The 55652-nt window shown below is 64.6% G+C and carries 54 protein-coding genes (1 of these 54 running past the window's edge); 27 read left to right on the top strand and 27 right to left on the bottom strand.

Annotated features, from left to right (window positions below; genetic code table 11):
* Together VF769_RS07245 and VF769_RS07240 are read right to left on the bottom strand one after the other, a co-directional pair.
* Window positions 1-978, bottom strand: partial view of a serine hydrolase gene (locus VF769_RS07245; protein WP_331007717.1) — the 5' portion only. The gene continues 264 nt to the left of window position 1, outside the view; the window shows 978 of its 1242 coding nt (coding positions 1-978); the start codon lies at window positions 976-978; its stop codon lies beyond the left edge, outside the window.
* Window positions 979-980: 2 nt separating this feature from the next.
* Window positions 981-2378: a M20/M25/M40 family metallo-hydrolase gene (locus VF769_RS07240; RefSeq protein ID WP_331007716.1), complete on the bottom strand. Its 1398-nt coding sequence runs from the start codon at window positions 2376-2378 to the stop codon at window positions 981-983.
* Between the two features lie 76 nt (window positions 2379-2454).
* On the opposite strand from VF769_RS07240, the gene ruvC reads away from it, so the two are divergent.
* Window positions 2455-2955, top strand: a complete 501-nt coding sequence (ruvC, locus tag VF769_RS07235) for a crossover junction endodeoxyribonuclease RuvC (RefSeq protein ID WP_331007715.1) — start codon at window positions 2455-2457, stop codon at window positions 2953-2955.
* Here the strand turns inward: ruvC and VF769_RS07230 are convergent.
* Window positions 2952-3320, bottom strand: a complete 369-nt coding sequence (locus VF769_RS07230) for a limonene-1,2-epoxide hydrolase family protein (RefSeq protein WP_331007714.1) — start codon at window positions 3318-3320, stop codon at window positions 2952-2954. The genes ruvC and VF769_RS07230 overlap by 4 nt on opposite strands.
* A 3-nt stretch (window positions 3321-3323) precedes the next feature.
* Window positions 3324-4733: an amino acid permease gene (locus tag VF769_RS07225; RefSeq protein ID WP_331007713.1), complete on the bottom strand. Its 1410-nt coding sequence runs from the start codon at window positions 4731-4733 to the stop codon at window positions 3324-3326.
* Window positions 4734-4854: 121 nt separating this feature from the next.
* On the opposite strand from VF769_RS07225, the gene VF769_RS07220 reads away from it, so the two are divergent.
* Complete coding sequence (locus tag VF769_RS07220) at window positions 4855-6147, top strand: SDR family oxidoreductase (protein WP_331007712.1); 1293 nt, start codon at window positions 4855-4857, stop codon at window positions 6145-6147.
* On the top strand, window positions 6147-6620 hold the full coding sequence (locus VF769_RS07215) for a DUF2269 domain-containing protein (RefSeq protein ID WP_331007711.1): 474 nt from the start codon (window positions 6147-6149) through the stop codon (window positions 6618-6620). Before VF769_RS07220 ends, VF769_RS07215 begins: the two co-directional genes overlap by 1 nt.
* Here VF769_RS07215 and VF769_RS07210 read toward each other — a convergent pair whose 3' ends face one another.
* Both VF769_RS07210 and VF769_RS07205 read right to left on the bottom strand, forming a co-directional pair.
* Window positions 6621-7799, bottom strand: a complete 1179-nt coding sequence (locus VF769_RS07210) for a cupin domain-containing protein (protein WP_331007710.1) — start codon at window positions 7797-7799, stop codon at window positions 6621-6623. It abuts the gene before it with no gap.
* A 7-nt stretch (window positions 7800-7806) separates the two neighbouring features.
* Window positions 7807-8223, bottom strand: coding sequence for a hypothetical protein (locus tag VF769_RS07205; RefSeq protein WP_331007709.1), 417 nt, complete (start codon window positions 8221-8223; stop codon window positions 7807-7809).
* Between the two features lie 215 nt (window positions 8224-8438).
* Between VF769_RS07205 and ruvA the strand changes: the two genes are divergently transcribed.
* On the top strand, window positions 8439-9053 hold the full coding sequence (gene ruvA, locus VF769_RS07200) for a Holliday junction branch migration protein RuvA (RefSeq protein WP_331007708.1): 615 nt from the start codon (window positions 8439-8441) through the stop codon (window positions 9051-9053).
* On the opposite strand, the gene VF769_RS07195 is transcribed toward ruvA, so the two are convergent.
* The gene (locus tag VF769_RS07195) at window positions 9050-9442 is read right to left on the bottom strand and encodes a YciI family protein (RefSeq protein ID WP_331007707.1); all 393 of its coding nucleotides are present in this window, start codon (window positions 9440-9442) and stop codon (window positions 9050-9052) included. The genes ruvA and VF769_RS07195 overlap by 4 nt on opposite strands.
* Window positions 9443-9590: 148 nt before the next feature.
* On the opposite strand from VF769_RS07195, the gene ruvB reads away from it, so the two are divergent.
* Window positions 9591-10634 (top strand): Holliday junction branch migration DNA helicase RuvB, encoded by a 1044-nt coding sequence (gene ruvB / locus VF769_RS07190; RefSeq protein ID WP_331007706.1) that lies wholly within the window; start codon window positions 9591-9593, stop codon window positions 10632-10634.
* Window positions 10635-10851: 217 nt separating this feature from the next.
* Window positions 10852-12231: a hypothetical protein gene (locus VF769_RS07185; protein ID WP_331007705.1), complete on the top strand. Its 1380-nt coding sequence runs from the start codon at window positions 10852-10854 to the stop codon at window positions 12229-12231.
* 62 nt (window positions 12232-12293) lie between these two features.
* Here the strand turns inward: VF769_RS07185 and VF769_RS07180 are convergent, their stop codons facing one another.
* Together VF769_RS07180 and VF769_RS07175 are read right to left on the bottom strand one after the other, a co-directional pair.
* Window positions 12294-13688, bottom strand: coding sequence for an MATE family efflux transporter (locus tag VF769_RS07180; RefSeq protein ID WP_331007704.1), 1395 nt, complete (start codon window positions 13686-13688; stop codon window positions 12294-12296).
* A gap of 109 nt (window positions 13689-13797) precedes the next feature.
* Window positions 13798-14175 (bottom strand): MmcQ/YjbR family DNA-binding protein, encoded by a 378-nt coding sequence (locus VF769_RS07175; protein ID WP_331007703.1) that lies wholly within the window; start codon window positions 14173-14175, stop codon window positions 13798-13800.
* A gap of 71 nt (window positions 14176-14246) precedes the next feature.
* On the opposite strand from VF769_RS07175, the gene VF769_RS07170 reads away from it, so the two are divergent.
* From VF769_RS07170 to VF769_RS07160, 3 genes are all read left to right on the top strand, one after another.
* Window positions 14247-15371, top strand: a complete 1125-nt coding sequence (locus VF769_RS07170; RefSeq protein WP_331007702.1) for a zinc-binding dehydrogenase — start codon at window positions 14247-14249, stop codon at window positions 15369-15371.
* Window positions 15372-15436: 65 nt separating this feature from the next.
* A complete protein-coding gene (locus VF769_RS07165; RefSeq protein WP_331007701.1) occupies window positions 15437-15688 on the top strand; it encodes a hypothetical protein in 252 nt (83 codons plus the stop codon).
* Complete coding sequence (locus VF769_RS07160; RefSeq protein ID WP_331007700.1) at window positions 15685-15996, top strand: type II toxin-antitoxin system RelE/ParE family toxin; 312 nt, start codon at window positions 15685-15687, stop codon at window positions 15994-15996. Before VF769_RS07165 ends, VF769_RS07160 begins: the two co-directional genes overlap by 4 nt.
* A 1-nt stretch (window position 15997) precedes the next feature.
* Here VF769_RS07160 and VF769_RS07155 read toward each other — a convergent pair whose 3' ends face one another.
* The 4 genes from VF769_RS07155 to VF769_RS07140 all read right to left on the bottom strand — a co-directional run bounded on the left by VF769_RS07155 (window position 15998) and on the right by VF769_RS07140 (window position 18964).
* Entirely contained in the window at window positions 15998-16660 is a 663-nt protein-coding gene (locus VF769_RS07155; RefSeq protein WP_331007699.1) for an SDR family oxidoreductase, read from the bottom strand.
* A 75-nt stretch (window positions 16661-16735) separates the two neighbouring features.
* Window positions 16736-17560, bottom strand: coding sequence for a DUF4198 domain-containing protein (locus VF769_RS07150; protein WP_331007698.1), 825 nt, complete (start codon window positions 17558-17560; stop codon window positions 16736-16738).
* Window positions 17561-17659: 99 nt separating this feature from the next.
* Window positions 17660-18034, bottom strand: coding sequence for a hypothetical protein (locus tag VF769_RS07145; RefSeq protein ID WP_331007697.1), 375 nt, complete (start codon window positions 18032-18034; stop codon window positions 17660-17662).
* 9 nt (window positions 18035-18043) lie between these two features.
* Complete coding sequence (locus VF769_RS07140; RefSeq protein ID WP_331007696.1) at window positions 18044-18964, bottom strand: site-specific tyrosine recombinase XerD; 921 nt, start codon at window positions 18962-18964, stop codon at window positions 18044-18046.
* A 209-nt stretch (window positions 18965-19173) separates the two neighbouring features.
* On the opposite strand from VF769_RS07140, the gene VF769_RS07135 reads away from it, so the two are divergent.
* Window positions 19174-19677, top strand: coding sequence for a pyridoxamine 5'-phosphate oxidase family protein (locus tag VF769_RS07135; RefSeq protein WP_331007695.1), 504 nt, complete (start codon window positions 19174-19176; stop codon window positions 19675-19677).
* On the opposite strand, the gene VF769_RS07130 is transcribed toward VF769_RS07135, so the two are convergent.
* From VF769_RS07130 to VF769_RS07120, 3 genes are read right to left on the bottom strand one after another with little or no spacing between them, the layout of a single operon-like run.
* Window positions 19674-20057, bottom strand: coding sequence for a group II truncated hemoglobin (locus VF769_RS07130; RefSeq protein WP_331007694.1), 384 nt, complete (start codon window positions 20055-20057; stop codon window positions 19674-19676). The genes VF769_RS07135 and VF769_RS07130 overlap by 4 nt on opposite strands.
* Window positions 20058-20100: 43 nt before the next feature.
* On the bottom strand, window positions 20101-21732 hold the full coding sequence (locus VF769_RS07125; protein ID WP_331007693.1) for a hypothetical protein: 1632 nt from the start codon (window positions 21730-21732) through the stop codon (window positions 20101-20103).
* A gap of 14 nt (window positions 21733-21746) precedes the next feature.
* Window positions 21747-21935, bottom strand: a complete 189-nt coding sequence (locus VF769_RS07120) for a hypothetical protein (protein WP_331007692.1) — start codon at window positions 21933-21935, stop codon at window positions 21747-21749.
* A 109-nt stretch (window positions 21936-22044) separates the two neighbouring features.
* Between VF769_RS07120 and VF769_RS07115 the strand changes: the two genes are divergently transcribed.
* The 5 genes from VF769_RS07115 to VF769_RS07095 all read left to right on the top strand — a co-directional run bounded on the left by VF769_RS07115 (window position 22045) and on the right by VF769_RS07095 (window position 27446).
* The gene (locus tag VF769_RS07115; protein WP_331007691.1) at window positions 22045-22650 is read left to right on the top strand and encodes a shikimate kinase; all 606 of its coding nucleotides are present in this window, start codon (window positions 22045-22047) and stop codon (window positions 22648-22650) included.
* Window positions 22647-23753 carry a 3-dehydroquinate synthase gene (gene aroB / locus VF769_RS07110; RefSeq protein WP_331007690.1) on the top strand — a complete coding sequence of 369 codons (1107 nt, stop codon included), beginning with the start codon at window positions 22647-22649 and terminating at the stop codon, window positions 23751-23753. Before VF769_RS07115 ends, aroB begins: the two co-directional genes overlap by 4 nt.
* Window positions 23750-25036: an HlyC/CorC family transporter gene (locus VF769_RS07105; RefSeq protein ID WP_331007689.1), complete on the top strand. Its 1287-nt coding sequence runs from the start codon at window positions 23750-23752 to the stop codon at window positions 25034-25036. Before aroB ends, VF769_RS07105 begins: the two co-directional genes overlap by 4 nt.
* 63 nt (window positions 25037-25099) lie before the next feature.
* On the top strand, window positions 25100-26536 hold the full coding sequence (locus VF769_RS07100) for a hypothetical protein (RefSeq protein ID WP_331007688.1): 1437 nt from the start codon (window positions 25100-25102) through the stop codon (window positions 26534-26536).
* Between the two features lie 538 nt (window positions 26537-27074).
* Entirely contained in the window at window positions 27075-27446 is a 372-nt protein-coding gene (locus VF769_RS07095) for a hypothetical protein (protein WP_331007687.1), read from the top strand.
* On the opposite strand, the gene VF769_RS07090 is transcribed toward VF769_RS07095, so the two are convergent.
* The 3 genes from VF769_RS07090 to VF769_RS07080 form a co-directional block, all read right to left on the bottom strand.
* A complete protein-coding gene (locus VF769_RS07090) occupies window positions 27443-28270 on the bottom strand; it encodes a protein-glutamate O-methyltransferase CheR (protein WP_331007686.1) in 828 nt (275 codons plus the stop codon). The genes VF769_RS07095 and VF769_RS07090 overlap by 4 nt on opposite strands.
* Window positions 28270-28635: a response regulator gene (locus tag VF769_RS07085; protein WP_331007685.1), complete on the bottom strand. Its 366-nt coding sequence runs from the start codon at window positions 28633-28635 to the stop codon at window positions 28270-28272. Before VF769_RS07085 ends, VF769_RS07090 begins: the two co-directional genes overlap by 1 nt.
* Before the next feature lie 63 nt (window positions 28636-28698).
* Window positions 28699-29328, bottom strand: coding sequence for a histidine phosphotransferase family protein (locus VF769_RS07080; RefSeq protein WP_331007684.1), 630 nt, complete (start codon window positions 29326-29328; stop codon window positions 28699-28701).
* 127 nt (window positions 29329-29455) lie between these two features.
* On the opposite strand from VF769_RS07080, the gene VF769_RS07075 reads away from it, so the two are divergent.
* The 3 genes from VF769_RS07075 to dps all read left to right on the top strand — a co-directional run bounded on the left by VF769_RS07075 (window position 29456) and on the right by dps (window position 32920).
* Window positions 29456-31303 (top strand): monovalent cation:proton antiporter-2 (CPA2) family protein, encoded by a 1848-nt coding sequence (locus VF769_RS07075; RefSeq protein ID WP_331007683.1) that lies wholly within the window; start codon window positions 29456-29458, stop codon window positions 31301-31303.
* A 63-nt stretch (window positions 31304-31366) separates the two neighbouring features.
* A complete protein-coding gene (locus VF769_RS07070; RefSeq protein ID WP_331007682.1) occupies window positions 31367-32341 on the top strand; it encodes an alpha/beta hydrolase in 975 nt (324 codons plus the stop codon).
* Between the two features lie 108 nt (window positions 32342-32449).
* Window positions 32450-32920, top strand: coding sequence for a DNA starvation/stationary phase protection protein Dps (gene dps / locus VF769_RS07065; protein ID WP_331007681.1), 471 nt, complete (start codon window positions 32450-32452; stop codon window positions 32918-32920).
* A 10-nt stretch (window positions 32921-32930) separates the two neighbouring features.
* On the opposite strand, the gene VF769_RS07060 is transcribed toward dps, so the two are convergent.
* From VF769_RS07060 to VF769_RS07050, 3 genes are read right to left on the bottom strand one after another with little or no spacing between them, the layout of a single operon-like run.
* The gene (locus VF769_RS07060; RefSeq protein WP_331007680.1) at window positions 32931-33170 is read right to left on the bottom strand and encodes a DUF2188 domain-containing protein; all 240 of its coding nucleotides are present in this window, start codon (window positions 33168-33170) and stop codon (window positions 32931-32933) included.
* Between the two features lie 56 nt (window positions 33171-33226).
* Complete coding sequence (locus VF769_RS07055; RefSeq protein ID WP_331007679.1) at window positions 33227-34003, bottom strand: enoyl-CoA hydratase; 777 nt, start codon at window positions 34001-34003, stop codon at window positions 33227-33229.
* 2 nt (window positions 34004-34005) lie between these two features.
* Window positions 34006-35751 carry a class I adenylate-forming enzyme family protein gene (locus VF769_RS07050; protein ID WP_349258112.1) on the bottom strand — a complete coding sequence of 582 codons (1746 nt, stop codon included), beginning with the start codon at window positions 35749-35751 and terminating at the stop codon, window positions 34006-34008.
* 195 nt (window positions 35752-35946) lie between these two features.
* Here VF769_RS07050 and VF769_RS07045 point away from each other — a divergent pair, with 195 nt between their 5' ends.
* Window positions 35947-40977 (top strand): alpha-2-macroglobulin, encoded by a 5031-nt coding sequence (locus tag VF769_RS07045; protein ID WP_331007677.1) that lies wholly within the window; start codon window positions 35947-35949, stop codon window positions 40975-40977.
* Window positions 40978-41009: 32 nt separating this feature from the next.
* Window positions 41010-43076, top strand: a complete 2067-nt coding sequence (pbpC, locus tag VF769_RS07040; protein WP_331007676.1) for a penicillin-binding protein 1C — start codon at window positions 41010-41012, stop codon at window positions 43074-43076.
* Between the two features lie 1536 nt (window positions 43077-44612).
* Here the strand turns inward: pbpC and VF769_RS07035 are convergent.
* Window positions 44613-45479 (bottom strand): hypothetical protein, encoded by an 867-nt coding sequence (locus VF769_RS07035; protein WP_331007675.1) that lies wholly within the window; start codon window positions 45477-45479, stop codon window positions 44613-44615.
* Between the two features lie 173 nt (window positions 45480-45652).
* On the opposite strand from VF769_RS07035, the gene VF769_RS07030 reads away from it, so the two are divergent.
* The 3 genes from VF769_RS07030 to VF769_RS07020 are packed head-to-tail and all read left to right on the top strand — an operon-like array spanning window position 45653 to window position 49418.
* Window positions 45653-46372, top strand: coding sequence for a response regulator (locus VF769_RS07030; RefSeq protein WP_331007674.1), 720 nt, complete (start codon window positions 45653-45655; stop codon window positions 46370-46372).
* Window positions 46372-48240 (top strand): ATP-binding protein, encoded by a 1869-nt coding sequence (locus tag VF769_RS07025; protein WP_331007673.1) that lies wholly within the window; start codon window positions 46372-46374, stop codon window positions 48238-48240. Before VF769_RS07030 ends, VF769_RS07025 begins: the two co-directional genes overlap by 1 nt.
* 38 nt (window positions 48241-48278) lie before the next feature.
* On the top strand, window positions 48279-49418 hold the full coding sequence (locus VF769_RS07020) for a nitronate monooxygenase (protein ID WP_349258111.1): 1140 nt from the start codon (window positions 48279-48281) through the stop codon (window positions 49416-49418).
* A 21-nt stretch (window positions 49419-49439) separates the two neighbouring features.
* Here the strand turns inward: VF769_RS07020 and VF769_RS07015 are convergent, their stop codons facing one another.
* A complete protein-coding gene (locus VF769_RS07015; RefSeq protein ID WP_331007671.1) occupies window positions 49440-50429 on the bottom strand; it encodes a hypothetical protein in 990 nt (329 codons plus the stop codon).
* A 126-nt stretch (window positions 50430-50555) separates the two neighbouring features.
* Between VF769_RS07015 and VF769_RS07010 the strand changes: the two genes are divergently transcribed.
* Complete coding sequence (locus VF769_RS07010; protein WP_331007670.1) at window positions 50556-50801, top strand: hypothetical protein; 246 nt, start codon at window positions 50556-50558, stop codon at window positions 50799-50801.
* A 15-nt stretch (window positions 50802-50816) separates the two neighbouring features.
* Here VF769_RS07010 and VF769_RS07005 read toward each other — a convergent pair whose 3' ends face one another.
* Window positions 50817-51011, bottom strand: coding sequence for a hypothetical protein (locus VF769_RS07005; protein WP_331007669.1), 195 nt, complete (start codon window positions 51009-51011; stop codon window positions 50817-50819).
* Between the two features lie 15 nt (window positions 51012-51026).
* Entirely contained in the window at window positions 51027-51734 is a 708-nt protein-coding gene (locus tag VF769_RS07000; RefSeq protein WP_331007668.1) for a hypothetical protein, read from the bottom strand.
* Between the two features lie 83 nt (window positions 51735-51817).
* On the opposite strand from VF769_RS07000, the gene VF769_RS06995 reads away from it, so the two are divergent.
* From VF769_RS06995 to VF769_RS06985, 3 genes are read left to right on the top strand one after another with little or no spacing between them, the layout of a single operon-like run.
* Window positions 51818-53878, top strand: coding sequence for a S8 family serine peptidase (locus VF769_RS06995; protein WP_331007667.1), 2061 nt, complete (start codon window positions 51818-51820; stop codon window positions 53876-53878).
* Window positions 53875-54336 (top strand): hypothetical protein, encoded by a 462-nt coding sequence (locus VF769_RS06990; RefSeq protein ID WP_331007666.1) that lies wholly within the window; start codon window positions 53875-53877, stop codon window positions 54334-54336. The genes VF769_RS06995 and VF769_RS06990 overlap by 4 nt, the downstream gene beginning before the upstream one ends.
* Window positions 54337-54345: 9 nt before the next feature.
* Window positions 54346-55245 (top strand): alpha/beta hydrolase, encoded by a 900-nt coding sequence (locus VF769_RS06985; protein ID WP_331007665.1) that lies wholly within the window; start codon window positions 54346-54348, stop codon window positions 55243-55245.
* 4 nt (window positions 55246-55249) lie between these two features.
* Here VF769_RS06985 and VF769_RS06980 read toward each other — a convergent pair whose 3' ends face one another.
* The gene (locus VF769_RS06980; RefSeq protein WP_331007664.1) at window positions 55250-55540 is read right to left on the bottom strand and encodes a hypothetical protein; all 291 of its coding nucleotides are present in this window, start codon (window positions 55538-55540) and stop codon (window positions 55250-55252) included.
* Window positions 55541-55652 lie beyond the last annotated feature (112 nt).

Genomic DNA, 55652 nt, shown 5'->3' with positions numbered 1-55652 from the left:
GCCGTTGCGGATATCCGCGACGACTTTGGCCGGCGCGATCTGTTGGCCGTTGGCGGCGCCGTCACAGCGCATCATCTCGCCGAACCGCGCCATGTCGCGCAGCGTGAGATTGAGCCCGCCGCCGCACATCGCCGCGCCCGTGCGGTCAACAAGAAAGTGCGCGTCTTCCTCGACGCCAAGCTTGCGCCAAATGCGCTCGGAGATCAGCTGCGCCATCGGCGCGCCAGTGACGCGCTGCACGATCCAGCCCAACACTTCCGTGTTGCATGTTTTGTAGGCGAAGGCCTGGCCGTGCTCGCCTTGCTTCTTCAAGCCCTGCAAAAATTCGAAAATGCTCTTCGGGCCCGCATAATCCGCAGGCCGCGTAGCGATGCCACAGGCGAGCGTGTAGGCGAAAATCTCGGCGCTGCGATCAGTGTAATCTTCCGAATATTGCACGCCGATCGTCATATCGAGCACTTGGCGCACGCTGGCGTCGCCATAAGCGCTGGCTTTCAGATCAGGTACGTATTGGACGACTGGCGCCTCGGGGTCGAGCGCGCCTTCCTCGATCAGCATCGCCGCGATCAGGCCGACGAAGGATTTGGTCACCGACATCGCCAAGTGCGGCAGCTCCGGCGCGAGCGCGCCCAGATACTTCTCATAGATCACCGCGCCGCGATGCAGCGCGATAATGCCGTCCGTGTAATTGAGGTCGAGCGATTGCGCCCATGTGAGCGTGCGCCCATCCATGGCCGTGAAGCTGATCTCGTCGATGTCGTCGCGCAGCTTATACGGCAGCGCCCACGCCGCGCCTGGCCCGCGCCGGACGTTCGCTGTCGGGCTCAGTTCGCGCTGATGGCTGAAGGCCCAACGTATGTAAGGAAAGCGCCAGCTTGAATTGTCATCGAGCCGGATCAACTTGTCCGCGGGCGGCGGAAAGCCTTGCATCCATCCATTGGCGCGCGGATCGCTGGCGGCGGCGTCGAGGTGCGACATGATCAGCGTTGTCCAGCCAGTTCGCGAATCAGCACCCGCCAGTGCGTGAGCCCCGCGTAGAAGGTGTCGACCGAGACGCGCTCGTTAAGTCCGTGCGCGAAATCATCGCTGTCCTTGATGAACACAGCGCCGACGCCATAGGTCGGAATGCCGGCGGCGCGGAAGAACAGGCCATCCGTCGCGCCCGCTGACATATAGGGCGTGACGACAACGCCGGGATAGGTCGTGTGCACGGCGCGCGTGACGGCGTTCATCACATCCTCGCGCAAGGGCGAGGCGTCGCTTGAGTTCGACGGCCCGAGCGGCGCGACTTCGATGCCGGGGCCGGCGATGGCTTGCAATTCGCTCTGCACGTCCGCCACCGGGACGCCGGGGAAGATTCGGCAATTCACGGTCGCGGTGGCGCTTTGCGGCAATGCGTTTTCCGCGTGGCCGCCGGCGAGCATGGTGGCGACGCAGGTCGTGTGCATCATGTGCGCGAAGGAGGTGGCGAGCAGCGTGCGCGCAGCGCGACGGTCGCCGGGATTATCAGCGAAGCGGCGCAGCGCGGCGCCTTCGGGTCCGCCGATCGATTGCGCGGCGTTGCGGAAGGAAAGTAATGTCGTTTCATTCCATTGCGTCGGGAATTGGAAGGCGCGCAGTCGCGCCAGCGCTTCGCCCAATTCGTAGATCGCATTGTCGGCGCGTGGCTGCGAGGAATGGCCGCCGGGATTGCGCGCCGTGAAGGTGAAGCTCGCGTAGGTCTTTTCCGCCGTCTGCATCGCATAATTCAGCGGCGCCCCGGCTTCGCTCAAAGCGCCGCCGCCGCCGTCGGAATTCAGCGCGAATTCGGCGTCGCCCAGCAGATCGCGGTGTTGCGCGAGCAACGCTTGGGTTGAGGCGCCGGTCGTCTCTTCGTCGCCCGAGAACCAGATGATCAGATCCCGAGTTGGCGTGAAGCTTTCGGCGCGCAGCGTGAGGAAGGTGCTGGTGAGCTGGACAAGGCCCGCCTTGTTGTCGAGCGAACCGCGGCCGAAGAAATAGCCGTTCTCTTCGATGAGCGTGAACGGGTCGCGCTCCCAATCGCTGCGCAGCGCCGGCACCACGTCCATGTGCGCCAGAAACAGAATTGGCCGACCGCCCGAACCGTCGCCGCGATAGCGCACGACGAGGCCGGCGGTGCCGTTGGTTTCGATGATGCGCACATCGTCGGCGGCAAACCCGCCGGCACGGAAGCGCTCAGCCAGATAATTCGCCATCGCCAAATTCTGCGGCCCGGTGGAGGTGTCGAAGCCGACCACGCGTTCGTAGATGTCGCGCGCTTGCGTCCGTTGCGCATCGCTTGGCGTCTGCGCTTGGCTCACGCCCGAACAGAACAGCAGGGCGGCCGCGGCAACCGGCGCACACCAACGAAACAGCATGAAATCCCCCAATCGTTTCGCCCATGCTGCGGGGCGGTTAGCGCTTTGGCAAGAGATTGGGCGCAGGGCTAGGGCCATGAGCGCTATTCTGATCCTGGGCGTCGATCCCGGCCTCAATCGTTGCGGTTGGGGTTTGGTGCGGAGCGAAGGCGCGCGCTTGAGCCACGTCGCGCATGGCGTGATCACGCCGAAGGCGGCCCAACAGCTCGCCTCGCGTTTGCATGACGTATTCGAGGGCCTCTGCGCCGTGATCGAACAATACCAGCCGCACGAAGCCGCCGTTGAAGAGACGTTCGTAAACTCGAACGCACGCGCCGCACTAGCGCTTGGTCAAGCGCGCGGCGTGGCGCTGGCGGCGGCGGCGCGGCATGGCTTGGTGGTGGGCGAATATGCGCCGACGACGATCAAGAAAGCCGTTGTCGGTTCCGGCAGCGCCGACAAGACGCAGATCGCCTTCATGGTGCGGCGTCTATTGCCGACGGCGGGCGAAGTGAAGGCTGACGCCGCTGATGCGCTGGGCGTCGCGCTCTGTCACGCCGCGCATGGCGGCTTTAAGCGCAAGGCCGGCGGCGCTTAGGCCAACGCCTTCGTGTAGGTCGCAAGGTCGAAATAATCGCGCCAGACTTTGATCTTGCCGTTCTCAAGTTCGAACACGCCGCAGCACGGCAGGTCCACGGTCTTATCGCCGACATGGATGTGATCGACGCGCTCGGCGATCACCACGTCGCCGGCGGATGCGATGTTCAGCACGTCCCAATTGGTCTTCGTCCAATCCTTCAGGAACGCGGCGATGAACGGCCGGAGCGCCGCGCGCCCGGCGATCGGCGCGATCGGCATGTTGTAATACACCCCGTCCTCCGCGAAGAAGCTGACGATCTTTTCAACGTCGAGCGATGGCCATGTATCGATGAAGTCGCGCACGATGCGTTCGTTGTCGGACATGATCTATCCTTTCACTGCCAATGTGCTCTTGCGTGCGCCCCAGAGCAAATAGATCGGGATGCCGATCGCCATCCAGATGAAGAAGCGCTCGATCGTACCGAGGTTCAGGCTTGAGAAGAGGTACAGACAGCCGACGATCGCCAGCGGCGCCACGACCCACACCAGCGGCGTGCGGAAGGGGCGCTCAGCGTTCGGCGCGCTGTGGCGCAGCACCATCACCGAGACGGCGACCGCGATGAACGCCGCCAGCGTGCCGGCGTTCGCGAGCGAGGCGATCTCGCCGAGCGTCAGCAGTCCCGCGAGCGCCGAGCACACGACCGCTGTGAAGATGGTCATGATCACCGGCGTGCCGAGCTTCGAATGCACACGCCCCCAAGAACGCGGCAGCAAGCCGTCGCGCGACATCACATAGAAGATGCGCGTCTGGCCGTAGAGGAAGGCGAGGATCACGGTGGGAATGGCAATGGAAGCGACCCCGCCGATGATCGCGGCGGCTTCCGGCTGATTGAGGCTGCGCACGATTTCCGCGATCGGTTCGCCGCTTGAGGCGAACATGTTGAAATCCATCGCGCCAATCGCAGCCGCGCCGACCAGCATATAAAGCAGCGTGCAAATCACCATCGAACCAATAATGCCGATCGCCAGATCGCGGCCGGGGTTCTTGGCTTCTTCCGCGGCGGTGGACACCGCGTCGAAGCCGTAGAAAGCGAAGAACATCACCGCGGCCGCGGCCATGACGCCAATGTTCGTCCCGTCCGCTTGCGGCGTCGAACCCCAGCCGAACGGCGCGAATGGCGTGAAACGCGAAATGTCGAACGCGGGCAGCGCAATCACCAGGAAGAGGATCAGCGCGGCGATCTTCAGCACCACGAGGGCTGAGTTCACCCAGGCGCTTTCGCGCGTGCCGAGGATCAGCAGGCCAGCGACCAGGAAGATGATGAACACGGCAAGCGGATTGAAATGCAGCGCGTGCCCCGCCATTTCGCCGAACGGCAGCATCTGCGGAATGTTGACGCCGAAGCCGGTGAGCACGCCTGAGGCGTAGCCCGACCAACCGACCGCGACCGCGCTCACCACCACCGAATATTCCAAGATCAGCGCCCAGCCGACGATCCAGCCCGCGAGCTCGCCGAGCGAGGAATAGGTGTAGGTGTACGCGCTGCCCGAGGCCGGCATCATGCTCGCCAGTTCCGCATAGCAAAGCGCAGCGCACGCGCACACCGCGCCGGCGATCGCGAACGACACGATCACGCCAGGGCCCGCCATGCCGGCGCCTTGGCCGATCAGCGCGTAAATCCCGGCGCCCACGATCGCGCCCACGCCCAATGCCACGAGATGCGGCCACGACAAGGTGCGCTTCAATTCCTGATGCTGCGGCGCCTCAATAGGCTTGCGACGATTCCAGAACGCCATCCGATCCCCCCGTTTGCCGCTATCTTGGCCGGGGGAGGCGCGCTTCGCCAGAGCCCGTCGATGAATATCGCGACTTGCTCCTGCATGGCCGGCTCGCTATCGCGGCGAAGGGGGTGTGGGCATGCGGATACTCGTGCTTGGCGGATACGGCCTGATCGGGCTTGAGATTGTGCGCTGTCTGCGGGCCGCAGGGCATGAGGTCGTTGGGCTTGGCCGCTCGACGGCAAAAGGGCGCGCGGCCGCCCCGGACATTGCCTGGATCGGCGCCGATATCGCCGCGCTCACAACGCCGCAAGCATGGGCGCCGCACATCGCCGGCGTCGACGCCATCGTCAACGCCGCCGGCGCGCTGCAGGACGGCGCGCGCGACAATCTTCGCGCCACGCAGCAAGACGCGATCGTCGCGTTGATCCAAGCCTGCGCGGGCAAGCCCATACGCTTCGTGCAAATATCCGCGCCCGGCGCGGCGGTCGATGCGCCGACGGCGTTCATGCGCACCAAGGGCGTCGCCGACGCGGCGCTGCGCGCGAGCGGATTGGACTGGTTCATACTCAAGCCCGCGCTCGTGATCAGCGCCAATGCGTATGGCGGGACATCCTTGCTGCGCATGTTGGCGGCCCTGCCATGCGCGCAAGTGCAGGTGCTGGGGAAGAGCAGGGTGCAGAGTGTCGCCGCCACCGATGTGGCCGACGCTGCGCGCCTGGCGCTTGAGGGGAAAGTCGAGGCGCGCCGAGACTATGATCTGGCCGAGGCGCAGAGCCATGCCTTAGCCGATGTCATCGCCAAATTCCGCGCGTGGCTTGGGTTCTCGCCCGCGCGATTGCGTATCGAACTGCCCACGGCGCTTGGTTATTGCATCGCTCTCTTCGCCGACCTTGCAGGCTGGTTAGGATGGCGCTCGCCGCTGCGCTCCACGGCGCTGCGTGTGTTGGCGCAAGATGTGAAAGGCGATGGTCGCGCGTGGGCGGCGGCGACTGGCGCCAGACTCAAATCGCTCGACGAGACCCTGGCGTCGTTGCCGGCGACGGCGCAGGAGCGCGCTTACGCCCGCGTGCAAATACTGCTGCCGCTCTTGGCGCTGACTCTCTCGGGTTTCTGGCTTGCGTCCGGCGCGATAGGCATCGCGCAGCGTGACGCGGCGGCGCGCGTGTTGGAGGGGGCGGTGTCGCCACAGCTGGCGATGGCGCTCGTGCTTGGCGGCGCGGTGGCGGACATCGCGATTGGTCTCGGCGTGTTGCTGCGTCCTTTCACGCGCGCGGCCGCGCTGGCCGCGGTCGCGCTTTCGCTGCTCTATCTCATCGCCGGGACGTGGCTGACGCCACATCTCTGGGCCGACCCGCTCGGCCCGTTCGTGAAAATATTCCCGAGCATAGCGCTTGCGCTCGCTGTCGCCGCGTTCGTGGGTGAACGCTGATGGACCCGCTCATCCTATTGCGCTGGCTCCACGTCCTCGGCGCCTGTGTATTGCTCGGCACGGGCGCGGGCATCGCCTTCTTCATGGTGATGGCCCACCGCACCAAGGACGCGCGCTTGATCGCGCATACCGCGTCGATCGTGGTCATCGCCGATTGGCTCTTCACCGCCAGCGCCGTCATCGCCCAGCCCATTACTGGCGCGCTGCTGGCTTACCAATTGGGCTGGAGCTTCAGCGAAAGCTGGATCGTGCTCTCGCTCGCGCTCTATGGGCTTACCGGTGCGTTCTGGCTGCCGGTTGTATGGATTCAGCACCGCCTGCGCGATCTCGCGCGCGCTGCAGCCGCCAGCAACGCGCCCTTGCCGGACGCTTATCACACACTCTACCGCATCTGGTTCGCCTGCGGCTTTCCCGCATTCTTGGCGGTGCTGGCGATCCTTTATCTGATGCTGGAGCGGCCCGCTCTCTGGTGATCAGACGCGAACGATCAACCCGTACGCCAAGAGCGTCGAGACCAGCGCATCAATCTTGTCGCCCTTGAGATCGCTCAAGCCAAACACTTCGCCGTTCAGCGCACGCTCCAGGGCGGGGCGGTTCGCAGCCGTGAAGTCGAGATCGCCGCCGGGACCGATCACGACGATATCGTCGCCATCCTCGGCGATGCGGAAGGGCGCGTGGCGCTTCAGCACAAACCGATCGCTGGCTTCGATGCTCTTGCTGGCGTTGAGAATAGAGAAGCGGTTTTCGGCGGGGCGCGAGCGGATGAAGGTGTCCACCATCAGATCGAGCGCCGGATCGAGTTTGATTTCCTGCGCCAACAGGCCCGCAAGCGTCGAAAGCTGCTTGCGCGCGGCGTCGCGGTTGAAATCCGGATGCGCAAAGCCCGCCGGCAGCGAGCGGCGCAATTCCGGCGAGCGCAGCGCCACTTCCGACACCGCCTCCAGAATCAAGTCCGCCCAGGTGCGGGTGATCAGGCCGACGGTGATGTGGAGCGACGGCTGCTCGCCGGACGTCAACGCATCGTGCATCAAGCCACGCGGCACGTAAGCGCAATCGCCCGCCTTCAGCACGAATTCCTGGCGCAGCGCGCCGGTCTCGTGTTTGCCCGGCTCGAAGCCTTCGCCGCGGAACGGCGCCTCGATCGGCATGTCATAAATGCGCCAGGCCTTCTCGCCCTCGACCTGGATCACCAGCACATCATGATTGTCGTAATGCGTGCGAAAACCCTGCGCATTGGCGGGGGTCAGGTACAGGTTCGCCTGCACGTGCGACGAGAACACGTGCTCCAGGCCTTTGCACAAGCGCGCGAGCTTCGGTTCGACTTGATGGGCTTGGTTCAGGATGATGGTCGCGCCGCCGCGATATTGATCGGCCACCGCGCCGCGATCGATGAATCCCGACGCATCGACATATTGGCTGGCGCTCATCTCACGCGAGGCGTCGGCCAGCGCGAGTTGTCCCTCGCGCAGATCGACGCTGGTGACGATGCGATCGACATCGTCGATGCTCAATAAGCCGTCGAAGCGCCGCGCCGCATTATGATGCACGACCAGCGCTTCACGTTCGTACGTTTTGGCGAAAAACGTCTCGATCCGCTCGGGCCCAATCAGGTACCCAAGCGGATCGTCGAGCCAAGGCTCGCGCGATGTCACGGACGACTTACCAGTTGCGGCGTGGGCCGCGACCGTAATTGGCGCGGTCAGCGTAGGAGCCGCTGTCGCCGTCGGTCAGGCCCGAAGGCGAGTTGCGGGTGGCGCCGCGGCCGTTGCCGCCATTGTCGGCGTTGCCGCCGCTGTCGCTGTCGGTCAGCCCCGTACGACCGCCGCCACCGCCGCCGCCACCGCCGCGACCGTAGCCGGCGCGGTCCGCGCCGTTGCCAGTGTCGCTGTCGGTGGCGCCCGTGCGGCCGTAGCCGGCGCGGTCCGCGTAAGAGCCGGTGTCGCTATCGGTGCGGCCGGTATAATTCTGGGCCGCCGCTTCGCCGGTCACCGCCGCCGTCGCGCCGCCCACAATGGCGGCCGCGCCCGCGACGCGCGCCATGAACGAACGACGGTTTAAACGCTTCTTTTCAGACATTCATTTCCCCCGAAAGTCCACGCCGGCCCGTTACTGCGAGCCGATCGCAAAAACTTTATCCCTCACATCAGAATCGGTATCACAGAGCCGGAATCCCGACACGCGCGAACGTATCGCAACAGGATATTTCGACATCGCCTGCAAACGGGGGTTGGGGCGGCGGTGGTTCGCGCCGTCCGTTTCGCCGCCGCCCGAATCCGCGCACTCCTAATCTCATGATCGGATCATTGAACGGCGTGGTTGCGGCGGTGGGTGAGGACACCGCTTTGATTGACGTGAATGGCGTCGGCTATGTGGTGCAAGCGGCGGGGCGCACGCTGGCACGGCTGACGGTCGGCGCGCCGGCAAAGCTCTTCATCGAAACGCATGTGCGCGAAGACGCGATCCGCCTGTTCGGATTTTCCAGCGAAGAAGAGCGCGCCTGGTTTGCGCATCTGCAGACCATTCCGGGCGTCGGCGCCAAGGTCGCGCTCGGCATTCTCGACGCCATGCCGCCCGAAGTGCTGGCCGACGCCATCGCCTTGCAGGACAAGGCCGCATTCGCCCGCGCTAATGGCGTCGGTCCAAAGCTCGCCGCGCGCTTGGCCACCGAACTCACCGGTAAGGCCGGGCCGAAAGGCTTCTTCTCCATCGCCGGCGGCGCCGCGCGCACAGCAAGCGCCGCGCCCGCCGCCAATGGCGCGCGCGCGGAAGCGGTGTCGGCGCTGGTCAATCTCGGCATTGACCAATCGAGCGCCGCGCGCGCCGTCGCCAACGCCGCCAAGCAATTCGCCGCCGACGCGCCGGCGCCCGAACTCATCCGCGCGGCGCTGAAGGAAGTCAGCCGCTAGGCCGCATGGCTGTCGCCCATGCCGCAATTGGGATCTTCCGCGCCGACCATCGGCCGCATCTCGCATACGCCTTCCCAACCTGGGGCGTGGTCGCGGTGCACTTCCATGAATTCAACCGCGCTTGCCAGCGCTTCCGCGCGCGTCGCGAATTCAAAGATGGCGTAACCGCCGACGACTTCCTTGCTCTCGGCGAACGGCCCATCGATCACATTGATCTCGCCGCGCTTCAGGCTGATGCGGGCGCCCATCTGGATCGGGAACAAGCCGCCCGTATCGATCAGCGACCCATCGGCGGTGCGCTTCTCGATCAATTGGGTCATTGCATCCATCAGAGCCTGCGGCGGCGGGCCGTCTGACGGCGGGGCGATGACGAAAAACATGTAACGCATGAATCTGCTCCGTGGCTGGCATAACGCGCCAGCCCCAAGGACGAACGCCAGCCTGCGGCGCCGACGTTGCGCTTTCCGATTTATCCACAGCTTGGCGACTAGAGCAGGCCAGAACAATCCGGAAACCCGAATCGCGCTAGGAAGGTCCATGGCCGAGCCAGCAGAACGCCCCGACCAACGGATTCTTACGTCGGAGAAAATGCCCGGGGAGGGCGCCGACAGGGCGTTGCGCCCCACCGGCTTTGACGAGTTCGTCGGCCAGCCCACGGCCAAGGCCAATCTTCAGGTTTTCGTCGAGGCCGCGCGCGCGCGCGGCGAGGCGATGGACCATACTTTGCTGTTCGGCCCGCCGGGCTTGGGCAAAACCACGCTCTCGCAAATCGTCGCGCGCGAGCTTGGCGTCGGCTTTCGCGCCACCAGCGGGCCGGTGATCGCGCGCGCGGGCGATCTCGCGGCGTTGCTCACCAATCTCGAACCGCGCGACGTGCTGTTCATCGACGAAATTCACCGCCTCGCGCCGGCGGTCGAAGAAATTCTCTATCCGGCGATGGAGGATTATCACCTCGACATCATTATCGGTGAAGGCCCGTCGGCGCGCAGCGTGCGCATTGATCTGGCGCCCTTTACGCTTGTCGGCGCCACGACGCGCGCCGGTTTGCTCAGCACGCCGCTGCGCGATCGCTTCGGCATCCCGCTGCGGCTTGAGTTCTATAGCGCGCAAGATTTGCTTGGCATCGTCACGCGCGGCGCCGGCAAGCTCAACATGCCGATCACGCCGGAAGGCGCGATGGAGATCGCCAAGCGCGCCCGCGGCACGCCGCGCGTCGCCATTCGCTTGCTGCGTCGCGTGCGCGATTTCGCCGGCGAAAACGCGATCGATGCGGCGGTGGCGGACGCTGCGTTGAAGCGGCTCGATGTCGATAGCGACGGCCTCGATATGCTCGACCGCCGCTATCTGCACGCCCTCGTCGAAACCTATGGCGGCGGCCCTGTCGGTGTTGAAACGCTGGCTGCCGCGTTGGCCGAAGCGCGCGACGCCATCGAAGACGTGATCGAGCCCTATCTGATGCAGCAAGGCTTCGTCATGCGCACCCCACGCGGCCGCGTCGCTGCGCCGAAAGCGTACGAGCGCCTAGGCAAAAAGCCGCCGCCGATCCAACCGAGCACGGGAGCGTTGTTCGGGGAGGAGTAGGGGGCTCGAGCCATGCGGAGACGGCGTGGTTGACGAACGGGCGAATCTACGGCAACTTGGGGTTGCCTCCGGATGGGGGCTGGAAAAGAAGCTGTGGAACGGCTTTGGAAGTTTCTGCTGGACAGCAGTCAGGATCGCTATTGCGCCGGAGGCGTAATGTGCTTGATCGTCGGTCCAACGGATCCCCGAAGCGGTTCTCTGTATGGAGAACTGAAATATGGACCCGAACAAAATCATCGTTCGATACGAACAGGTTGCGGAGCAGGTTGAAGGACCTGTGCGTCGCATCATAGGTTTTGTGCGTGCTGCGAACATGCTCACGCTCTTTGATGCTGCGGATCTCGAAGCTAATCCAAGGTCGGCCAAGGCCGGACCTGTAACGGTAGCGATCAGCGAGAGTATCGAGAAAACGCCCGAAACGTTTCCCTTTAAGACAAAAGGCGTCTTGGTAGGCGCGTCCGACTACGATGCGCTTGATAGAAAGCGGTACGAGCTTCGGTTCGTGAACCCCCGCATCGAGGGTATCCTTGACGGCGGACACAATATGCTCGCGATCGGAACGCATATTCTTGTTGCGGCCACTGGCGATGAGCGTCTTCGACAGAAGATCAAACGGTGGAGTGATTTCAAAGACGCGTGGCACGAGAACCGCGCTGCTGTGCATGCGTTGAAGCGCGCCTCAACGGGCGAGGATGCAAATTCGGAAGAGTTGAATTTTCTTGTCCCGTTGGAAATTCTCGTTCCCTCCGACGTTGAGGACAATGGCGTTGTTGATCAATTCAATAACTCATTGCTCGATATATGCGCGGCGCGAAACAACAACCACGAGCTAACGCTTGAAACTCGCGCTAACAAAAAAGGCTTCTACGAAGAGCTGCGGAAGGCTCTGCCGCCCAGCATCGCAGCGAGAATTGAATGGAAGAGCAACGAAAGCGGCGACATTCGCGTCCGCGATCTGATCGCTTTATCTTGGATTCCTCTTTCCCTGTTGGCCTTGCCGCACGACGAGGATGGTAGGAAGGTTGAGCCGCCGGTTCCGCAAAACATCTATCGTAACAAAGGGGAGTGCGTGAAGCTCTTCGATCGGCTGATGGGGAGTCCTGCGGTGTCCAAGCCGACGGGCGGAGAGTATACGCGTGAACTGCATAACGAGGCTGTCCGGAGTGCGCTTAGAATCGCAGCGTCATTGCCCGTGCTCTACGACAAAATCTACATCGACTTTCCCGCGGCCTACAACAAGGCCGACGGCAAGTTTGGTAAGCTCGACATCGTCAAGATGGCCAAGGACATGCACTCGCAACCGTTGTCCCACTTTACCGAAGAGCCCGTTGAGTATCGGTATCCAGATGGACTCATCATGCCTCTCGTCTATGGTCTGAAGGCGCTGATGCGAGTTTCAAAAGCCGGTGCCGTCGAGTGGGCAGAAGATCCCGTCGACTTCCTCGATGAGCACCTTGATACCATCGTGAAGAAATATCGGGTGATCCTCGACGCCTTTTCTCTTGATCCTCAAAAAATCGGCAAGAACGAAGGCTCCTATGCGTACGTGATCGATGCCTTCGAGACCGAGATCTTGCGGCGGGCGCACCGCGTGTAGTTGAAGTTGGGGGATGGGCCTTTCTGTCCCCCAACTATTTCTCGAAAAACATTCGCTGCCCATCAACTCATCCGCGCCTTCCGCCATCCGCCCCAGCGATAATACGCCAGCGCTAAGCAGACCGACACGGCCATGCTGATCGGGAAGCTCCACCAGATCGCGTCTGCGCCCCAAGCAGGCTGCATCAAAGTTGCAAAGCCGATGCGCACGCCGAACAGCGAGATCGCCAAAATCAAAAGCGGCGCGAGCACGGCGCCGGTCGAACGCACCACGCCGAATAGCACGAAGGTCACGCCAAACAGAATGAAGCTCCAGCTGGCGATCGCATTGACATGCTCGGCGATGGCGATGGCGTTGGCTTGGCCGGGCAGGAAGAGGCCGAGAATGTAAGGGTCGACCAGATAGAGCAGCACGACGAGACTGCCCGTCAGCACCACATTGATCCAAATGCCCGTCCACGCGCTCTGTTCGACGCGCGCCCATTTCTGCGCGCCGACGCTCTGCGCCGCCATCGAGGAAACAGCCGCGCCGATCGCCATCGCCGGCATCTGCACATAGGCCCAAAGCTGAAACGCCACGCCATAGGCGGCGGCCGTCTCGGCGCCATAGCCATTGATCATGCTCATCATGATGAGGCCGGAGAGCGAGATCACCATCATCTGCGCGCCCATCGGCAGGCCCTTGACGACGATGATGCGCACCAGATCGGCGTCGGGCTTGAGCAGCCGCCATTCGCCGCGCGTCAGCCGCAGATCGGCCTTGCGCGCATACATGTAGGCGACCATCGCGCCGAGCCCGATCGCTTGCGACAGCAAGAGCGCCGTCGCCGAGCCGGCAATGCCCATTTGCGGGAAGGGGCCAAGGCCGCTGATCAGAATCGGGTTGAACGCGATGTCCAACAAGGTCGCCAGCGTCGTGAACACGAACGGGGTGCGCGCATCGCCCGCGCCGCGCTGCACCATCACCAACAGCGCGAACACGCACATGAACGGCATCGAGAGAAAGATCACGCGGAGATACGTCTCCGCCAAAGCGCGCGCTTCGTCCGGCGTGCCCATCAGATCGAGAATCTGCGCGGCGCCCGCATAACCGCCGATCGCCAGCAGCAGCGAAAACGCCAGGAAGAAACTGGTCGTCGTGCCGACGACTTTCTTCGCGCGCGTCAAATCCTGCGCGCCCACCGCCTGACCCACCAGGATCGTCGCCGCCATGCCCAACCCGAACAACGTGCCGAGCAGAAAGAGCAAAATCAGCGTTGCGTTCGTCGTCGCCGTCAGCGCCTCGGGCCCCAGCAGGCGGCCCACCCAGATCGTGTTGATCGAGCCGTTCAGCGATTGCAGCACGCTGGTGCCCAGCACCGGCAGCGAGAACAAAAGCAACGTCCGCGCGATCGGCCCTTGCGTGAGGTCGACGCGGGCATGCGGCTTCGGCGCGGCGGCGGCGGTCTGTTGCGACATCAAGGCTCCGAAAATGGCGAAGGGCGCGCTTCTACCGAAAACACCGCGCCGCGCCAGTCTTGTTGTTGGCGCCGCCGTCGCCCATATCGGTCATGGCGGGAGATGCCTGTTAGCCTAGAACACGCCCCAGCGCCTTCGGCGCCACCGCCACATAGCTCTGCTTCAACCAGCCCTTGAGCGTCGCCATCTCGGCGAGGATGTCGTCGTCCGGCTCGAAATGCGCCGTCACCCAATTGTGCTGCTTGTACCAGCCCTTCGCCGGCCGCACGAAGGCGAGCTCCTCGGCCATCTCCGCCGAGATCGGCAGCTTCATGATCAAGGTCAGCGCATCGCGCGGCTCGCCCTTCTCACCAAACACCGCGAACATCTTCTTGCGCACATAAAGCGCGCGCGTGACCGTCCAGCCAGGGCCGGCGCTGGTTTCCGGGAAGGTGAGGCCGTACGCGGTGAGCTCGGCCTCGGCGCGCTGATGCGGCGTTTGCGGCATGGGCCATCATAGCCTGCTTGCACCGCTCCGCCCACACGCCTAATTCACCTGCAGATAAGAGGGAGACGATCATGGCGCACGAAACCGGTCTTGAAATGCGGACCTTGGTGAAGCCGAACGGCCAGTTGGAGCTCTCGCTTGTGCGCGTGCCGGTGCCGGAGCCTGGCCCGGACGAAATCGTCGTCCAAGTGCAAGCTGCGCCCATCAATCCTTCCGATCTCGGTCTGCTCACCGGCCCCGCCGATCTCTCCACCTTGCAAGCCAGCGGCGCGGGCGAAAACATCGTCGTCACCGCGCAGATTCCTGAAGTGGCGATCAAGATGCTCGCCTCGCGCTTCGATCAATCGCTGCCGATTGGCAACGAGGGCGCGGGCGTGGTGGTGAAGGCCGGCGCCAATGCGCAAGCTTTGCTCGGCAAAACCGTCGCCATGGTCGGCGGCGCCATGTACGCGCAATATCGTAAGATTAAAGCCGTCGAAGTGCTGCCCTTGCCGGAAGGGACGACCGCCGTCGAAGGCGCCTCCTGCTTCGTCAATCCTCTGACCGCGCTTTCCATGGTGGAGACGCTGCGCCTCGAAGGCCACAAAGCGCTCGTCCACACCGCCGCTGCGTCGAACCTCGGCCAGATGCTCAACAAGATCTGCATCAAGGATGGCGTGCCGTTGGTGAATATCGTGCGCAGCGAAGAGCAAGAGCGCATCCTGCGCGACATCGGCGCCAAATATGTCGTGAACTCGACCTCGCCGAATTTCATGAACGACCTTGTCGCCGCGCTGAAGGAGACGGACGCCACGCTCGCCTTCGACGCCATCGGCGGCGGCAAGCTCGCCGGCCAGATTCTCACCGCGATGGAAATCGCGCAAAACTCAAAGCCGGGCGCCTATAGTCGCTACGGTTCAGCCGTGCACAAGCAAGTCTATATCTATGGCCGGCTCGACATTCGCCCGACCGAAATCGGCTCCGGCGTCGGCATGGCCTGGGGCGCGAGCGGCTTTTTGCTGACGTACTTCCTGCAAAAAATCGGTATGGCCGAAGCCAATCGCCTGCGCCAACGTGTGCTGGCCGAACTGAAAACCACGTTCGCCAGCCATTACACGAAAACGATCTCGCTCGCTGAAGCGCTCGATCCGGCGATCTTGCTGGCGTACTCGAAGAAGGCGACCGGCGAGAAATATCTGATCGATCCGACCCGCTAGAATCCGCGTCCGCACGGGTCGGCGGCCGATCTAGCGCCGAAGGCGGAATATGGTAGATTGGCGCCATGTCCGATCTTACCGTGCCGATCGACGCCGCGACCGAGGCGACTCTAGACGAGCTAGCGACCGCACGCAGGCAGTCGAAGGACGCCATCGCCGCCGAGGCGCTGGCCGCGTTCGCGCGACGCGAGGCGGATATCCTCAGCAAGATCAAGCGCGGCCAGGATGACGTGAGTGCTGGCCGTACGATTGCACATGATGAAGTCATGCGCCGCGCCGCGCAAATCATTGAGACCGCGCAACAGCTTCGGAAGTGAGGCGTGTCGAGTGGTCTGAGGCGGCAAGCGCCGAGTATTTGGACGCACTTGCTTACATCGCTGTGGAAAGTCCTCAGGCGGCGGCGTTGGTGGGGCGCCGCATTCGCCATGCAATCGGAAGGCTGAAATACTTCAACTCAGGTCGGCAGGGGCGGGTGGCCGGTACGTTCGAGAAGGTGGTCGCACGGACTTCTTATATCATCGCCTACGAGGTGCGGCGCGACGCAAAGGGCCGGGACGTGCTTTACATCCTGCACCTCATCCACACGTCGATGGATTGGCCGCCGGGCGCGTGGCCAACCCGCTAACTCACCACGGCAGCGTTTCGCCCGTTGTCGCGTGCCAGAAGCGGCCGGTGTTTTCGAGTGTGGTTTCGTCGATACGCGCGAGGTAGCCGCGCACGGATTCCTCCACCGGGATGCCGTGTCCGCCGGTCATTTCCGTCGCCACCATGCCGGGATGGATCAGCGCCAAGGCGATGCCGCGCGGCGCCAGATCGCGCGCGAGCGAAACGCCGGCGGCGTTCACCGCCGCCTTCGACATGCGATAGCCATAATAGCCGCCCGACCCATTGTCGGCGATCGAGCCCATGCGGCTGGTCGTGATCACGACCTTGCCGCCTTTGCGCAGCTGCGGCAGCAGTGCGGCCGTCACCCGCAACGGCGCGATCGCGTTGACTTCGAGCTGTTGCATGACGCCAGCGAAATCGAGCGTGTCCAAATTCTCCCCGCGCAGAATGCCGGCATTGTTGATCAGCGTATCGATCTCGACGCCCGCGAGTCGCTTGGCCAATTCACCAATCGAGCCGGCGTCCGCCACATCGACGCCCGCCTCCACGCGCACGCCGAGCGCATCCAGCGCCGGCGAGCTCTTGCGGCACACCGCGATCACATCGGCGCCGCGCGCCTTCAGTTGCTTGCACAGCTCCAAACCAATGCCGCGGTTCGCGCCGGTAACGACGATGCTGCCCATGATGAGCCTCTCCCTCACGATGGCGCGCCCAGCACAGCGTGCGGGCGCGCCTAAACTTCCGTGATGCGGATCGTATCAATTGCGCCGCCGGCGCCGGCGATCTTCCGGTGGCGGCGCGGTTTCAACGTGCGGCGCGGCCATCGCGTCGAACGTTAGCGTGGTCGTGTAGCTCTGCACCGCGGCGGCGGCGCCTGCCGGCGCATCGGCGCGATGGCGTGCGGCGATGACGTATGTGCCGGGGCCAGGCAGCGGGATGGTGGCGCGGCCGGCGGCGTCGGTGGGAACGAACGTATCGAGATCGTTGTCCATGTCGCCCGCCGCGTAGATCACGATGGCGCTGTTGGCGAGCGGGGCGCCGTCGAACAGGACTTCCACCTGGAAGCCGTTGGCCGCAACCACTTGGTTGGGATGCGTGATCGGCTTGATCGCGAGGCGGCCAATCGTTTGATCCACAACGCCGCGCGTCGTGTGGCCATTGCTCAGATAGAGGTCCGACACGGTAACCGTCTGCAGCGTCGCCGTGGGCGTGCCCTCCGGCAGCACTTCGCCGGCCACCTGGGGCCGCCACGCGCCATCGACGCCCACCACCGTTGACACCGGCCCCAGGATTTCGCCTGTCGAAAGACGATAGGTGCCGACGCGGCCGAGGCTCGTTGTCAAATTCGTGGCGGCTCCTTCGACCGCGACGCGATCGGGAAGCACGTCATTCCCGGCTGGATCGATCAGACGCACATTCGCCGGCAGCGCCACTGCGGGCGTGAAGAATTGGTTGGCGTAGGACGCCTGCACCTGCACTTCGCCGTTGGACCAAAATTGGTTGGGCTTCAGATATGCTGTGTACGCCGTCGCTGGCGTAGCTGCCGCCATCAACAGCGCCGCCGCCATCAGAAATCGCTTCATCTCTCTCTCGCCTGCTGCCCGCGGGAACTCCCGCCCCCCTCGTGCGCCTAAGACACACTACAGAGCCGTAAGGATCAACCCGCTTTCACACGCGTGTGATCAGCGCATGCGATTATCGAGCAGCGCAAGCAGGCCCAGAAAGCTCTTGATCGTGAACCAGATCATCACGCCGAGCCACAAAATCCCCACGATCCAGAGGATCGGGAACCCAATCAGCACGATCGTCAAGATCCAGCCTACGAGGCCAAGCAAAAACAGCGCTACATTCCACCAGAAGGCGATGAACCAGATGCGAATTTGATCATCCAGATGCGAGCGCGCGAAAGGGCTCGCGCCGTCGCGGCTCACGAGCGCAAGAATGACGCCAACCAGGGCAAACAGCGCCGCGCTCGGAATTGAAAGCAGGTAGAATACATACACTGCAAAGGCCGAGGTACGGCCTGGTTGCGGCGGCGGCGGTGGTGTCATGGTCATGCGCGATCCTCATTCCTCATCATCGCGCTCCAGCTTGCGCGACAGCGGATGCTTGGTCTCCACTAAGGTCTTCAATCGTCCTTCGGCGACATGCGTGTAGATCTGCGTCGTCGCGATGTCAGCGTGCCCAAGCAATGTCTGTACCGTACGCAGATCGGCGCCGCCTTCAACCAAATGCGTCGCAAAGGCGTGGCGGAGCACGTGCGGGGAGACGCGTGAGGGGCTGATGCCGGCCTTCACCGCCGCCGATTCCAGAATCTGCGCCACGCGCCGGCGCGTCATCTTGCCATCCGCGGCGCTCATGGACGGAAACAGCCAGCGTTTGGCCTTCTCGCGCTGTGCTTCCAGTTTCGGCAGCGCCGCCTCTCGCGTTTCCATGTGCAGCGCCAATGCCGCGAGGGCGGGGCGGCCCAACGCGACCAAGCGTTCTTTGCCGCCTTTGCCCTCGATCACCATGTGCGCTTGTCCGGGCTTCGGGGCCGCGCGCAGTGGTAGCGAGACCAATTCGCTGACGCGCAGGCCGGCGCCGTACAGCAATTCGATCAGCGCCTTGTCGCGGGGATTTGCGGCCGCATCGATCAAGCGCTCGATCTCCTCCACCGAGAGTGTCTTCGGCAGCGCTTTCGAACGCTTCGGCGCATCAAGCCGCGAGGTCGGATCGTCGGCTCGCGTGTTTTCCTGCAACAGGAACCGATAGAACTGCCGCAATGCCGAAATCCGCCGCCGCGTCGTCGCCGCAGACAGACCGCGTTGCGAGAGGCCCGCGACATACGCCTCGATCGCTGCGGCGTCGGCGCTCAGTAGCGTGCCGCGCACATGCGCCCGCGCATCCTCCAAATCGCGCGCATACGCGTCGAGCGTATTCGCCCGCGCCCCGCGCTCGGCGGAGAGCATTTCAAGAAACGCCTCGATCAGGGCTGAATCGGACACGCACTATGCCTAGCGCATGAAACACTATCCGTCATTCCAGGGCGGCTGCTTCCTCCACCGAAGTTCGAAGGACGAAGGCGGAAGGCCGAATCGGAACCGCATTGCGAGTAGCCCGAAGCGCCGGGCCCACACTTCGCGTGTCGGGATGACAGAGCACTGGAACGATTGCCGCCCGCGCCCGTTCGCAAAGACGAAGGGAGCAACGCCACATGACAACCGAAGCCGAAATCCGCGAAAAATTCTGGAAGGCCCTTAAATCCGACCGCACGCTCATGTTGGGCATTGCCGGGTCGCGTGAGCATGCGCAGCCGATGACCGCGCAGCTTGACGAAGACCATCCCGCCAGTCCGATCTGGATTTTCAGCTCGAAGGACACGCATCTCGTCCAAGCCATCGGCGCCGGCCAGCGGGGCATGGCGCATTTCGTCTCCAAGGGGCACGATCTGTTTGCCTGCTTCGATGGCGATCTGACGCTCAACAACGACCGCGCCGTGATTGACCGACTTTGGAACCCCTATGTGGCCGCGTGGTACGAAGGCGGCAAGGATGACCCCAAGCTGCAGCTGATCCGCTTCGATCCGGAGCAGGGCCAAGTGTGGCTCAACGAAAACAGTCTGTTTGCCGGCGTGAAGCTCTTGCTCGGCGCGGACCCCAAGCAAGACTATGCTGACAAAAAGGCTGATATCGATCTACGGGACGGGCCGCGCACTTAGCGCGTGCGCATCGCTTCAGCGACGCGGGCAAACGCCGGCTCCAAGACAGCGCGCGCTTCGGCGGAGACCTCGGTCTCCGCGAGCGCGCGTTGCATGCACCAAAGCCATTCATCGCGTTCGCGCGCACCAATCGGCAGCGCCCGATGCAAGCTCATGATGCACGGCCGACCTTCGCGCGTGAAATAGTCGCGAGGTCCGCCCATCCAGCCGCTCAAAAAGCCCGCCAGCTTGCCGACGATCGGCCCCAGATCATCGCCATGCATCGCGCGCACCGCCGCCGCTTCCGGCGCCTCGGCCATGATCGCGTAGAAGCGCTCCGCCAAACGTCGCACGGCGGGCGCGCCGCCAATCAAATCATAGGGCGTGGTTTGAGCATCCATGGCTCCTTATCGAGCCAGGCGGATGCGTTGGATTTGATTTCGATCAGCTCGCCGGCGCCCCGGCCAGGATCGCTTCGGCGGCGATGCGGCGCGCATCGTCTTCCAAGCGCAGCGCCCGTAGCGCGTGGATGATCTGCGCCACGGACTCCGCGTCGAGGCGCGCCGGGCCGGCTTCGCCGGCAGCCAAAACCGCGAGCAGAGCGCCTTCGCCGATGGCGCCGCGCTCCGCCGCCGCGCTGAGCGCCACGAGCGCGCCAGCATCCGCGCGCGCGCCGCCTTGGGGCGCGTTGGCGAGGATGAAGCGCTGCACGCTGCCATTCACCGGCGCGCCAAGCGCGGCCAGGATCGCCACATCGCGCGCCGCCGCGCGCGCGCCCGAAGCGCCGCCTGCGTCGATGCGCCGTTGCATGGCCACCGTGCCTTGCTCGCCGCGCGCGCCCGCCAACGCCGCCATCGCAGCATCGAGCGGAGCGAGGGCGGCTTCACTGGCGCCGGCTTGTCGGGCGCTCTGGATCAAACGCTGCGCCACCTGCCGGTCGCCGGTCGCGACCGCCGCGCGCGCGAACAGCACCGCGCCAGCCTGATCGGGCGCCGCCTGTAGGCCGGCGATATCCGCCGCGAAGAAGCGCGCGGCGGCATTGAAATCAGCCGGCGCCGAGGACTGGCGCAGCACCTCGGCGATCGCCGTGGCGGCTTCGAGCGAACCGGCCGCGCCCGGCGTGGCGGACGCCGCCGCCGCTTGCACGCGGCGCAGCGCCGTGACGATCGGCGGCACAGCGGATGTAATCTCCGCCGGCGTCGCCGCCAGGATCGTGCGCGCTTCCTGCACGCTGATCACGCCGCGCCGGAACGCCAACGCCGCCGCTTGCGCGCGCTGCGGCTGCGGCGATGCATCGTTGCGCGCGAGCGCCACCATCGCGAGCGTCGAAGAATTGGCGAGCGGGTTCGGCCCGGGGCGCAGATTCGCCGCGATCGAAAGCTGCGCGGAAAGTGAATTGTCGTAGCGCGCGGCTGGCGGCCGTGCGCCCGGCGCGCCGCCGGCCGCGGCGACAGCGCCGGTGTACCAGGGATCTTCCGCGTTCGCCGCGCGCGCGAACTCCAGCGCCAAATCCGCCGCCGCGCGATCGCCCGTCACCGCCGCGCAATAGGCGCGCAGACGCAGCAGAAACGCCGGCGGCGCTTCACCAGCATTCGCATTGCGCCCGCGCGCGCACGCTTCCGCACGCCGCCCACGCGCCAGTTCCGCCTGCGCCGCATATTGCGCGATCTGCACATCCGCCAGCGCGGGCCCAGCGCCTGCAGCCATCACCGCGAGTTCATCCGCGGCGCCCATTTTGCCCAGCGCTTCGAAGCGTTCGCGCGCCGCCGCACTCGCATCGCCGCGCGGCGCCTCGCCGCCGGAGAACAGCACGCGCCGCGCCAAATTCAGCGTCGCCGGCGATTCATAGACAGCCGGCAGCCGATCCAGCACCAGCGCCAGCACCTCCGGATCGCTCTGGCTCCACAAGCTCGTCGGCAGCGCGCCTTGGCTGGGGGCGAGCGCGCTCACGCTCCAGGCGTCGAGTTCGCGCAGCGCCTGCGTCTCGATCGGCGCCGGCAGCGCCTGTTGCGCGTGCGCCATCATGGGCGCGAGGGCGCCGAGCGCCGCGGCCAAGGCGAGCTTGCGAGTAACCATGAAGCGTCCTCTGGTTATTGCTTGAAGGCGTCGGTCAATTCGACGCGGATTTCTTGCGGTTCCGGAGCGAGCCGGTCCGATTGGCCGACAAAGAAGACAAAAAGCCCCACAAACGCCACGACGCCCACGCCCATCAGGATGAGGTTCAACTGCGGCGGCGCCCGCCGGGAGAAGGAAGAACGACGTCGTCTGCGTCTAAACATGTGCCTCTTTGAGCCCCTGCCGTTGCGAGCGCGCGAGATTGCCCCCAAAATGTGGCGAGTTTCTAGCCCGGCCCGCGCTTAACCATAGCAGGCCATGTTGAGGTGATTCGTGACCCGCCCGGAAAGCAGCGAGATCGGTGAGCGCCATGATGCCGCCGCCGACATGCGCCGCTTGGCGGAGGGGATCGCCCCGCCGCGCACCGTGGCGCTGGTCGGCCTCATGGGCGCGGGCAAAAGCACGATCGGCCGGCGCCTGGCGCACGCGCTCGATCTGCCGTTCGTCGACGCCGACACCGAGATCGAAGCCGCCGCCGGCCAGAGCATTCCCGAAATCTTCGCCCAGCACGGCGAGTGCGAGTTCCGCCGCGGCGAGCGCGCCGTGATCGAGCGTCTGCTCGATCGCCCCGCCCACATCCTCGCCACCGGCGGCGGCGCCTTCATCGACCCGCGCACGCGCGCGCTGATGAAAGAGCGCGCCATCACCATCTGGCTCAAAGCCCCGCTCGACGTGCTGATGAAGCGCGTCGCCAAGCGCGATGATCGCCCGCTTCTGAAGGAAGACGATCCGCGCGCGGTGATGCAGCGTCTGATGGACGCGCGCTATCCCATTTACGCCGAAGCCGACATCGTCGTCGAAACCATCAACAGCCCGCACAGCGCGGCTGTCGCGTCCGCGCTCGAGGCGCTGCGCACTTATCTCAACGAGCGGAAATGACCGACACCATCCACGTCAATCTCGCCGAGCGCTCTTATGACGTGCTCGCCGGCCCCGGCCTGATCGCGCGCGCGGGCGAACTGATCGCGCCGTTCGCGCCGTCCGGCCGCGTCTTCGTCGTCACCGACAAAAACGTCGCCAGCCTGCATTGGCCCGCGCTCATGGCGTCGCTCGACGCCGAAGGCCTAAAGAGCTGGACCGTGACGCTGCCCGCCGGCGAAAGCACCAAGAGCTTCGCTGGCCTCGAGCAGCTCACGCGCGGGCTCTTGCAGCAGGGCATCGGCCGCAAGGATCTGATCCTCGCGCTCGGCGGCGGCGTCATTGGCGACATTGCGGGCCTTGCCGCGGGCCTCGTCATGCGCGGCGTCGATTTCGTGCAAATGCCAACGACCTTGCTCTCCCAAGTGGATTCCAGCGTTGGCGGCAAAACCGCGATTGATGTGGAGGAGGGCAAGAACCTCGTCGGCCTCATCCATCAGCCGCGCCTGGTGCTCGCCGATCAGGACGTGCTGAAAACGCTGCCGCCGCGCGAGCTGCTCTGCGGCTACGCCGAGATCGTGAAGATCGGCCTGATCAATGATCGCGCCTTCTTCGAATGGTGCGAAGCCAATGTGCACAAGCTGCTGGCGCTCGATCCCGAAGCCACAAGCCACGCCATCCGCACCGCCATCGCCGCCAAGGCCCGCATCGTCGAGGCGGACGAGCGCGAAGCCGGCCCGCGCGCGCTGCTCAATCTCGGCCACACTTTCGCGCACGCGCTCGAAACCGCCGCCGGCTATGACGGCGCGCTCTTGCACGGCGAAGCCGTCGGCACAGGCATGGCGCTCGCCTTCGCGCATTCGGCGCGGCTGGGCCTCATCCCAAGCCAAGACGCCCAGCGTGTCCGCAATCACCTGGCCCAAGCCGGCTTCAACACCGATCTCCGACGCAGCCCCGGCGCCCCGCACGACATCGCCCAACTCGTCGCGCTGATGAGCGCCGACAAGAAAGCCGAAGCCGGCAAGCTCACCCTCATCCTGGCGCGCGCCATCGGCGACGCCTTCGTCCAGAAGAACGCGGACGTAGATATGCTCACAGCGTTCCTCAAAGAAGAGAGCCAATGACCACCTCCCTTATCGTCGCCGCGATCGTCATCGTGGCGCTGATCCTGTTGAACGCGTTTTTCTCCGCCGCCGAAACCGCGCTCACCGGCGCCTCCCGCGCGCGCATGGCCACGCTTGAAAGGGAAGGCGACAAGCGCGCCGCCCGCGTCAACAAGCTCAACGAAAACCGCGAGCGCATGATCGGCGCGGTGCTCTTGGGCGCCAATCTCGTACAAGTGCTCGCGTCCGCCATCTCGGCCAGCATCTTCAGCACCATCTATGGCGATCTCGCTCCCGTCATCACCGCTGTGGTGCTGACGCCGCTTCTGCTCATCTTCGGCGAAGTCGGCCCCAAAACGCTCGCCATCACCGCCGCCGACAATATCGCCCGCGCCGTGGCGCTGCCGGTGCAATGGATGGTGCGCTTCCTCGCGCCCATCGTCTCCGCCGTGCAATGGATCGTGAACCACGGCTTGAGGCTCTTCGGCGTGCGCGTCGATGAAACCGTGGACGTGCTGCGCGCCGCGCGCGCGGAAATCGCCGGCGCCGTGGAGCTGCACGCCGAGGAGGGCGGCGTCGAAGCCGAAACCCGCCACCGCTTGCTGGGCGCGCTCGATCTCTCCGAACTCACGCTGGCCGACGTCATGATCCACCGCAAGGCGATCAAGATGCTCGACGCCGATCTGCCGCCGCGCGAAATCATCGCCCAGGCCATGGCCTCCAGCCACACCCGCCTGCCGCTCTACAAGGACGATCCGGAAAACATTATCGGCGTGCTGCACGCGCGCGATCTGTTGCGCGCCGTCTCCGAGCACGGCCGCGACGGCTTCGAGATCACCAGCGTCATGCGCCAGCCCTGGTTCACGCCGGTGACGACAAGCGCGGAAGACCAGCTCGCCGAATTCCTGCGCCGCCGCGAGCATTTCGCCATCGTCGTCGACGAATACGGCGCGCTGATGGGCCTCGTCACGCTCGAAGATATTCTCGAAGAGATCGTCGGCGACATCAAAGACGAGCACGACATCGCCGTCGTCGGCGTGCGCCCGCAGCCCGACGGCAGCGTCAATGTCGACGGCACAGTGCCGATCCGCGATCTCAATCGCGCGATGAATTGGGATTTGCCCGACGAAGAAGCCGTCACCATCGCCGGCCTCGTCATCCACGAAGCCCAAGCCATCCCCGAACCCGGCCAACGCTTCGCCTTCCACGGCTATCGCTTCCAAGTGCTGCGGAGACAGCGCAATCAGCTGACGGCGCTCAGGGTGGAGCGGGAAGCGGAGGATGAGAGCTTGGAGGGGGGGTAACGATTCGCAGTCGCTACGGGAATCGTGTAATCTCGGCAGCCATAGGTTGCTGAGAATTTTGATTTGAAATTTTCTAAGGCATTCAAGCTAGGTAAGCCTCAAGGCGCGCTAGATTTCGTTGACGTCTCAACGAGCTACGATACGCGGGTTTTTCTCGATCCGTACGCTATCGAGATAAAACAGAACGTCCTCGCGCTTGAGTGTGCAGCATACGTCCATTCGTATTTTAACGCTGTCCTTGACGCATTGAGGGCCGGGCGCACTCATCGTGCACGTGAGCTCACTGAGCATCTCTCTGAGCCGAAAGACACATTTATCGGGGTGTCCAAAGGGAAGCCCAAAGGCAGAGGCGTGGGGCGCGAGCAAGCCGACCACCTGTTAAGCGCATTGCGGCGAAGCCGCGCTTTCGAAACCGGTCTTTTGGCGGATTTGTCCGAGACCGAGTTGATGGTCGAAGGCGTGGGAAGGGATAAGGTGTCCGATCTCACGACGAACATCATTCGCGAAAAGCTCGTCGAATACACGATAGGGCAGTGCGATCTGCTTGAGATAGACTTGGGCGATCGAACCTACCCGTCGGGTCCGATGTGGGACCCTTCCTCCCAAGCTTGGAAGGAAGAGTACGTCAAGCGACCAATCGTTCGCGGCAAGCCGGTCCTCTTGATTCCAAAGCATTTCGTACGCCTGAACCTGTCTCTCAACAGTCAGGAATTTTACAACTATCACATGCTCGAGTTTCTGCAGGCGGAGCATATCTCTGCCGGCTCTTCGCTGGTGCAGTTTTTTCGTAAATCTAAGAAGCCTTATGTCACGAAGAAATCGCTTAAGCGCGTCCGCCCAAAGAGGAAAGACGATGTGGTGGACTTCATTCGCGAGCATCCGCACGTCTTGGAAGTCTATAAGAATCTGAAGGGAGCTGAAGGCGCGCTGCAAGATCGGCAGATCGACCCCGATTTTAACGAGCGCAGATTTGCAGAGGCATTGATCGAAGAACTAGAGAGACTGCCGCGAGGCATGAAAGCGGCCGGAAAATATCATAGCTTGATGACTGGCGTTCTGCCGTTCTTGTTCTACCCAAATTTGATCCAGCCAGTGAAAGAGCGGGAAATCCATTCGGGTAGAAAGCGTATCGACCTATCTTTCACAAATGCCGCTGAGAGCGGGTTTTTTAGCACTGTGCTAGCGCGTCCTCAGACAAGGGCGTCTTGGGTCATGATAGAGTGTAAGAACTACTCTAGCGACCTCGGTAATCCAGAGCTGGATCAAATGTCAGGGCGCTTTTCACCAGCGCGCGGTAAGTTTGGCATCATCTGTTGTCGCGAGTTGGTGGATGCACAATTGATGTTGAGGCGCTGCCGCGACACCGCCCGAGACGATCGCGGCCACATTATTACCTTAGAGGATTCCGATATTGTAGATATGTTGAAAGGTGTCGTGGGTTTGAGGCGTCGTCGTATCGACGAAATTCTCCATGCGAAGCTTTCTCAGCTCGCTGAATAAAAAATCTATCCCACACCCCCGCCACCACCCTTATCATCCCCCCACACGTCGCATCCCAAGAGCATTGGTACCCTGTTCGCACCGAGGCGGCGTGTGGTGATTGAGCGTGGCGATCTTGTGCGCCGCTCCGCCTCCCGGCGCCGATCTGCCGGGTGTCCGCAAGGCGAACGCGGGTGTTCGCGCGGATATGCGGGGCAGGCGGTCGCGCCCAACGCAGGCGATGCAGGCTTGCCGCTTCGTTTGCCTGGGCGCGGGCGTAACGCGCACAAAATCGTGGCCCGCCGCTAACGGCGGGAGATGCGGGGGCTTGTCGCGAACACGACAACCCGCACGCCGTCGGCGATCCGTCTCTCTGGCGTGAAAGAACGTCCGCAGCGGAGCCGGCGCCCAACAATCATCGGGACGCGGTGGATCGCGTCGGTCAGCGCTGTCACGCAGCGCAAATTTGGAAGGCGCGACCCACCGCGTCCCCGCTCTTTTTCGATCGCAAGATCAACAAGGATGGCGCTTGCCTGAAGCGCGGGGGAAAGGAGAAGCCATGAAAAACCCGCACGCGGACGCTGGCCGCAATGCGCTGAAGCAAGCGCACCGCGCCGTGCGCCGCCACGATCTCGCCGCCGCCGAACGCTGGAGCAAAACCGCCGAGCGCTTGGCCGCCGCCGCTGAACGCTTCGCGGCTTTGCCGGCGCCAGAGCCGGTCGATAGCGAAGCCGTGCGCGAGGATTTGTTCAATTGGATCAGCGCGCTCGTCGACGCCAACAATGAGCGCATGCAATGGCTGGCCGAGCGCGACGACTATCTGAGCCAGGTCAGCGCCGCCACGCGCGCGGGGGCGCCGCTGCCGCCGCTGCTGCGCGACGCGCCGGTCACGGAAGAGGATTTATTGCGTATGGCGGGAAGGGAGGATTAGGCGGCCGCGACCCGCGCCGCATCACTCGCGCGGCGGACGAAGCCGTTCTCAAGCGTGTAGCCGCTGGCGGTGTCGGGCAGCGTTTCGCCCGCGCCCAACATGATCACGCCGCCCGGCGCCAGCGCATCCGCGACGCGGTCGAGCACGGCGCCGGCGGTTTCGGCGTCGAAGCTGGTCAGCACATTGGCGAGCAGGATGATGTCGAATTGGCCGAGCCCGCCCGGGTGCTTCATCAGATTGTGCTGTTCGTATTTCACGCTCGCGCGCAAGCGATCGGAAATGCGCCAGAGATCGCCGGCCTTTTCAAAATGCGCGATCAGTTTGCGGATCGGCAGCCCGCGCTGGATTTCGAACTGGGTGTAGAGGCCCGAGCGCGCTTTATCGATCAGGCGCTGCGACATGTCGGTGGCGAGGATCTCGACCGCGGCGTTGGCGCCTTCGTTGCGCATGTCGTCGACGAGCATCGCCAGCGAATAGGGCTCTTGGCCCGTCGCGCACGCCGCCGACCACACGCGCACGCGCTCATGCCCGCGCCGCGCGATGGCGGCGGGAATGATCTCGGTGCGGAGTTTTTCAAACTGCGCGCGGTCGCGAAAGAAGCGGGTTTCGGCGTGGGCGAGGCAGTCGGTGATGTTGTTCCACAGTGTGCCGTCGGGCCGAATCCGCGCAGCGCCTACGAGCTCGCCGACCGAGCCAAAGCCTTCGCGGCGCGACAGCGGCTGCAAGCGGATTTCAGCGGCGCCGCTCATGTCGCGCGTCAGCACCGCGCCGGAGCGCTGCTTCACTTCGCGCGCGATCAACGCGAATTCGGCGTCGTTGAGCATCAGACGAGGCCCGCTTCGGCGAATTTGGAGTGCAGGATGTCGCCGTCGAACGGCTTCATCATATATTCGTCGGCGCCGGCCTTCAGCGCCTCGGAAATGCGCTCGACGTCGTTTTCGGTGGTGCAGAACACGACGGTGGGTTTGTCGCCGTTTGGCTCTTTGCGGAGTTGCTTCAGGAAATCGATGCCGCTCATCACCGGCATCGTCCAATCCAGCAGGATCGCCTCCGGCATCTGCCGCCGGCACGCTTGCAAAGCCTCTAAGCCATCGGCCGCTTCCTCAATCTCGAAGCGCATGTCTTCGAGAATGCGTCGCGCCACTTTGCGGATGACACGGCTGTCGTCCACGATCAGGCAGCGTCTCATGAATCAGGCTCCGTCGGTTGTTCCCGACAGTGCGCAAGTCGCGGTTAACGAGTGTTTACGCGCTCAGAGTTTGAACGCCGGCGAGCGGGCGATCAGCTGGACTTGCTCTTCGCTCTCGCGGGTCGAAAGCTCAACGCCGCCTTGGCGGGCGAGCAAGCTGGTCAGCGTCGGCTGGATGGTGTGGCCGGAAAGCTCGCCGTCGTCGCCGCGCAAGGCGGTCGCCGTGGCTTCCCGCAATTTCGCGCGCGGACCTTTCGCGGTCACAACGACCTCGCCGCCCTCAGCCAGTTTCGCCGCCGAAATCTCAACACTGCCGCCGCGCGGCAGGCATTCGTTGGCGATCAGCAACAAATTGACGATCACGCGCACGGCCGGGCGCGGCATCGCCACCGCCGGCGCCGACCAGACCAGTTCCGGTTTCAGCACCGAATACAATTTGATCGCCACCGCGCGGCCTTCTTCCAGTTCGCTGTCGCCCTCGGCCGTCGCGCCCGCCATCGCGAAGCGGAAAAATTCCAACTTGGCCCAGGCTTTGCCGACGCCATGATCAAGCAGCGACAGCGCATCGGGGTCGGTTTTCCCATCCCCGTCCTTGATCATCTCAAGGCCCTGAATGATCGCGCTCATCGGCTCGACCATGTCATGGCAGATGCGCGAGGCGACAAGCGCCGTCAGCTTCGTATTCTCGATCATCGCGCGCTCCGAACGGGGAAGACCCGGAACCATAGAGAGATTCGCGCTGTGTCTAATGCGCTTGGGGTGGCCGCCGCGCCAACCCATGTTATGCCGGGTTTGGCTTACAACGAGGCAAGGAAGCGGCATGGCGGCGGAAGCGGCGGCGGACGGTGGTTTGGGCCTCGAACATGCGGTGGCGCTGTTGGCAACCGCTGTGATTGCAGCGCCCTTGTTCCGGCGCTTGGGTTTGGGCTCGGTGCTGGGCTACCTCGCCGCCGGCCTGGTGATTGGCCCGTTCGGCCTGGGGCTCTTCCGCGACCCCGAAAACATCTTGCACGTCGCCGAGTTCGGCGTGGTCATGTTCTTGTTTATCATTGGCTTGGAAATGCGCCCGGCGAAGCTTTGGGCGCTGCGCAAGGAGATTTTCGGCCTCGGCGCCGCCCAAGTGATCGCGTGTATCGTGCTGCTGTCGTTCGTTGGCATCGCCGCGGGGGTGCACTGGGCTGCGGCGTCGATCGGGGCGGCGGGGTTCGTGCTCTCCTCGACGGCCGTGATCATGAAAATGATGGACGACGCGGGCGAGACGTCGAGCCCGGCCGGGCAGCGCAATGTCTCGATCTTGCTCTTTGAAGATTTGATGATCGTGCCGCTCTTGGCCCTGGTCGCGGTGATCGCGGGGCTGACGGTGGGCGTGCCGGCAGATGCGCCGCCGCTGTGGCAGAGCATCTTGCTCGGCCTCGGCGCGATCGCGGTGGTGTTCTTGGCCGGACGCTACGTGCTCAATCCCTTTTTCGGCATTCTCGCCCGCTCCGGCGCCCGCGAAGTGATGACGGCGGCGGCGTTGCTGGTGGTGCTGGGTACGGCGCTGCTGATGGATGTTGGCGGCCTGTCGATGGCGATGGGTGCGTTCTTGGCCGGTGTGCTGCTTTCAGACTCGGTGTTCCGGCATCAGCTCGAAGCCGACGTCGAACCGTTCCGCGGCATCCTTTTGGCGCTCTTCTTCATCAGCGTCGGCATGTCGCTCAACGTGACGGTCGTACTCGCCGAATGGCAATTGATCGGCGCGGGCGTGCTCGCGTTCATGGTGGTGAAGGCGTTGGGCATTTACGGCATCGCCAGCGCATTCGGCGCCGATCAGCGCGAGGCCATCACGCGCGCGGCGTTGTTCGCCCAGGGCGGCGAGTTCGCATTCGTACTTTATTCGGCGGCGCTCGCCGGCGGTGTAATGAGCCCGGAGATCGCCGCCGTCATGACGGCGATCGTGATCATCTCGATGGCGCTGACGCCGCTCGTTGTGCTGGTTGTGCGCCGCTATCTGCCGCAGCCGGTCGAAAATCGCGATGGCGTCGAAGACGCCAAGGATTTGCACGGGCGTGTTCTCTTTATCGGCTTCGGCCGTTTCGCGCAGGTGGCGAGCCAAGGCCTGCTCGCGCGCGGCGTGGAAATGTCGCTGATCGAGACCGACGTGGAAATGATCCAGGTCGCCGCCACCTTTGGCTTCAAAGTCTATTATGGCGACGGCGCCCGTCTCGACGTGCTCCACGCCTCGGGCGCGGCGAATGCGGAAGCAGTGCTGGTGTGCGTCGAGAAGCCCGAAGTCACCGATCGCATCGTCGCCTTGCTCAAGTCGGAATTTCCGCACGTGAAGGTCTTCGCGCGCGCGTTCGATCGCGGCCATTCGATGCGCCTGGTGCAGGCGGGTGTCGATTATCAAATCCGCGAGCTCTTCGAGTCTTCGCTCACGTTCAGCGCGGCGGTGCTGCGCGAGCTGGGCTTCTCCGACATCGATATCGCCGAGACCATCGAGGACGTCCGCGACCGCGACGCCGAGCGCTTTGAGATGCAGCTCGCCGGCGGCATCGAAGCGGGGCGGGCGCTCATGCGCGGCAATATGCAGACACCGAAGCCGACGCCATTTACGCGCCCGCGCAAGGAAGGTGAGGCGATCAACGAAGAGGCGGAAGACATTATCGGCGAGGCCGAGGACGCCTGACGCTACGTCGCCAGTTCGCGGCGGCGGTTTTGCTGCTAGGCTCGCGCGATAAGGGAGAGAAACATGCCCGAATTTCGCATGATCGACACAAACGGGATCAAGGTCCGCGCCGCGATCGAGGGCAGTGGCCCGCTCGTGGTGATGGTGCACGGCTTTCCGGAGAGCTGGTATTCGTGGCGCCATCAAATGAAGCCGATCGCCGACGCGGGCTTCACCGCTTGCGCCATCGATGTGCGCGGCTATGGCGGCTCGGATAAGCCGCAGGCGGTTGAAGCCTATGCGATGAAGGAAATGACGGCCGATGTGGCGGGCGTCATCGATGCGCTCTCGCCCGGCAAGCCTGCTGTGCTGATGGGCCACGATTGGGGTGCGCCGATCGTGTGGCACACAGCCGTGCTGCATCCGAGCAAAGTGCGCGCAGTGGCCGGCCTCTCGGTGCCGTATTTCGATCGCCCGCCGGCGCCGCTCAATCAGATTTTCAAGGCGATGTACACCGACCAGGGCAAGTTCTTCTACATGGCCTATTTCCAAAACGAGGGCGTGGCCGAAGCGGAGTTCGAAGCCGATGTGCGCGGTTCGCTGCGGCGGCTTTATTTTGCCTCTTCGGCCAATTCGGATGGGCGCTGGGGCAATCTGCACAAGCCGGCGGACGAGCAGATGCTGAAGGGCCTCGATGATCCAAAGCAATTTCCCGCTTGGCTGAGCGACGCCGACATCGATTATTTTGTCGGCGAGTTCGAGAAGTCCGGCTTCCGCGGGCCGATCAATCGCTATCGCAATTTTGAGCGCGATTGGGCGATGATGGGCGGCGTCGAGGATCGCCGCATCCACCAGCCGTCGCTGTTCGTCGCCGGCGCGCAGGACATGGTGCTCAAGATGTTCGGCGATGGCGATATCGCCGCCATGACCGACCGCATGAAGGAAATGATGCCCAAGCTGCAAGGCGTGCATCTGATCCAGAATTGCGGCCACTGGACCCAGCAGGAAACGCCTGCCGAAACCACGCGCATTCTGCTCGACTGGCTGAAGGCGCTTTAAGCATAGGCGCCTTCAATAGTGGATCTGCCTCATATCAATGGGTGATTGTGTTGCCCCAGCGAAAATGGGACCCACATAAGAGCCATATGCATTTCGAGGACCATAAAGATGGGCGCTACCCGTAACGACCTTCCCGACAACACCCGCAAGGCCATGATCGCACTCTTGAACGCGCGCTTGGCTGACGCGATTGATCTGCGGCTGTCGATCAAGCAGGCGCATTGGAACGTGAAGGGGCCGAACTTTATCGCACTGCACGAGCTGTTCGATCAAATCCAAGGCCGGGTGGATACGTTCGTCGATGACATCGCGGAACGCGCCGTGACGCTCGCGGGCGTCGCCGAGGGCACGGCGCAAGTCGCGGTGAAGAATTCCACACTTCAGCCGTACCCGGTGAGCCTCACCGACGAGAAGGAGCACCTGAAAGCGGTTGCCGATCGCATCGCCGCATTCGGCAAGAATGTCCGCGAAGCGATCGATGCGGCGGACGAGGCGGGCGACAAGGATACGGCCGATCTGTTCACGGGGGTGTCACGCCAGATGGACAAGGATTTGTGGTTCATCGAAGCGCATTTGTGAGTTTCGCTCCCTAGTCCTTCACATCGACTTCGGGCCGATCATCGCCCCGTGAGATTTCGTCGTGCCAGCGGCCGCGTTCGTCTTCCCAGGAAATGCCGACGGTTTGGCCCACGGTCATTTGCTCACGGGCGACACGTTTGGCGGCGTTGTACGCCGTGTCGTGATCCTTGAACGTCTCGGAGATCGTGTCGCCCAGCTTAAACGCCCAGCCGCCATCGTGTTGGATGATCTCATAAACGATCTTGGTCATGGGCCGCGCTCCTCGTGCTCATGACTAGATTTGTGATGATGTGCGCGAAAGCAAGCCTATTGTTGCTCGCGCCCGCGCGCCATGACGCCGATCCGCGCTTGTTCCACGGCGGCGGAGCTCACTTGGGCGTTGAGCGCGGTCGATGTCGTGGTCTCGTGCTTAAGGCCATCGCCGAAAGTCATCGCGAAGCCGTCGTCGATGAGGCGCTTATAGGCTTGCACTTTGTCGGCCGGCGCCGAGGCGATGTCTTCAGCGAGTTTGATCGCGGCGGGGAGCAAATCGTCGGGCGCGAACACGCGATTGACGAGGCCCCAGGCGTGCGCGGTTTGCGCATCGAGGAAATTTCCACTCAGCGACAATTCCTTGGCGCGATGAATGCCGATCAGGCGCGACAGCTTCTGCGACAAGCCCCAGCCCGGCATGATGCCGACGCGCGCGTGCGTGTCGGCGAAGCGGGCGTTGGTGGAAGCGTAGAGGATGTCGCAACCCAGCGCCAATTCGAAGCCGCCGGTGATGGCGACGCCATTGATCGCGCCGATAATCGGCTTGCGGCACACGCCCAACGCGCGCACGGGGTCGTTTTCGGTGCTGGTGGGATTGGCTGAATCCACGACGCTCGCGCCCGCGCCGAGTTCTTTGAGATCAAGCCCGGCCGTGAACGCCTTCTGGCCAGCGCCAGTGAACACGACGGCGCGCACGCTGTCGTCGGCGTCCAATTCGCGAAACACACGCGCGATTTCGCTGCGCATGGCTTGCGACAGCGCGTTCATCGCTTCCGGACGATTGAGCGTGACGATCGCGACCGCGCCGCGGCGTTCGACGAGCACGAGCATGTTCAGAACTCCGGCTGTTCGAGCTGCTTTTTCAGGTCTTTCTTGACGATCTTGCCGTTGGCGTTGCGGGGCAGGGTTTCGGGCCAGAAGATCACCTCGACCGGCACTTTGAAGGCGGCGAGCTTTTGCGCGACGTGGTGGCGGAGCTCGTCGCTGGTGGCCTTCATCTCGGGCTTCAAATGCACGACCGCGAGCGGTTCTTCGCCGAGCGTTTGGTGCGGCTTGCCAATGACGGCGGCGTCCATCACGGCGGGGTGGTCGTAGAGAGCGTTCTCGACTTCGACGCAATAGATGTTTTCGCCGCCGCGGATCAGCATGTCCTTGGCGCGGTCGACGATATAGACGAATCCTTCGTCGTCCATCTTGGCGAGGTCGCCGGTCTTGACCCAGCCGTCGACAAACGTCTCAGCCGTGGCTTTCTCGTTCTGCCAATAGCCGCGCACGACGATCGGACCCTTGTACCAAAGCTCGCCGACCTCGCCGCGCGGCAGCTCGGCGCCTTTGTCGTCCACGATCTTGGCTTCGCCAGACGGGGCGGGCACGCCGCAGCTTGCGGGCTTGCGTTCGTAATCCTCGCCGGCGTTGGAGATCGCGGTGGCCGAAGTTTCGGTCATGCCCCAGCCTTGGCCCGCGGTTGCGCTTGGGAAGCGCGCCTTGATGCGCTTGACCAATTCTGGCGCGGCCGGCGCGCCGCCATAGGACACGCCTTCGACTGACGACAGATCGTATTCATCGACCTTAGGATGTTCGAGCACTTGCCAGGCAATCGTCGGCACGCCGCCGAAATGGGTGATGCGCTCTCTTTCGATCAAAGGCAGCGCCTGGTCGGCGTCCCAGCGGCGTTGCATGACGAGCTTGTTGCCCGACATCAGCGCTGGAATCATGATCGCGAAGCAGCCGGTGGCGTGGAAGAACGGCACCGAGATCAGGAACGATTTTTGCGGCGCGGTTGGGTCCGGCTGCGGCGGCGCTTCGCCACGGCGCAGGAACGCGCGCGCTTGCGCGGCCGCGCCATTCAGCATGTTGGAGATGATGTTGCGGTGGGAAATCACCGCGCCTTTGGGATTGCCGGTGGTGCCGGACGTATAGAAGATCGTGACGTCATCATCGGCTTGCAGGGGCACGTCGGGCGGCGTGACTGGGCTGAGTGCGTTCCACTCGTTGGTGACGCCGATCACACTCTCGAGCAGCGCCACGCGCGGATCGGCGATCTCCTCGCGTGCGCGCCCAACGTAAATCTTGCGCAGTTCGGGGCAATTATCGATGTGTTCGCGCAGGCGTTCATAGCGCTCGGCGTCCACGATCGCGATCGAGGTGCCGGAATTCTTGAGTCCGTACTCGAGCTCGGGGCCAGTCCACCACGCGTTCAGCGGCGTGACGATGGCGCCGGCCAGCACGCCGCCCCAGAACACGACCGGCCATTCCGGCAAATTGCGCATGATGATGGCGACGCGGTCGCCTGGCTTCACGCCATCGGCGATCAGTTGATGCGCGAACTTGGCCGCGGCGTTGCGGACGCCGTTGACGCTGGCGCGCTCATTCTCGAACACGACGTGGTCGCGTGCGCCGAAGAGCGCTCCGGCGGCATAGATTTCGCGCAGCGTGGGCGGCGCATTCTTATAGAGTTTCATCCGCACGCCGCGGACTTCACCTTCCGTCACCTCGAACATTGTGCCGGGCTGCCCTAGGAGCGCGTGCGCCTGCGCGATGGACATGGCTGGAAAGGCCGGCTTCGCGGCGTCGGTCATCTCTTCCTCCCGCGCATGGCGGGCAAAGGCGCCGCCAGCGTCATTTTTGAGTTCTTCCTTTGAAAGCATGTTGCAGCGCCCACAGCAATCCCGAAGCGCGGACAGAACTTTGCCGAAATTTAATGGTGCTTGTGGGGTGCGCGCGCCTGGGGCAAGCATGACGCTACGCCCAGGCGGGATGGGAGACGCGCGAACATGGCCTTCGATTGGAAAGCGCTCGCGGAGCGTTTGGATCCGCGCAAACTCAATTGGTCGTGGGCAGCGCCCGCGCGCGACTGGGCGGTCACCAACCGCAACGTGATTTTGTCCACCTCGGTGGCGCTGCTTGTGGGCCTCTGGGGCGGGGCGGTGTTGGGCCGGGTTTCGACTGGCGCGCCCGCGTTTGAATTCGCGCAACTGGGCTCGATCGGCGCCGGCGGCAATGCCCGCGACGCCAATGCGCCGCGGGCTGGATTGCCGCAAGTCGAGGGCATGGCCTTCCTGCGTCTGCGCACGGAGATGAACGAAGCCGAGCCGCGCGCGTGCTTGGAATTCTCCCAACCGCTCGCGACCGATCCGTCGATCAATTATGCCGATTACATCGTGCTCGACCCGGCCATTCCGTTCCAAACGGACGTGTCGGGCAATCTCTTGTGCCTCGGCGGCTTGCCGTTTGAGCCGGAGCGCCAAGTCACAGTGCGCCAAGGTCTTCCGTCCGCCTCGAACGAGCGCACGGAATTCGACGAGACGTTCACGCTGACCTTCGGCGATCGCCCGGCTTATGTCGGCTTCGCCGGCAACGGCATGATCCTGCCGCGTTCGGAAGCCGATGGCATCGCGATCGAAACCGTCAATGTCTCGCGCATCGCGGTCGAAGTGCTGCGCGTGCCGGATCGCATCCTTTCGCAATATTCCGTGGAAAATAGCGGCCAAAACGAAGAGGGCGGCTGGGATTATTGGAGCTTCAACAATGCCGGCGAAAGCGTCGGCGTGCAGGTTTATGAAGGCGAGATCGACGTCGATACGGCGCGCCGCAATAGCCCGGTGACGACCGTATTCGCGCTGGGCGCGGCGGTGCGTGAATTGCGGCCAGGCGCTTATGTCGTGAAGGTGCGCGACGCGTCGCCGAGCGCGGGCCAGCGCGGCGATCGCGACAATGACTCCGTCGCCTCGTCCTATCGCTGGATACTCTACACCGACATGGCGCTGCAGAGCTTCTCGGGCGCGACCGGGCTCGATGTCGTGGTGCGCTCGCTGCGCACGGCGCGGCCAATGCAGAACGTTACGCTGACGCTGATCGCTGAGAACAACGAAGAGCTGGCGCGCACCCGCACAGATAACGACGGCCGCGTGCGCTTCGCTGATGCACTGGTGAACGGCGAAGGCCCGTCGCGTGCGCGCTACGTGATGGCGTACGGCGCTGAGGGCGATTTCGCCGCGCTTGATCTGCAACGCGCCGGCCTTGATCTCTCCGATCGCGGCGTGGACGGGCGTTACGCGCCGGGCGACGTCGATGCCTATCTTTACACAGAGCGCGGCATTTATCGCCCCGGCGAGCGCGTGCGCTTGATCGGCCTCATCCGCGACCAAGTCGGCCGCGCCATCGCCAATCGGCAATCGACGCTCGTCGTCTATCGCCCGAACGGCACCGAAGCGCGCCGTATCCGCATGACGGAAGCGGTGGATGCCGGCGCGATCGCCAAGAACATTCAGCTCGATCGCTCCTCGCCGCGCGGCGTGTGGCGCGCGGAATTGATCGTGGACGGGCAGGACGCGGTCGCAGGCTCCGTGAGCTGGTCGGTCGAAGATTTCGTGCCGGAACGTCTGCGCGTGCGCATTGAGGCGAGCGAAGCTGTGCTGCGCGCGGGCCAATCGCGTCCGATCAATGTGCAGGCCGATTTCCTCTATGGCGCGCCGGGCTCTGGCTTGGCCGTCGAGGGCGAAGGCCGGCTGATGGTCGATCCGAATCCGTTCCCGGACTTTGCCGAATACACGTTCGGCCGCGCCGACGAGAGCTTCGACGAGCGCTTCTTCCAATTGCCCTCGACCGTCACCGACGGTTCGGGCGCGGCGCAATTGTCGCTGCAATTGCAGGAAGAGCCGGAAACGACACTGCCGCTGCGCGCCCGCATGATTGCAAGCGTCGCCGATCCGGGCGGGCGTCTCGTGCGCGAGAGCTTCACCGTGCCGGTGCGGCTCAACAGCATCTATCTCGGCGTGCGTCCGCAATTCGAAAACCGACGCGCGGGCGCGGGTGAGCGCGTGGCGTTCGACGTGATCGGGCTCAACGCGGACGGCCGCCGCGCGGCGGTGCGTGGCGTGCAATGGCAGATCGTGCGCGAGGACTGGAATTACGATTGGTATCTCGACAACGGCAATTGGCGTTGGCGTCGTACCGGCCGCGACATTCCGGTCGATGGGGCGACGGTCGATGTCGCCGCCAACCAACCGCTGCGCATCGCGCGCGATGGCCTGCGCAATGGCTCGTATCGTCTGATCGTCCGCGCGGCTGGTGCAGAAACCTCGCAACGATTTGGCGTGGGCTGGGGTGGTCCGGCCGACGATGACGCGACGCCGGATATGGTGAGCGTGGTCGCGCCGGAAAATCCGGTGCGGCCGGGCGCGCGTGCGCGCGTGCAAATTCGCCCGCCTTATGCGGGTGAAGCGCAAATCGTGGTGGCGACGGATCGTGTGCTGGAAACACGCACGGTGCGCGTCAGCCCCGAAGGCACGACCATCGATCTGCCTGTGAACGCCGAATGGGGTTCGGGCGCCTACGTGCTCGTGACCGTGATGACGCCGCGCGATCCGGTGAATTTGCCGGTGCCGCGCCGCGCTATTGGCGTGGCGTACGTGCCTGTGGACATGGGCAATCGCACGCTTGAGGTGATCGCTGGCGACGGCTTGCAGAATGTGCGTCCGCGCACGCGCATCGAAGTGCCGGTGCAGATCCGCAATGCGGCGGCTGGCGAACGCGTGCGTGTGGCGATCGCGATGGTGGACGAGGGCATTCTCAACATCACCAAGTATGAGAGCCCGAACCCGGTCGAGCATTTCTTCGGCCGCCGTGCGCTGGGCGTGACCATCCGCGACGATTACGGCCGCTTGCTCAATCCGAACCTCGGTGCGCCGGCGAATGCGCGCCAAGGCGGCGACTCGCTCGGCGGCGAAGGGCTGACCGTGGTGCCGACGCGCACCGTGGCGCTCTTCTCCGACATCGTTGAGGTGCGCGGCGGGCGGGCGATGATCCCGCTCGATATCCCGGACTTCAACGGCACGCTGCGTCTGATGGCGGTGGCATGGAGCGAGAACGCGCTTGGCCAGGATGCGGAGCAGATCATTGTCCGCGATCCGGTCGTCGCTGAACTCATCTTGCCGCGTTTCCTGGCTCCAGGTGACGAAGCGCAAGGCACGCTCAACATCGACAACGTCGAAGGCCCGAACGGCGCTTACACGGTGACGGTGAGCGGCACGGATACGGCGCGCATCGCGTCGCAACCGCGTCGTTTCACGCTGAACCGTGGCCAGCGCCAAACCGCGCTCATTTCGATGACGGGCGGGCCGCTCGGCGTTGGCCGAATCTCGCTGCGACTGGAAGGACCGTCCGGCTTTGCGGCGGTGGAGCGCACGTACGATATCCAATCGCGCGCGCCGTATCTGCCGATCACGATCACGACGACCGAGCCGCAAGCTGCGGGCGCGTCGTGGCGTGCGCCGGCGAATGCGTTGGCGGGCTTCCAGGCCAGCGCGCAGGCGTTGATCTCGTACAGCAATCTCGCGGGCATTGATCCCGCGCCGTTGTTGGATGAGCTTTATCGTTATCCGTACGGTTGCTCGGAGCAGCTCACGTCCATCGCCATGCCGCTGCTCTATTACAATGTGCTGGCGGCGGAGGCGGGGCGTGACGTCGATCCGCGTATTCGCCGTCGTGTGCAGGACGCGGCGACGCAATTGCTCGATCGCCAAGCGCCGGATGGTTCGTTCGGGCTGTGGAGCTCGGGCGACGGCTACGCCAATCCCTGGATCGGCGTGTACGTCACCGACTTCCTGGCGCGCGCGCAACGCGCCGGCTACGCGATCCCGCGTCAGCCGATGCAGCAAGCTTACGGCGCGCTGCGTCGCATCGCGCGGCTGAATGATTTCGGCTCGGTGAATTACCAATTCGAAGTCTATCGCTGGCCGGGCTCCAACGACACGACCGAGCTATTGCGTTCGCGTGCGGCGGCGTACGCGCTCTATGTGCTGGCGAAAGCGGGCGAGGCCGACATAGGCCAGCTTCGCTATTTCCACGACAACCGTCTGCGCAATGAGCCTTCGCCTTTGGCGCGGGCGCATATCGCGGCGGCCTTGGCGCACATGGGCGATCGCGCACGTTCGCGCAATGCGTTCCGTATGGCCGAGCAGGCGTTGGGCTATCGCAATGTCGGCGATTGGTATCAGACGCCGTTGCGCGATCTCGCGGGCGTGTTGGCGCTGGCGGCGGAGGCAGGCGAGACCGAAATGGTCAATCGCTTGCGCCAACGCCTCGAACGCGACGCGCCGGAAGCGGGCCGCTTGATGACGCAAGAGCAAGTGCAATTGCTGCTGGCGGTGAATGCGCTGCAGGAGCGCGCAGGTCCGGTGAACGTCACGCTCAATGGCCAGGCGCTGGCGGAGCGTCGTGTCATGGCGGATGCGCGGCGCTTGGCGACGGGTCTCGTGTTCGCGAATGCGGCGCGTGGGCCGGTGTGGCGTACGTTATCGCTGACGGGGGTGCCGCTTGAGGCGCCGCCGGCGATGCAGGCGGGCTACACGCTGGATAAGCGCGTGTTCAATCTGGACGGCACGATCGCCAACCTCGACACGATCCGCCAAGGCGATCGCGTCGTCGTGGTGATCAGCGGCCAGCCGGAAGGCGCGCGCAATTACCCGACCGTGCTGGTCGATCTTCTCCCTGCGGGCCTTGAGATCGAAACCGTGCTCAATCCGTCGGATGGTCTGGGCGCCACGAACTATGATGGTTCGCGCCGCACCGGGCCGTTCTCGTGGATCGGCGAGATCACCTACACGCAGGTCTCGGAAGCGCGGGATGATCGCTACGTGGCGTCGGCGAATTTGCGCGAGCAATTCCGCTACGCCTACATCGCGCGCGCTGTGTCGCCGGGCCGTTACACGCTGCCGGCGGCGCAAGTCGAAGACATGTATCGCCCAGGCGTGATGGCGCGCACGAGCACCAGCACGATCCGCATCGCGCCGCGAGGCGGCTGATGAACTCGCCCTCCGACCTTGGGAGGGCGAGGGTGCGTCGCGGCCCCCGCACGCCGCCGCCGCTCACACAGAGCGGCAAGCGGTGGGCGGGCGTGCTGTTGGCGTGCATGGTCACGCTGTTCGCGCTCGACCAGATCTTTCCGCCGCCGCTCGAACGCGTGCGTGACGTGTCGCCGGTTGTGCTGGATCACAATGGCGAATGGCTGATGGCGTTCACGACGCGCCAGGGCACGTGGCGGCTGGAAGCGCGGCTTGATGAGATCGATCCGGAATTTCAGCGCCGCCTGATCGCGATCGAAGACGAGCGCTTCTGGTTTCACCCCGGCTTCGATCCGATCGCGCTGACGCGCGCCAGCGTCTCCTACGTGCGCGCCGGCCGCGTGACGCAAGGCGGCTCGACCATCACCATGCAGCTTGCGCGTCTGCTGGAGCCGCGTCCGCGCACGATCCCGTCGAAACTGATCGAGATCATCCGCGCGATGCAGATCGAGCGGCGCTTGTCGAAGCGCGAAATTCTCGCCGCGTATCTGACCATGGCGCCCTATGGCGGCAATCTCGAAGGCGTACGCGCGGCGAGCCGGGCGTATTTCCAGCGCGATCCGCAATGGCTCGACGATGCGGAGATGGCGCTGCTGGTCGCGCTGCCGCAGGCGCCGGAAGCGCGGCGGCCCGATCGCCACCCTGTCGCGGCGCGCGCGGCGCGGGACCGTGTGCTCGGCATGTTCGTCAGCATTGGTGCCATCAATGAACGCCGCGCGCAGGAAGGCCGCGAAACCGCGATCCCGCCACGCGCGCCGTTCCCGTATTCCGCGCCGCATGCGGCGGAGGCGTTGGTGGCGGCCAATCGCGGCGAGGGCTTGATCCGTTCGTCGCTGAACGCGACTTTGCAACGTGATCTGGAATCACTCGCGCGGCGGCGCGTGGTCGGCTTGGAGCGCGATACACAGATCGCGATGTTGGCGGTGGAGCTGGATAGCCGCGCGGTGCGCGCGCGCATTGGCGGCGCGGGGCGCGAGCGCGCGGGCGGTTATATCGATATGACGCGCGCGATCCGTTCGCCCGGTTCGGCGCTGAAGCCGTTTCTCTATGCGATCGCCTTCGATGAAGGCATCGCCGCGCCCGAGACTTTGGTGCGCGACGCGCCGCGACGGTTTGGCGGCTATCTACCGGAGAATTTCGACCGGCGCTTCCACGGCGACGTTTCGCTCGAAGACGCGCTGCGCCATTCGCTGAACCTGCCAGCGGTGGCGACGTTGGAGCGGATCGGCGCGGGGCGCTTCCATGCATCACTCACACGCGCGGGCGCGCATGTGCGTTTGCCACGCCGTGCTGTCTCTGAACCAGGCTTAGCGCTCGCGCTGGGTGGCGTCGGCATGACGCTGGAAGATTTGGTGCAGCTCTATGCGGCGCTCGGCGATGAGGGCCGTGCGCGGCCGCTGGTGACGGATGAGGTCGGCGAATTCGCCTTCACGCGCCGCTTCGTGCGGCCGGAGACGGCCGAGCGCGTGTTGGATATTTTGGCGACATCGCCGCATCCGGCCGGACGTATTCCAGCGCAAGTGGCGCAAGGCGCGCCGCAAGTCGCGTTCAAGACGGGTACGTCTTACGGCTTCCGCGATGCGTGGGCGCTGGGTGTGTCCAATGGCTACGCGATCGGCGTGTGGGTGGGCCGGCCTGACGGCGCGCCGCGACCAGGCGCGACGGGTCGTTCGGAAGCGTTGCCGATTTTGTTCGAGGCGTTCGATCTGCTGGGCGTGCCAGCGGAGCCCGCGCCGCGTCAGCGCGAGCATGAGAACGTGGCGCCGGCTTTGACGCGGTTTGAGAATGGCGAGCGTGAGGCGCTGTCGATCCTGTTTCCGCCGGCGAACGCCGAAGTGTTGGTGCTGGATTACGGCGCCGATGCGCGCGGGCTTTCACTCTCGGCACGCGGCGGGCGCGGGCCGCTGACCTGGTACGCCGAAGGCGCGCGCGTGGAGAGCGAACCGACAAGCGGCCGCGCGATCTGGCGCCCCGCAGCACCCGGCTTCTACGATGTGACTGTCGTCGATGCGGATGGCGAGCGCGCGCAGGTGCGCGTGCGGATTAGGGATCGCGGCTAAAACAATAGGCGCGGACCCCCTGGTGGGAAGTCCGCGCCTTGTTTCGATCATCGCTGGTTTGGGGCAGGGCGGGCGTTACGCGACGATCAAAGCTGCTTGGTTCAGAGTGGCGAGGGCGGCCGGCGCGAACAGCGCGAGAGCGGCGGCGATGCTGAAAAACTTGATCATTGGTCGGCTCCCTTTTCACGTTCGCGGCGGCGTCGCCGTGTTTCGATGTGATGAAGGTAGTAGGCCGATGGGCTGGGCGATGTGACGGCGGTCACGGGGGCGTATAGAGCGCAGGTCTTCAGACCCGCGTTTGCTTTTGCGCCGTGCAACGCGGGTCTGAAGACCTGCGCTCCGAAAAAAGCAAAGGCGCGGACTCTGGGGAGTCCGCGCCTTCTTGATCTTCGCATAGCGGGTTGGGCAGGTGGGGGTTATGCGAGGATCTGAGCGGCTTGCGCGAGGGCGGCGATCGCGAGCGGGGCGAAGAGCGCGAACGCGGCGGTGAGGCTGTAAAGTTTCGTCATTGTCGTGTCTTTCTGAATTCGGTTTTGAACTTCTGATCTTGAGATGCCGCGGCGATCACTTTTGGATGCGGGCGCTCTCAAAATCTTCAGGCGAACATTTGCGCGGCTTGCATCAGGGCGGCGGCGGCGGCCAGTGCGCAGATGGTGAAGGCGGCGGCGAAGCTGATCATCTTGGTCATCTCGGTCTCTCCGTAAGGCGTTTCGTTCTGTTTGATTAAGAGATGCCGCCGACACGTTTTTCGGATGCGGTTGCGCGAGAAAATTTCAAACTAAATGCGGACGAAAATCCGCGCCAATAAAGCAAAAACGCGGACCTTTGCGGGTCCGCGTCTTCGCGTGCTCTTCATGTGCGGGAGGAGATCACATCACGATTTGCGCCGCTTGCATCAGGACCGCAGCAGCGATCGGTGCAAACAAAACAAAGGCGGCGGCGAAGCTGGCGATCTTGGTCATTTGGGTTTCTCTCAAAGTGTTTTGTTGTTCGATGATGAAGAGATGCCGCTGCTGGTTTGGTTGGATGCGTGGTGAACGAAAAATCTGCGCGCAGGACTCGTATGCGGATTTGAGGGGGCGGTGAGTCGCGTCGCCCTTCGACGGGCTCAGGGTGACGCGATTTCAAGCGCCGCCGTTAGGAGGCGTCAGCCTGAGCTTGTCGAAAGCGGGGATTGGAAACAAAAACGCCGGCTGGAAGCCGGCGGTCCGAAGGGGGCAAAAGTTAAGGCGCGGACCTTGGGGGTCCGCGCCTTCCGTATGACCGTCGCAGGCGGGTTTGGGGGATCAGGCGACGATCAAAGCAGCTTGGGCAGCCGTGGCGAACGCGACCGGGGCGAAGAGGGCGGCGGCGGCGACGAGGCTGAAAAACTTGGTCATGTGAAACTCCCGAAACTGGTTTGGCGCGTGTGCGCCGGTGTCTGATCTCTTGATGCAGCCAACCTAGGCTTTGGATGCACCGGCTGCTGTGACCTTGGTCACGTCCGATAAAGAAGGCGGCCGGGGCGCTTGCTGAGGGCGCCCCGGCCAGCCGGCCCTAGCGCCGGGGTGCGGCGGGCGGGGCCGGGGGCTCAGGGGCTTCTGGAGCTTCGGGCGGCGTCGGCAGCTGGAACCGGACGCGGCCGTCTCCATTGGCGTCGCTGGCGTCGAAGAAGCGCAGCTGCTGGGCGCGGAATTCCTCGCGGCTGAGGGCGCCGTCGCCATTGGTGTCGGCTTCGCTGTCGTTCAGCGCCAGCATCATGAAGACGGGCGGGTGCGGCGGCAGCGGCGCGATCGCGGGCATGGGCGGCATCGGCGGGATCGGGACCATGAAATCGCCGTCGATCACATCACCCGTGTCGCCATCGCCATTGATGATGATGACGTGGCGCTGGTGGTCGCCGTTGCGCTCGATATGGCGCTCGATGATGCGGGCGTGGCGCTCGGCGTCGCGGGCGGCGCGCTCAGCATGGCGTTCGGCCTGTTCGGCTGCTCGTTCGGCGTATTCCTCGGCGCGCTCGGCCATTTCCTCGGCGCGTTCGCGGGCGGCTTCGGCGTGCTCCATCGCGCGTTCGATACGTTGGCGCTCCTCGTCGGTGAGCGGGCGCGTGGTGCGGACGCCGTTTTCGTAAACTTCCACTTCACCATCACGGCCGCCATCGAGGCGCATCTCAATGCGGCGCTCGATCCGGTCTTGGTCGGCGTCGGTCAGGCGGCCGTCATTGTTGGAATCGAGGCGGGCGAAGGCGGCGTCCGCGGCGGCGGCGGCTTCGTCGCGCGTGAGCCAGCCATCGTTATTGGCGTCATAATTGATCATGGCCGCGCCGCCGTGGCGGACGAAGATGCGGGTGCGATCCGGATTGGCGGCGTACGCGGCGACCGTGAGGGACGCGACGGCCACGCCCAGGGCCAGAGCTAATTTCATGGTGAATTCCCCTCTCATGCCCAGACGGGCGATTTCGATGGGGCGGACCATGGCGCTGCAGCGTTTCCTGCGTACGTCAGCGCTGAAACATTGGCGAAACATGGGGGAGGTACCTCCCTGACATGCGTCGTCGCTGGGGCGGCGCCTGTTTTAAGGGTTTTGGCGCTATTACAATGCTCGCCATGAACGACGCCGCCCAAGCGCCTTGTGTGTTGATCGTCGACGACGACCCGGAAATCCGCGCCGGGCTCGTCGAGGTGTTTCAGCGCGCCGGCTTTGCCGCGCACTCCGCCGGCGACGTGCCATCGATGGAAAAGGCGCTGGCGGCCAAGGGCGCCGATCTAATCGTGCTCGACCTGATGATGCCGGGCGAGGACGGACTTTCGGCCTGCAAGCGGCTCTCGGGCAAGGGCGGGCCGCCGATCATCATGCTCTCGGCGCTGGGCGATGATGCCGACCGTATCGTCGGCCTTGAGATTGGCGCCGACGATTATTTGCCCAAGCCGTGCAATCCGCGTGAGCTGGTTGCGCGCGCGCGTGCGGTGCTGCGGCGCGGCCGCGATACGGATCGTGCGAGCGCGGATGCGGTGCGCTTCGCGGGCTTTCGCATGGATATCGCGCGGCGTGAGCTGATCGATCCCGATGATGTTGTGATCCCCCTATCGGCTGGTGAGTTTCGTTTGCTGCGCGCGTTCGTGGAACGACCGCAGCGCGTGCTCTCGCGTGAGCAATTGTTGGATTTCGCGTTCGACAATGACGGCGACGTGTTCGATCGCGCTGTCGATGTGCAAGTGAGCCGCTTGCGTCGCAAATTGGAGCGGCCCGGCGCGCCAGAGATTATCCGCACCGTACGCGGCGAGGGCTATCTTTTCGCCGTGAAGCCGAGCGCCTGATGCGCGACGTGCGCGGCCTTCCGATCGCGGCGTATCTTGGCGCGCTGGTGGCGTTGGCGTTGACGGCCGCCTTCGTGGCGACGTTGGCGATCGTCATCTTCCTGCCGCCGCGCCCGCCGGACGTGATGCGCGCCGACAAGATCACCGATCATTTCGAAGCGGGCTACGATTACATGCTGGCCGCCGGCCGGCCCATGAACGAGGACGGCGTCACCTGGGTGGTGCGCGACGAGCCCCCACGCGAGACGAGTTCCGTGCACGTTCGTCCGACCACGGCGGAGCTGGCGATGGCGCTGGAACTGCGGCCGGATCAAGTGCGGCTCTATGCGCAGCACATCGAGCGCAGCGAGACCTTCGTGTTTCGGGTCGCCAACATGGATGAGCTGACGCGCGAGGCCGAGCGCGCGGCGGCGGACGCTGAACGCATTCGCATCGAAATGGAGAATGCGGACTTCACGCACGAGCATGAAGCCAAGGCGGCGGCAGAGCGGGCCGAGGCGGCGCAAGAGGAAGCTGAATATCGGGCCGAGGCGATCCAGCGCGCGATCGAGCGCGCGCAAGACGCGGCCGAGCGCGCCGAGGAGGCGCGCGCGCGGGCGGCGGAGCGGATCGCGGAGCAGCGCGCGCTGGCTGCCGAACGCATGGCCGAGCGGCGCCAAGAAGCGATTGAGCGACACGCGGCGGAAGTGGAGCGCTACGCGGAGGAAGCCGTGCGTCGCGCCCAACGCGGCGAACACGTCACGCATATCGAAATTCCCGAGCCGCCGGATGTGTTGGTTGAAGCGCCCGCGCCGGATGTGATGATTGCGGTCGCGCCCGAGGCGCCTGCCGCACCGGTCGCACCCGCCCCGCCGTCGGCGCGATCGCGTAGCGCGACCGCGCCAACGCCGGTGGCGCCGCCCGCGCCGCCGACGCCGATCTTCGCGCCGGCGCCCGATGGCGTGGTGTTGCTTTCGGGCTTCCAGGTTGGCGCGCAGCTGCCGGATGGGCGGTGGCTGGTCATGACCCAGGGCCGCAATTGGGCCGAGATCGGCTGGATCGCGCGCGCCGCTGGCGTGATCGGCGGCACGCTTTTGGTGCTCACTCTGCTGGCGGCGCTGTTCGCGCGGCGATTGACGCGGCCGATCCGCAATTTCTCGAACGCGGTGCAAGCCGTGGGCGTCGATCCGCAAAGCGAGCCGGTGAAGGAAGAAGGCCCGCAAGAGCTGCGCGGCGCGGCGCGGGCGGTGAACACGATGCAGGCGCGTCTGCGTGCGTTGATCGCCGATCGCACCAAGACGCTGGCCGCCGTGGCGCATGACATGCGCACGCCTTTGATGCGGCTGCGCCTGGCGGCGGAGAACGCCCCGGTCGAGCAGCGCGAGCGCATGGCCAAGGAGATTGGCGAAGTTGAAGCCTTGGTGGCGAGCTTCATCGCGTTCGCGCGCGACGATCCGGCGGAAGAGGCGCGGGTGCGGCTTGATCTCTCGTCGCTGCTGGAGAGCATCGCTAATGATCAATGCGAGGCCGGTCGCGACGTGACGTTCTCGGGCGAAGATCGTTTGATCATCACCGGCCAATCGCTCGGGCTGAAGCGGCTGTTCGGCAATCTGGTCGAGAACGCGCTGAAATACGGCGAACGGGCGCGGATAACGCTGTCGCGTGACGACGCGCATGTGCTTGTTGACGTTGCGGACGATGGTCCGGGCATACCGCCGGAGAAGCGTGAAAGCGTGTTCGAGCCGTTCGTGCGCCTGAACGAAGAGGGCACGCGCGGCGCGGGGCTTGGCTTGGCGGCGGCGCAATCGATCGCGCGCGCGCATGGCGGCGAGATTGTCATCCTTGACGCAGAGAGAGGCGCGCTGTTGCGCGTGACGCTGCCGCTTTGAAGGCTTAGGCTCTCCTCAAAACGAGGGAGGCCGCCATGATGCGTTCGCCGATTTGCGATATGCTTGGCATTGAATTTCCGCTGCTCGCGTTCTCGCACTGCCGTGACGTGGTCGCGGCTGTTTCGCGCGCGGGCGGCATGGGCGTGTTCGGCGCGGCCGGAGCGTCGCCGCAGCACCTGCGCGAGGAATTGGATTGGATCGACGCCCATTGCGGCGGCAAGCCGTATGGCGTCGATCTCATTGTGCCGAACGAGTTTGAGGGCAAAGGCCAGAAGTTCGACGTCGAGCAGATCGTCGCCGCCGTGCCGAAGACGCACACGGATTTCGCCGCCAGCGTGTTGCGCAAGCATGGCGTCGAGGCCGGCGATCTTGAGGAAGCCCGGCGGGGCGCTACGGGCTTTGCCAAGAATCTCCGTGAGGACGGCGCATCGACGAGCCTCGATGTCGCGTTCGAATATCCGATCAAGCTGATCGCCAATGCGCTTGGCGTGCCGCCGAAAGCGATGCTGGAAAAAGGCAAGCAGCACGGCGTCGCGGTGGCGGCCCTGGTCGGCGCCAAGGAGCACGCGATCGCGCAGGTGCAGGCGGGCGTGGATATTCTTGTTGTCGCCGGCGGCGAAGCGGGCGGGCATTGCGGCGATGTGTCGACGATGGTGCTGGTGCCTGAGGTCGCGGACGCGGTGGCGAAGATTGGCGCGACGACGCCGATCCTGGCGGCGGGCGGGATCGTGACGGGCGCGCAGATGGCGGCGGCGATGTGCATGGGCGCGGCTGGCGCGTGGTGCGGCTCGGTGTGGCTGACGACGACGGAGGCCGAGACCAATCCGGTGGTGAAAGAGAAAATGATCGCGGCGTCCTCGCGCGACACGATCCGCTCGCGGTCGCGCACCGGCAAACCGTCGCGACAATTGCGTTCGCCGTGGACGGATGCATGGGAAGCAGAGGGCGCGCCGAAGCCGCTGCCGATGCCGTTGCAGACTTTGGTGTCGGAGCCGGCGCTGCGGCTGGTGGACAAGCTTTCACAAGGCAATCACGAGGGCGCAAAGCAATTGGCGACCTATTGGGTCGGCCAAGGCGTTGGCCTCATGAATGAGACGATGAGCTCGGGCGCGGTGGTGCAGAAATTCAAGGAGGATTTTCTGGCCGCGTACGAGCGGCTGGGGGGCTTCCTTGAGTGAGGGACGCACCGCGTAAGAGTGTCAGGTCGGCGGTGTGATATATTGCATGAGTTGAATACGGCGCTGAATGTCGACCAAGCGTTCGGAATCGAGGATGCCCATCTGCGCGACAATCGTATTGAGTTCGCCTTCGATGGCGATGTAGCCGCGCCCAGAGGCCATCAGTGCGGCGGCGTCGTCGAAAAGACCAGCGATACGCAATTCGCGATCATAGGATCCCTCAAAGCTCTGAACGGCAATGCGCGCGCGCCGAATGAAATCGCCTTGCTCCGGCGGCGCCCCCGCGCCGAATGACGTCAGTGTCTGGGTGACCGAAGCGCGCCCGGCTTGAACGTGCAGACGCATGGCGTCGGCGGACGCCCGCACGAGCGGTGCGCGCGGGCCGGTGGCGTCGTCGCCGAGATAGGCTGAGCGACGCGCCTGCAACATGGTGATCAGGCCGTCGTAGGAGCTTGCAAAGGCACGCAACAAGTGGCGTTGCGGCCCTTCCCCGACGGCTTCGGCCTGGATCGCATTGATGTTCCGAAATTGGGTTTGGATAATCAGCTGTGCGTCGATGGAGCTGATCGATGCAAGCTGAAGCGCATTGGGGTCATTGCGCTCGATCGCGATGATGCTGGTGGTGTACTCGACCAAAAAGGCTTCGATGCTGCCGAAGACTTCGTAGATCGCGCGCTCCTGCGTTCGATATAGTCCGGACAATTCGCCGGCTTCGGGCGGTGGACCAAGTTGCTCGGCCTGCCGGCGCGCGGACTGGACGGCGGCGAGCGTTGAGCTTGCCCATGTGCGCGCGAGCGAGACCCAGGCTGTGCGTTGGCCGACGCTGCTTTCGTCAAAGGGCGGCGGCATTTGCTGAAAGGGCGCCAGCGCCCCCTGCAGGATATTCTGGTGGGCGCCAGCCCAACGCATCATGGCTTCATATTGCTGCGGCGCCGGCTCTTGCGCGCGCGCGAGCGGCGCCGAGATCAAGAGCATCGCCAAGGTAGCGAGCGCCGCGCGGATGATATTCATGCCATCTCTCCCCGTACGCTGCTTATCCCGCGCGTCGCGCAAGCGCAAACTGGCCGAACCGCGGCGCTTGTCCGATCGGCAGTTGCCGGCTGGAAGCCGGCGGTCCGATGGGGCATCGTTCGCGTCATGAAAAATGTTGTGCGCGTTGTGCTTGGGCTTTTGGCGGTGGCGACTTTGGCGCTGGGGGCGCTGGCGTTTGCTGTCGTGTTGGGGACGGGCGGCGGTTTGGGCGCCGCGGCGCATGAAGCGTTTGAGACTGTGCCAGAAGCCGTAATGCAAATGCTGGGCTTTGATGGCTCGCCGCTCTGGGTCGACATTGGGTATTGGGCGGCGCTGATTGGCGGGTTGGTTTTTGCTTTTCGGCGGCGGTGAGCGCTACACGCGCTGCTACGATCCTATCCTAGCGAGTAAAGCCATCACAAAGAACGCGGCAAGCACGAAGCCCATCAGGCCCATGAAAGGTGATTGGGATGCCACGCGCAGATGCAGAACGCGGATGAGCGCCTCGTTCTTCGCGAGAATCGCATAGCCAATGACAACGTACAGAATTGCGGCTGCGATGAGTGCGAGGTTTGTGATCATGCAGGAGGGCTCAATCTACTCGCTCCCGCGAAACCTTCCGTCGCCTTCTTCGGTCACCAGCACCACGCCAGGATTTTCCGGCGCGATGTCTTCGAAGAGGCCGATGTCGAGGTCTTGTTGTGGCTCGGGGCCGCGCATGGGGGCGGCGACGCGTTCGGCGAGTTCGATGCGTTCGATGGGCGCGAGCGGGGCGGCGACGCCCGGCGCGTGCATCGGGCGCCAGAAGCTGATGCTGACCGCGAACTTGCCCTCGCGCTCGACGATCTCGGCGAGGCCGTTGCGGACGAGATCGCCCCAGCGTTTCATCAGCTGCTTGTGGTCGACATAAAGGTTTGGGAGCACTTCGCTGACGAGCTCGGCGGGCGCCTCGAGCAGCGCGCGGGCTTGTTCGGGTGTGCGGGCGTGGCCGAGCGGCTTTTTCACGGCGGCTTCGCCGGAACGGGCGACGGGGGCGGGCGGTGCTGGGCGCCAATAGCGCATGGTCACGCGCCAGCCGTCGCGCCAGACCAGCTCATAGAGGCCTGAGCCGTAAAGCTCCGGCACGGCGGCTTCGGCGTCGGCGGGATTCTCGTAGAGGTCCGGCAATTCCTCGACGGCGAGGAACACGGGGCCGCCGGCGAGCGTGGTCGCCTCGTCCTCAGTGCGGGCGCGCGGCGCATCGGGTTGCCGCGCCGCCGCCAAATTCGCCGCTAAGGGGAAAATGCTCACGGAACCTTTGTCCACGGGGCCGCTCCGACATCGCCTTGTCATCGGAGGGGGCCAGTTTAGAAGGTCTCATTACCGGCAAAACGCGTGGGGAGCCAAGCATGTCGCATCGTCGCTGGAGTTTGGCCGCGTTGGTCCTGGCGCCTGTGTTGGCGCTGGGCGCATGCGACCAGATCGGCCAGGTGATCGAAGACATGCGTGGCGGGACCGAGCAGGCCGAAGGGCCGGGGCCTGCGCCGTTGGATGATGTGCCGTTGGAGGCGCGCGCGCTGGCGGGCTCGGTGCAGCCGCAAGATCAGATCGCGGCGATGCTGGCGCCGGAGCCAGTGCTGATCGCGCCGGGTGAGATTTTGGTCGGCGCGCAAGTCGAGCAGGAATTGTCGGAGACGGCGCGCGAGATGGGGCTCGCCAGCAATTTCGTGCGCTCGCTGCGGGCGGGCGGCACGGAAGCGCTGGAGCAATTGCCGGAAGATCTGATCGCGCAAGTGCGGACGCGGGCGGAGGCGGAGGCGTCCGAGGCGGCGCGCACGGCCGCACGCGACGTGCTGGGACGCTTGGGCATTCAAGGCCAGATCAATGTGCGGCCGGGCGGCGTGGTGACGGTGAGCCTGGCCGGCGCCGGGGCGAGCCCAACTTCGCTACGTTACGCCCAGCAGGGCGGCGACGCTTCTGTCGCCGAGCCTGCGCCGGCGGCGGTGGAGTGGAACGACGCCGACCGTTGTCCGCGCATCGTCACCCAGGCCCAATTGGAGAGTGATTTGGCGCTGGCGACACGGTGCGCGATCCAACGCCTCGTCGCGTCGCGTCAGTTTGAATATGTGGAGCCGAACTACATCGCCTCGTCGGGCTTCACGCTGCCGCCGCGCCGCGATCAAACCCCGCCGCCGAGCACGACCAATCCTGCGCCGCAGCAGCCGGGCCAGCCTTCGACGCAGCCGGCGAACCCGGCGCCGACGCCGCCAACGCCGGCTGTGGTCGGCGGCGTGCCGAACGATCCGCTCTATGCGCTACAATGGCATTATCGCACGCCAGGCGTGGGCGCTGGGCAATCGGCAGGCGGCGCGGGCTTCATCGATTTTTGGGAAGCGGCGCAGATCGGCTCGCGCACCGTGCGCGTCGCTGTCCTGGATACTGGTCTCGATATGTCGCATCCTGACATTCAGGGTTCGCCGAACATCGCGGCGGGCGTTGATCTCATCAACAATCCAGAACGCGGTGGTGATGCCGATGGCGTCGACGCCGACGCGAACGATGCGGGCGATCGCTGCGGGACGGCGGCGGAAAATTCTTATCACGGCACGCACGTCGCCGGTACGATCGGTGCGGCGGTCACGAACGATCGGCGCGGCGTTGCGGGCGGCGCTTGGGATGTGACGGTGATCCCGGTGCGGGTGCTGGGCCGCTGCGGCGGCGAACTGGCCGACATCGTCTCCGGCATTCGCTGGGCTGCGGGCATCGCGCCGGCTGTGAACGCGGCGGGCCAGCAGATCGTCAATCGCAATCCCGCCGACATCATCAACATGAGCCTGTCGATCCAGGCGCCGTGCCCGGCTTCGATGCAGGCGGCGATCGACGCGGCGGTGGCGCGCAATGTCGTTGTCGTGGTCGCGGCCGGCAACAAGGCCAATCAAGCGCGACTCTATGCGCCGGCGAACTGCAACAATGTCGTCGTGGTCGGCGCCAATGACGCGCGTGGCGGCTTGTCGCTATATTCGAACTTCGGGCCGGAGATTGATTTGTTGGCCCCGGGCGGCGACATGTTCGCCGATAGCGACGGCGATGGCCGTCCCGACGGCGTGCTCTCGACGCGTGCGACGACGGCGGGCTGCTACGATCCGTTGAACTCGAACTCGACCGAGCGCTGCTATTATTCCTTCTTGCAGGGCACGTCGATGGCGTCGCCGCACGTATCGGCTGCGCTGGCGCTGCTTGCGGCGCAAACAGGTCTGCGCGGCAGGCAGCTGGAGGACGCGCTGTTTACGCGGGCGGTCGCGCCGCACGGCGCCAATTACGGCGAAATCGAATGTGCGCGTTCCCGCAACGCTACGCCGATCGCCACCGGTTCGCCGACGTGCGCGCGGCCGAGCGGGCGCGGGAGACTTGATCTGGCGCGTGCGGTGCGGACGCCTGCGGGCGCGGGTGCGGGAGCATCGCCGCCATGAGCGTCGCGGCGCTACGCATCTGGGGCATGGCCGTCACAGGCGCGCTGATGGCTGCGCTGATCGTGGTGGCGCTGCAGCCGGAACGCGGCGCGCGGGCCGAACAGCAAGCGGTGTTCGAGAGCGCGCAGGCCACGACGCAGGCAGCGCCGGTGGCGTTCATCGTCAAGTTTCGGGGTTCAGGGCCGATTGCGCGCGCGCAAGCGCAAGCGGCGCGCGGGCAGATGCAGGCGGCGCAGCGGCAAGTGGAGATTCAACTCCAGCGCCAGAGTGCGTTCACCGGCCTGTGCTTCGATCGCTTTACCGTCGGCGGGGCCGAGATCGTTTTGGTGACGTGCCAAGCCATTGTGGCGAGCGAACGCGCGCGTGTGCAGCAGCAATGGCTTGCGCGCTTGCAGGCGATGCGCGCGGTTGACTATGTCGATGCGAACGCCACGGCGACGCAAGGCCGCGCCGGTTAGGAGATGATCATGGATTTCGGCGCGCCGGTCGCCATTGGCGGCTTCGAGGAACGTGTCATCGCGACGGTAGATGGCTTGGCGCTCTATGCGCGCGATTACCCGCCGCTCCTGCCCGAGACGGGCCTGCCGGTGATTTGCCTGCATGGGCTCACGCGCAATTCACGCGACTTTGAAGTGATCGCGCCGCGCATTGCGGCGCTGGGCCGTCGCGTGATCGCGGCGGACATGCGCGGGCGCGGCAAGAGCGCGAATGATCCTGATCCGGCGCATTATGTGCCGGCTGTGTATGCGCAGGACGTGCTTAAGTTGATGGACGAGCTTTCGATCCCGAAAGCGGTGTTCATCGGCACGTCGATGGGCGGGCTGATCACGATGGTGCTGGCGACGGTCGCGCCGGACCGGATTGCGGCGTCGGTGCTGAATGATGTCGGGCCGAAGTTGAACGCCGCTGGCCTGGCGCGGATCGCGGGCTATGTCGGCCATGTCGTGCCGGTTGCGGATTGGAATGCGGCGGCGGAAGCCGTGCGCGCGATCAATGGCTCGGCCTATCCCGAGCGCGCCGATGATGAAGCATTCTGGCTCGCGTTCGCGCGTCGCACGCATCGCGCGCTCGATGATGGGCGCGTTGAACTCGATTACGATCCGCACATTGCGTTGGCGTTTGTCGATTTCGACGAAGATGCGCCGCCGCCGGATTTATCGCCCCTGTTCCAAGCTTTGGCGGCCAAGCCCGTGCTTTCCGTGCGCGGCGCGATCTCGGATTTGTTTGGCGAAGACGTGGTCGCGCACATGCGCGAATTGAAGCCGGACTTGGATACGGTCACGGTGGAAGGCGTCGGCCATGCGCCGATGCTGGACGAACCGGAAGCCTGGGACGCGGTGTTGGATTTTCTGGCGAAGGTGGAGTGAAGGCCTAAGCGCGCGCGCCGCCGCTGGCGTCGATGATATAGCGTGCGGTGGCGGCAAGGCTGGCGACGAAGGCCCCGATGAGGGTCAACGCGACCAGCGCGCACCAAATCACGAAAAAGCCGAAGCCGGCCTCGTTGGAAGGCGAGGCCAATTGCCAGATCGCTCCCGCAGCGGCGGCGACACCCGCGACGCTGGCGGCGCTGCGCCAGTACGTTCCGCGTGGTCGCGTGAACGCCTGGCGCGCTACTGCCATGAGCGTGGCGACATAGCCGAGAAGGAGCACAAGCTCGAGCATCGGAGCAGTGTGCGCACGTTACGGTAAAAAGTTCGCCCTCGGGCCTTGGTAAAGATTTAGGCGGCGCCGTCGCGCACCAAATCCCGATACGCGCGCCAGCTGGCGAGGCCGA

Source organism: Vitreimonas sp., from assembly GCF_036392335.1.
Lineage (GTDB): Bacteria > Pseudomonadota > Alphaproteobacteria > Caulobacterales > Aquidulcibacteraceae > Vitreimonas.
This window is presented reverse-complemented; position numbering and strand designations above follow the sequence as displayed.

Coding starts and splice junctions, on each gene's coding strand:
- VF769_RS07105 (WP_331007689.1), top strand. CDS start 23,750: ATGACCACCTCCCTTATCGTCGCCGCGATCGTCATCGTGGCGCTGATC.
- VF769_RS06985 (WP_331007665.1), top strand. CDS start 54,346: ATGGATTTCGGCGCGCCGGTCGCCATTGGCGGCTTCGAGGAACGTGTC.
- VF769_RS07205 (WP_331007709.1), bottom strand. CDS start 8,223: ATGTCTGAAAAGAAGCGTTTAAACCGTCGTTCGTTCATGGCGCGCGTC.
- VF769_RS07085 (WP_331007685.1), bottom strand. CDS start 28,635: ATGAGACGCTGCCTGATCGTGGACGACAGCCGTGTCATCCGCAAAGTG.
- VF769_RS06980 (WP_331007664.1), bottom strand. CDS start 55,540: ATGCTCGAGCTTGTGCTCCTTCTCGGCTATGTCGCCACGCTCATGGCA.
- VF769_RS07120 (WP_331007692.1), bottom strand. CDS start 21,935: ATGTTTAGACGCAGACGACGTCGTTCTTCCTTCTCCCGGCGGGCGCCG.
- VF769_RS07145 (WP_331007697.1), bottom strand. CDS start 18,034: ATGACCATGACACCACCGCCGCCGCCGCAACCAGGCCGTACCTCGGCC.
- VF769_RS07195 (WP_331007707.1), bottom strand. CDS start 9,442: ATGCGTTACATGTTTTTCGTCATCGCCCCGCCGTCAGACGGCCCGCCG.
- VF769_RS07095 (WP_331007687.1), top strand. CDS start 27,075: ATGAAAAACCCGCACGCGGACGCTGGCCGCAATGCGCTGAAGCAAGCG.
- VF769_RS07225 (WP_331007713.1), bottom strand. CDS start 4,733: ATGGCGTTCTGGAATCGTCGCAAGCCTATTGAGGCGCCGCAGCATCAG.
- VF769_RS07180 (WP_331007704.1), bottom strand. CDS start 13,688: ATGTCGCAACAGACCGCCGCCGCCGCGCCGAAGCCGCATGCCCGCGTC.
- VF769_RS07050 (WP_349258112.1), bottom strand. CDS start 35,751: ATGACCGACGCCGCGAAGCCGGCCTTTCCAGCCATGTCCATCGCGCAG.
- VF769_RS07060 (WP_331007680.1), bottom strand. CDS start 33,170: ATGACCAAGATCGTTTATGAGATCATCCAACACGATGGCGGCTGGGCG.
- aroB (WP_331007690.1), top strand. CDS start 22,647: ATGACCGACACCATCCACGTCAATCTCGCCGAGCGCTCTTATGACGTG.
- VF769_RS07070 (WP_331007682.1), top strand. CDS start 31,367: ATGCCCGAATTTCGCATGATCGACACAAACGGGATCAAGGTCCGCGCC.
- VF769_RS07135 (WP_331007695.1), top strand. CDS start 19,174: ATGACAACCGAAGCCGAAATCCGCGAAAAATTCTGGAAGGCCCTTAAA.
- VF769_RS06995 (WP_331007667.1), top strand. CDS start 51,818: ATGTCGCATCGTCGCTGGAGTTTGGCCGCGTTGGTCCTGGCGCCTGTG.
- VF769_RS07080 (WP_331007684.1), bottom strand. CDS start 29,328: ATGATCGAGAATACGAAGCTGACGGCGCTTGTCGCCTCGCGCATCTGC.
- VF769_RS07035 (WP_331007675.1), bottom strand. CDS start 45,479: ATGAAATTAGCTCTGGCCCTGGGCGTGGCCGTCGCGTCCCTCACGGTC.
- VF769_RS07030 (WP_331007674.1), top strand. CDS start 45,653: ATGCTCGCCATGAACGACGCCGCCCAAGCGCCTTGTGTGTTGATCGTC.
- ruvA (WP_331007708.1), top strand. CDS start 8,439: ATGATCGGATCATTGAACGGCGTGGTTGCGGCGGTGGGTGAGGACACC.
- VF769_RS07155 (WP_331007699.1), bottom strand. CDS start 16,660: ATGGGCAGCATCGTCGTTACCGGCGCGAACCGCGGCATTGGTTTGGAG.
- VF769_RS07125 (WP_331007693.1), bottom strand. CDS start 21,732: ATGGTTACTCGCAAGCTCGCCTTGGCCGCGGCGCTCGGCGCCCTCGCG.
- VF769_RS07055 (WP_331007679.1), bottom strand. CDS start 34,003: ATGCTCGTGCTCGTCGAACGCCGCGGCGCGGTCGCGATCGTCACGCTC.
- VF769_RS07215 (WP_331007711.1), top strand. CDS start 6,147: ATGGACCCGCTCATCCTATTGCGCTGGCTCCACGTCCTCGGCGCCTGT.
- VF769_RS07220 (WP_331007712.1), top strand. CDS start 4,855: ATGCGGATACTCGTGCTTGGCGGATACGGCCTGATCGGGCTTGAGATT.
- ruvC (WP_331007715.1), top strand. CDS start 2,455: ATGAGCGCTATTCTGATCCTGGGCGTCGATCCCGGCCTCAATCGTTGC.
- VF769_RS07090 (WP_331007686.1), bottom strand. CDS start 28,270: ATGCTCAACGACGCCGAATTCGCGTTGATCGCGCGCGAAGTGAAGCAG.
- ruvB (WP_331007706.1), top strand. CDS start 9,591: ATGGCCGAGCCAGCAGAACGCCCCGACCAACGGATTCTTACGTCGGAG.
- VF769_RS07005 (WP_331007669.1), bottom strand. CDS start 51,011: ATGATCACAAACCTCGCACTCATCGCAGCCGCAATTCTGTACGTTGTC.
- VF769_RS07150 (WP_331007698.1), bottom strand. CDS start 17,560: ATGAAGCGATTTCTGATGGCGGCGGCGCTGTTGATGGCGGCAGCTACG.
- VF769_RS07075 (WP_331007683.1), top strand. CDS start 29,456: ATGGCGGCGGAAGCGGCGGCGGACGGTGGTTTGGGCCTCGAACATGCG.
- VF769_RS07170 (WP_331007702.1), top strand. CDS start 14,247: ATGGCGCACGAAACCGGTCTTGAAATGCGGACCTTGGTGAAGCCGAAC.
- VF769_RS07045 (WP_331007677.1), top strand. CDS start 35,947: ATGGCCTTCGATTGGAAAGCGCTCGCGGAGCGTTTGGATCCGCGCAAA.
- dps (WP_331007681.1), top strand. CDS start 32,450: ATGGGCGCTACCCGTAACGACCTTCCCGACAACACCCGCAAGGCCATG.
- VF769_RS07230 (WP_331007714.1), bottom strand. CDS start 3,320: ATGTCCGACAACGAACGCATCGTGCGCGACTTCATCGATACATGGCCA.
- VF769_RS07020 (WP_349258111.1), top strand. CDS start 48,279: ATGCGTTCGCCGATTTGCGATATGCTTGGCATTGAATTTCCGCTGCTC.
- VF769_RS07165 (WP_331007701.1), top strand. CDS start 15,437: ATGTCCGATCTTACCGTGCCGATCGACGCCGCGACCGAGGCGACTCTA.
- VF769_RS07010 (WP_331007670.1), top strand. CDS start 50,556: ATGAAAAATGTTGTGCGCGTTGTGCTTGGGCTTTTGGCGGTGGCGACT.
- VF769_RS07175 (WP_331007703.1), bottom strand. CDS start 14,175: ATGCCGCAAACGCCGCATCAGCGCGCCGAGGCCGAGCTCACCGCGTAC.
- VF769_RS06990 (WP_331007666.1), top strand. CDS start 53,875: ATGAGCGTCGCGGCGCTACGCATCTGGGGCATGGCCGTCACAGGCGCG.
- VF769_RS07015 (WP_331007671.1), bottom strand. CDS start 50,429: ATGAATATCATCCGCGCGGCGCTCGCTACCTTGGCGATGCTCTTGATC.
- VF769_RS07185 (WP_331007705.1), top strand. CDS start 10,852: ATGGACCCGAACAAAATCATCGTTCGATACGAACAGGTTGCGGAGCAG.
- VF769_RS07025 (WP_331007673.1), top strand. CDS start 46,372: ATGCGCGACGTGCGCGGCCTTCCGATCGCGGCGTATCTTGGCGCGCTG.
- VF769_RS07130 (WP_331007694.1), bottom strand. CDS start 20,057: ATGGATGCTCAAACCACGCCCTATGATTTGATTGGCGGCGCGCCCGCC.
- VF769_RS07240 (WP_331007716.1), bottom strand. CDS start 2,378: ATGCTGTTTCGTTGGTGTGCGCCGGTTGCCGCGGCCGCCCTGCTGTTC.